General features: G+C 72.0%; 53 protein-coding genes and 2 riboswitches (1 of these 55 only partly in view). Of the genes, 35 read left to right on the forward strand and 18 right to left on the reverse strand.

From position 1 onward, the window contains the following. Nucleotides 1–1,070, reverse strand: a 1,070-nt coding sequence (locus tag ACWENQ_RS31355; RefSeq protein WP_452417397.1) for a serine/threonine-protein kinase, incomplete at its 3' end; no start/stop codon positions are given. A 211-nt stretch (nt 1,071–1,281) separates the two neighbouring features. Beyond that, a complete protein-coding gene (locus tag ACWENQ_RS31360; RefSeq protein ID WP_452417399.1) occupies nt 1,282–1,953 on the reverse strand; it encodes a class I SAM-dependent methyltransferase in 672 nt (223 codons plus the stop codon). 100 nt (nt 1,954–2,053) lie between these two features. Here ACWENQ_RS31360 and ACWENQ_RS31365 point away from each other — a divergent pair, with 100 nt between their 5' ends. Then, nucleotides 2,054–2,662 carry a TetR/AcrR family transcriptional regulator gene (locus ACWENQ_RS31365; protein ID WP_449925201.1) on the forward strand — a complete coding sequence of 203 codons (609 nt, stop codon included), beginning with the start codon at nt 2,054–2,056 and terminating at the stop codon, nt 2,660–2,662. Between the two features lie 114 nt (nt 2,663–2,776). Here the strand turns inward: ACWENQ_RS31365 and mctP are convergent, their stop codons facing one another. The 4 genes from mctP to ACWENQ_RS31385 all read right to left on the reverse strand — a co-directional run bounded on the left by mctP (nt 2,777) and on the right by ACWENQ_RS31385 (nt 6,043). Continuing rightward, nucleotides 2,777–4,393: a monocarboxylate uptake permease MctP gene (gene mctP / locus ACWENQ_RS31370; RefSeq protein ID WP_449925198.1), complete on the reverse strand. Its 1,617-nt coding sequence runs from the start codon at nt 4,391–4,393 to the stop codon at nt 2,777–2,779. Continuing rightward, nucleotides 4,390–4,599, reverse strand: a complete 210-nt coding sequence (locus tag ACWENQ_RS31375; RefSeq protein ID WP_354906895.1) for a DUF3311 domain-containing protein — start codon at nt 4,597–4,599, stop codon at nt 4,390–4,392. The genes mctP and ACWENQ_RS31375 overlap by 4 nt, the downstream gene beginning before the upstream one ends. 245 nt (nt 4,600–4,844) lie before the next feature. After that, on the reverse strand, nt 4,845–5,495 hold the full coding sequence (locus ACWENQ_RS31380) for a carboxymuconolactone decarboxylase family protein (protein WP_452417400.1): 651 nt from the start codon (nt 5,493–5,495) through the stop codon (nt 4,845–4,847). After that, nucleotides 5,495–6,043 (reverse strand): VOC family protein, encoded by a 549-nt coding sequence (locus ACWENQ_RS31385; protein ID WP_449925193.1) that lies wholly within the window; start codon nt 6,041–6,043, stop codon nt 5,495–5,497. Before ACWENQ_RS31385 ends, ACWENQ_RS31380 begins: the two co-directional genes overlap by 1 nt. Nucleotides 6,044–6,120: 77 nt before the next feature. On the opposite strand from ACWENQ_RS31385, the gene ACWENQ_RS31390 reads away from it, so the two are divergent. Next, nucleotides 6,121–7,023 (forward strand): SDR family oxidoreductase, encoded by a 903-nt coding sequence (locus ACWENQ_RS31390; protein WP_354906892.1) that lies wholly within the window; start codon nt 6,121–6,123, stop codon nt 7,021–7,023. 25 nt (nt 7,024–7,048) lie between these two features. On the opposite strand, the gene ACWENQ_RS31395 is transcribed toward ACWENQ_RS31390, so the two are convergent. Both ACWENQ_RS31395 and ACWENQ_RS31400 read right to left on the reverse strand, forming a co-directional pair. After that, nucleotides 7,049–8,029, reverse strand: coding sequence for a helix-turn-helix transcriptional regulator (locus ACWENQ_RS31395; RefSeq protein WP_452417402.1), 981 nt, complete (start codon nt 8,027–8,029; stop codon nt 7,049–7,051). 64 nt (nt 8,030–8,093) lie between these two features. Beyond that, nucleotides 8,094–9,665, reverse strand: coding sequence for a CocE/NonD family hydrolase (locus ACWENQ_RS31400; RefSeq protein ID WP_452417404.1), 1,572 nt, complete (start codon nt 9,663–9,665; stop codon nt 8,094–8,096). Between the two features lie 112 nt (nt 9,666–9,777). Here ACWENQ_RS31400 and ACWENQ_RS31405 point away from each other — a divergent pair, with 112 nt between their 5' ends. The 6 genes from ACWENQ_RS31405 to ACWENQ_RS31430 all read left to right on the forward strand — a co-directional run bounded on the left by ACWENQ_RS31405 (nt 9,778) and on the right by ACWENQ_RS31430 (nt 17,004). Further along, nucleotides 9,778–10,545 carry an SGNH/GDSL hydrolase family protein gene (locus ACWENQ_RS31405; RefSeq protein WP_449925188.1) on the forward strand — a complete coding sequence of 256 codons (768 nt, stop codon included), beginning with the start codon at nt 9,778–9,780 and terminating at the stop codon, nt 10,543–10,545. A gap of 246 nt (nt 10,546–10,791) precedes the next feature. Beyond that, on the forward strand, nt 10,792–12,933 hold the full coding sequence (locus ACWENQ_RS31410) for an anthranilate synthase component I (RefSeq protein ID WP_452417406.1): 2,142 nt from the start codon (nt 10,792–10,794) through the stop codon (nt 12,931–12,933). A 157-nt stretch (nt 12,934–13,090) separates the two neighbouring features. Further along, the gene (locus ACWENQ_RS31415) at nt 13,091–14,236 is read left to right on the forward strand and encodes an amidohydrolase family protein (protein ID WP_452417408.1); all 1,146 of its coding nucleotides are present in this window, start codon (nt 13,091–13,093) and stop codon (nt 14,234–14,236) included. A gap of 87 nt (nt 14,237–14,323) precedes the next feature. After that, on the forward strand, nt 14,324–14,983 hold the full coding sequence (locus ACWENQ_RS31420; protein WP_452417410.1) for a DUF1989 domain-containing protein: 660 nt from the start codon (nt 14,324–14,326) through the stop codon (nt 14,981–14,983). A gap of 7 nt (nt 14,984–14,990) precedes the next feature. Continuing rightward, on the forward strand, nt 14,991–16,109 hold the full coding sequence (locus tag ACWENQ_RS31425; protein WP_452417411.1) for an oxidoreductase: 1,119 nt from the start codon (nt 14,991–14,993) through the stop codon (nt 16,107–16,109). Between the two features lie 22 nt (nt 16,110–16,131). Beyond that, on the forward strand, nt 16,132–17,004 hold the full coding sequence (locus ACWENQ_RS31430) for a polysaccharide deacetylase family protein (protein WP_452417413.1): 873 nt from the start codon (nt 16,132–16,134) through the stop codon (nt 17,002–17,004). A 5-nt stretch (nt 17,005–17,009) separates the two neighbouring features. Here the strand turns inward: ACWENQ_RS31430 and ACWENQ_RS31435 are convergent, their stop codons facing one another. Beyond that, nucleotides 17,010–18,569, reverse strand: a complete 1,560-nt coding sequence (locus tag ACWENQ_RS31435; protein ID WP_452417415.1) for a PucR family transcriptional regulator — start codon at nt 18,567–18,569, stop codon at nt 17,010–17,012. Between the two features lie 103 nt (nt 18,570–18,672). Here ACWENQ_RS31435 and ACWENQ_RS31440 point away from each other — a divergent pair, with 103 nt between their 5' ends. The 4 genes from ACWENQ_RS31440 to galE all read left to right on the forward strand — a co-directional run bounded on the left by ACWENQ_RS31440 (nt 18,673) and on the right by galE (nt 22,979). Then, nucleotides 18,673–20,109, forward strand: coding sequence for a purine-cytosine permease family protein (locus ACWENQ_RS31440; RefSeq protein WP_449925176.1), 1,437 nt, complete (start codon nt 18,673–18,675; stop codon nt 20,107–20,109). After that, on the forward strand, nt 20,106–21,086 hold the full coding sequence (locus ACWENQ_RS31445) for an asparaginase (protein ID WP_452417417.1): 981 nt from the start codon (nt 20,106–20,108) through the stop codon (nt 21,084–21,086). Before ACWENQ_RS31440 ends, ACWENQ_RS31445 begins: the two co-directional genes overlap by 4 nt. A gap of 196 nt (nt 21,087–21,282) precedes the next feature. Continuing rightward, the gene (gene thyX / locus ACWENQ_RS31450) at nt 21,283–22,005 is read left to right on the forward strand and encodes an FAD-dependent thymidylate synthase (RefSeq protein WP_452417418.1); all 723 of its coding nucleotides are present in this window, start codon (nt 21,283–21,285) and stop codon (nt 22,003–22,005) included. Next, entirely contained in the window at nt 22,002–22,979 is a 978-nt protein-coding gene (gene galE, locus ACWENQ_RS31455; protein WP_452417420.1) for a UDP-glucose 4-epimerase GalE, read from the forward strand. Before thyX ends, galE begins: the two co-directional genes overlap by 4 nt. A gap of 112 nt (nt 22,980–23,091) precedes the next feature. On the opposite strand, the gene ACWENQ_RS31460 is transcribed toward galE, so the two are convergent. After that, the gene (locus ACWENQ_RS31460; RefSeq protein WP_452417422.1) at nt 23,092–24,186 is read right to left on the reverse strand and encodes a WD40/YVTN/BNR-like repeat-containing protein; all 1,095 of its coding nucleotides are present in this window, start codon (nt 24,184–24,186) and stop codon (nt 23,092–23,094) included. A gap of 176 nt (nt 24,187–24,362) precedes the next feature. Here ACWENQ_RS31460 and ACWENQ_RS31465 point away from each other — a divergent pair, with 176 nt between their 5' ends. From ACWENQ_RS31465 to ACWENQ_RS31475, 3 genes are all read left to right on the forward strand, one after another. Further along, complete coding sequence (locus ACWENQ_RS31465) at nt 24,363–25,283, forward strand: hypothetical protein (protein WP_452417424.1); 921 nt, start codon at nt 24,363–24,365, stop codon at nt 25,281–25,283. A 238-nt stretch (nt 25,284–25,521) separates the two neighbouring features. Beyond that, nucleotides 25,522–26,604, forward strand: coding sequence for a C45 family autoproteolytic acyltransferase/hydolase (locus ACWENQ_RS31470; protein ID WP_452417425.1), 1,083 nt, complete (start codon nt 25,522–25,524; stop codon nt 26,602–26,604). 277 nt (nt 26,605–26,881) lie between these two features. Further along, nucleotides 26,882–27,673: a helix-turn-helix domain-containing protein gene (locus ACWENQ_RS31475; RefSeq protein WP_354906876.1), complete on the forward strand. Its 792-nt coding sequence runs from the start codon at nt 26,882–26,884 to the stop codon at nt 27,671–27,673. A 26-nt stretch (nt 27,674–27,699) separates the two neighbouring features. Here the strand turns inward: ACWENQ_RS31475 and ACWENQ_RS31480 are convergent, their stop codons facing one another. Next, a complete protein-coding gene (locus ACWENQ_RS31480; RefSeq protein WP_452417427.1) occupies nt 27,700–28,818 on the reverse strand; it encodes a globin domain-containing protein in 1,119 nt (372 codons plus the stop codon). A gap of 458 nt (nt 28,819–29,276) precedes the next feature. Between ACWENQ_RS31480 and ACWENQ_RS31485 the strand changes: the two genes are divergently transcribed. Genes ACWENQ_RS31485 through ACWENQ_RS31495 form a run of 3 tightly spaced genes read left to right on the forward strand, consistent with a single transcriptional unit; the run spans nt 29,277 to nt 31,710 of the window. Next, entirely contained in the window at nt 29,277–29,966 is a 690-nt protein-coding gene (locus ACWENQ_RS31485; protein ID WP_449925154.1) for a gamma-glutamyl-gamma-aminobutyrate hydrolase family protein, read from the forward strand. Between the two features lie 35 nt (nt 29,967–30,001). Continuing rightward, nucleotides 30,002–30,922, forward strand: coding sequence for an alpha/beta hydrolase (locus ACWENQ_RS31490; protein ID WP_452417429.1), 921 nt, complete (start codon nt 30,002–30,004; stop codon nt 30,920–30,922). Then, a complete protein-coding gene (locus ACWENQ_RS31495) occupies nt 30,919–31,710 on the forward strand; it encodes an enoyl-CoA hydratase/isomerase family protein (protein ID WP_452417431.1) in 792 nt (263 codons plus the stop codon). The genes ACWENQ_RS31490 and ACWENQ_RS31495 overlap by 4 nt, the downstream gene beginning before the upstream one ends. Nucleotides 31,711–31,775: 65 nt before the next feature. Here the strand turns inward: ACWENQ_RS31495 and ACWENQ_RS31500 are convergent, their stop codons facing one another. Continuing rightward, the gene (locus ACWENQ_RS31500) at nt 31,776–32,957 is read right to left on the reverse strand and encodes an acyl-CoA dehydrogenase family protein (RefSeq protein ID WP_452417433.1); all 1,182 of its coding nucleotides are present in this window, start codon (nt 32,955–32,957) and stop codon (nt 31,776–31,778) included. A 114-nt stretch (nt 32,958–33,071) separates the two neighbouring features. Beyond that, on the reverse strand, nt 33,072–33,659 hold the full coding sequence (locus tag ACWENQ_RS31505) for a class I SAM-dependent methyltransferase (RefSeq protein ID WP_354906870.1): 588 nt from the start codon (nt 33,657–33,659) through the stop codon (nt 33,072–33,074). A gap of 129 nt (nt 33,660–33,788) precedes the next feature. Between ACWENQ_RS31505 and ACWENQ_RS31510 the strand changes: the two genes are divergently transcribed. The 5 genes from ACWENQ_RS31510 to ACWENQ_RS31530 all read left to right on the forward strand — a co-directional run bounded on the left by ACWENQ_RS31510 (nt 33,789) and on the right by ACWENQ_RS31530 (nt 38,587). Further along, nucleotides 33,789–35,477 (forward strand): sensor histidine kinase, encoded by a 1,689-nt coding sequence (locus ACWENQ_RS31510; RefSeq protein ID WP_452417435.1) that lies wholly within the window; start codon nt 33,789–33,791, stop codon nt 35,475–35,477. After that, entirely contained in the window at nt 35,474–36,148 is a 675-nt protein-coding gene (locus tag ACWENQ_RS31515; protein ID WP_354906868.1) for a response regulator transcription factor, read from the forward strand. Before ACWENQ_RS31510 ends, ACWENQ_RS31515 begins: the two co-directional genes overlap by 4 nt. An 87-nt stretch (nt 36,149–36,235) precedes the next feature. Continuing rightward, nucleotides 36,236–36,667, forward strand: coding sequence for a hypothetical protein (locus ACWENQ_RS31520; protein ID WP_449925137.1), 432 nt, complete (start codon nt 36,236–36,238; stop codon nt 36,665–36,667). 9 nt (nt 36,668–36,676) lie between these two features. Then, nucleotides 36,677–37,264 (forward strand): phosphoribosylanthranilate isomerase, encoded by a 588-nt coding sequence (locus ACWENQ_RS31525; RefSeq protein ID WP_452417437.1) that lies wholly within the window; start codon nt 36,677–36,679, stop codon nt 37,262–37,264. Between the two features lie 123 nt (nt 37,265–37,387). Beyond that, nucleotides 37,388–38,587 carry a serine hydrolase domain-containing protein gene (locus ACWENQ_RS31530; protein ID WP_452417439.1) on the forward strand — a complete coding sequence of 400 codons (1,200 nt, stop codon included), beginning with the start codon at nt 37,388–37,390 and terminating at the stop codon, nt 38,585–38,587. Between the two features lie 243 nt (nt 38,588–38,830). Here ACWENQ_RS31530 and thiC read toward each other — a convergent pair whose 3' ends face one another. Beyond that, nucleotides 38,831–40,513 carry a phosphomethylpyrimidine synthase ThiC gene (thiC, locus tag ACWENQ_RS31535; RefSeq protein WP_452417440.1) on the reverse strand — a complete coding sequence of 561 codons (1,683 nt, stop codon included), beginning with the start codon at nt 40,511–40,513 and terminating at the stop codon, nt 38,831–38,833. Further along, nucleotides 40,506–40,618: riboswitch (TPP riboswitch) on the reverse strand. (Overlaps the previous gene by 8 nt.) A 152-nt stretch (nt 40,619–40,770) precedes the next feature. On the opposite strand from thiC, the gene ACWENQ_RS31540 reads away from it, so the two are divergent. From ACWENQ_RS31540 to ACWENQ_RS31580, 9 genes are all read left to right on the forward strand, one after another. Beyond that, nucleotides 40,771–41,400: a CDP-alcohol phosphatidyltransferase family protein gene (locus tag ACWENQ_RS31540; protein WP_354906863.1), complete on the forward strand. Its 630-nt coding sequence runs from the start codon at nt 40,771–40,773 to the stop codon at nt 41,398–41,400. Between the two features lie 4 nt (nt 41,401–41,404). Then, nucleotides 41,405–43,900: a sugar phosphate nucleotidyltransferase gene (locus ACWENQ_RS31545; protein ID WP_449925128.1), complete on the forward strand. Its 2,496-nt coding sequence runs from the start codon at nt 41,405–41,407 to the stop codon at nt 43,898–43,900. 206 nt (nt 43,901–44,106) lie between these two features. Further along, the gene (locus ACWENQ_RS31550) at nt 44,107–44,610 is read left to right on the forward strand and encodes an FHA domain-containing protein (protein WP_354906861.1); all 504 of its coding nucleotides are present in this window, start codon (nt 44,107–44,109) and stop codon (nt 44,608–44,610) included. Nucleotides 44,611–44,633: 23 nt separating this feature from the next. After that, entirely contained in the window at nt 44,634–45,260 is a 627-nt protein-coding gene (ftsR, locus tag ACWENQ_RS31555; protein ID WP_354906860.1) for a transcriptional regulator FtsR, read from the forward strand. Between the two features lie 196 nt (nt 45,261–45,456). Then, the gene (locus ACWENQ_RS31560; protein WP_183661379.1) at nt 45,457–45,927 is read left to right on the forward strand and encodes a bifunctional nuclease family protein; all 471 of its coding nucleotides are present in this window, start codon (nt 45,457–45,459) and stop codon (nt 45,925–45,927) included. A 193-nt stretch (nt 45,928–46,120) separates the two neighbouring features. Beyond that, the gene (locus ACWENQ_RS31565) at nt 46,121–46,741 is read left to right on the forward strand and encodes a MerR family transcriptional regulator (protein ID WP_452417441.1); all 621 of its coding nucleotides are present in this window, start codon (nt 46,121–46,123) and stop codon (nt 46,739–46,741) included. 34 nt (nt 46,742–46,775) lie between these two features. Beyond that, a riboswitch (glycine riboswitch) is annotated at nt 46,776–46,867 on the forward strand. A 147-nt stretch (nt 46,868–47,014) separates the two neighbouring features. Further along, a complete protein-coding gene (gene gcvP, locus ACWENQ_RS31570; protein WP_449925120.1) occupies nt 47,015–49,855 on the forward strand; it encodes an aminomethyl-transferring glycine dehydrogenase in 2,841 nt (946 codons plus the stop codon). Between the two features lie 177 nt (nt 49,856–50,032). Beyond that, nucleotides 50,033–50,872 carry a hypothetical protein gene (locus tag ACWENQ_RS31575; protein WP_354906857.1) on the forward strand — a complete coding sequence of 280 codons (840 nt, stop codon included), beginning with the start codon at nt 50,033–50,035 and terminating at the stop codon, nt 50,870–50,872. Between the two features lie 268 nt (nt 50,873–51,140). Further along, the gene (locus ACWENQ_RS31580; RefSeq protein WP_449925117.1) at nt 51,141–51,731 is read left to right on the forward strand and encodes an alpha/beta hydrolase family protein; all 591 of its coding nucleotides are present in this window, start codon (nt 51,141–51,143) and stop codon (nt 51,729–51,731) included. 3 nt (nt 51,732–51,734) lie between these two features. On the opposite strand, the gene ACWENQ_RS31585 is transcribed toward ACWENQ_RS31580, so the two are convergent. Both ACWENQ_RS31585 and ACWENQ_RS31590 read right to left on the reverse strand, forming a co-directional pair. Continuing rightward, the gene (locus ACWENQ_RS31585) at nt 51,735–51,932 is read right to left on the reverse strand and encodes a DUF5999 family protein (protein WP_354906855.1); all 198 of its coding nucleotides are present in this window, start codon (nt 51,930–51,932) and stop codon (nt 51,735–51,737) included. 238 nt (nt 51,933–52,170) lie between these two features. After that, a complete protein-coding gene (locus ACWENQ_RS31590) occupies nt 52,171–52,731 on the reverse strand; it encodes a TetR/AcrR family transcriptional regulator C-terminal domain-containing protein (RefSeq protein WP_452417571.1) in 561 nt (186 codons plus the stop codon). Between the two features lie 184 nt (nt 52,732–52,915). Here ACWENQ_RS31590 and ACWENQ_RS31595 point away from each other — a divergent pair, with 184 nt between their 5' ends. Then, nucleotides 52,916–53,293 carry a hypothetical protein gene (locus ACWENQ_RS31595; RefSeq protein WP_354906853.1) on the forward strand — a complete coding sequence of 126 codons (378 nt, stop codon included), beginning with the start codon at nt 52,916–52,918 and terminating at the stop codon, nt 53,291–53,293. Nucleotides 53,294–53,369: 76 nt separating this feature from the next. Here ACWENQ_RS31595 and ACWENQ_RS31600 read toward each other — a convergent pair whose 3' ends face one another. Both ACWENQ_RS31600 and ACWENQ_RS31605 read right to left on the reverse strand, forming a co-directional pair. Further along, a complete protein-coding gene (locus ACWENQ_RS31600) occupies nt 53,370–53,777 on the reverse strand; it encodes a P1 family peptidase (RefSeq protein ID WP_452417442.1) in 408 nt (135 codons plus the stop codon). A gap of 37 nt (nt 53,778–53,814) precedes the next feature. Continuing rightward, nucleotides 53,815–54,324: a recombinase family protein gene (locus ACWENQ_RS31605; RefSeq protein ID WP_452417443.1), complete on the reverse strand. Its 510-nt coding sequence runs from the start codon at nt 54,322–54,324 to the stop codon at nt 53,815–53,817. Nucleotides 54,325–54,502: 178 nt separating this feature from the next. Between ACWENQ_RS31605 and ACWENQ_RS31610 the strand changes: the two genes are divergently transcribed. Further along, entirely contained in the window at nt 54,503–54,916 is a 414-nt protein-coding gene (locus ACWENQ_RS31610; RefSeq protein ID WP_452417445.1) for an SgcJ/EcaC family oxidoreductase, read from the forward strand. 287 nt (nt 54,917–55,203) lie between these two features. Next, on the forward strand, nt 55,204–56,093 hold the 5' portion of the coding sequence (locus ACWENQ_RS31615) for a sigma-70 family RNA polymerase sigma factor (protein WP_452417447.1). Its footprint extends 217 nt past the window's final position; 890 of the gene's 1,107 nt are visible here — the first part of the coding sequence; its start codon is at nt 55,204–55,206; its stop codon lies beyond the right edge, outside the window.

A 56,093-nucleotide genomic window follows, 5' to 3' on the forward strand; every position in this document is an offset into this window, starting at 1 on the left:
TGCCCGCTCGGCCCCGCCTCAGGGGGTGCGGCGGACCATCCGGCCTGCGGTCCCGAGGGAGCGGCGGACCATCCGGCCTGCTGCCCGCTCGGCCCCGCCTCAGGGGGTGCGGCGGACCATCCGGCCTGCGGTCCCGAGGGAGCGGCGGACCATCCGGCCTGCTGCCCGCTCGGCCCTGAAGCGGCGGCGCCCGAGCCGCCCCAAGCGGCCGCGCCGTCACCGCCGCTCCAGCCCGCCGCCTCCGGCCCGTCCCCGAAGAGCACCTCTCCCGGCAGGGCCGCGAGAGCGTCACGGAAGGCCGCGGCCGACGGGGTGCGCTGCGCCGGATCGGTGGCCAGCGCCCGCCGCAGCACCTCGGTCAACGCCGGCGGCACCCCCGGGATCTCGGGCACGGGCTGCCGGTGCAGCGCCATGATCACGGCCAGGTTCGCCACCCCGGACTCGGGGAAGCGCGGCGGCCGCCCCGACAGCAGCGCGTAGAGCGTGGCCGACAGGGAGTACACGTCACCCATCGCGCTCGGCTCGGTCAGCTCGAACGCCTCCGGCGGAGCGTAGGCGGGCGTCAGCGACTCCCGCGTCACCGACACCTCGGCCCCCGGCTCCGGCATGGTCGCCAGCCCGAAGTCGGACAGCACCACGCTGCCGTAACGGTTGATCAGGATGTTGGCCGGCTTGACGTCGCGGTGCAGCACTCCGGCCGCGTGCGCCGCCGCCAGCGCGTCGGCGATCTTGACGCCCACGTCGCGCACCTCGGCCACGGGCAGCAGGCCCGCCCGCAACCGGTCGGCCAGCGACCCGCCGGGGCACAGCTCCAGCACCATGTACGGCCTGCCGTCGCGCAGCACCCCCGCGTCGTAGACGGCCGCCACGTGGGGATGCCCCGACAGCGCGCCCGCCGAGGTCACCTCGCGCATGAACCGCCGCTGGTCCCGCTCGGAGACGAGCACCCTGCTGTCGACCTTGAGCGCCACCTCCCGGCCCACCGCCAGCTGCCTGGCCTGGTAGACGACGCCGAAGCCGCCTTGGCCGAGCAGGCCGAGCACCTCGTAGCCTGGCACCTCGGGCGCCACAGCCCACCTCCGATCGCGGTCCTGGGGCGGCAGACTATCGCCCGCGGCCGACAGATCGAACGGGCCTGGTCGCACGGCGTCAGGCGGCTCCAGACGGCGTCCCCCGCACGGGATGACTCCAGGTGGAGTCCCCCGCGCGGGATACGGGGTCAGCCGGGGGTGGTGCGGGTGTTCGGGGTGAGGCCGGCGGTGGCCTGCGCGCACAGCCCGGTCATGCCGGTACGGCCCGCGCCCACGTGCGGTCCTCGGTGAGGAAGCCGTCCAGCGTGAGCCGTTCGCGCTCCAGCTCGTCGGCCAGGTCCTCGACGGTCAGCCGCTGCGACAGGAACGACTGGGTCCACACCCGCTCCCCGGCGGTGTAGCGCATGGTGGCCGCGAACGTGCCCGGCGCGACCTCGTCCACCCGCGTCATCATGATCCCGATGCCGTCGGCCTCGCGGCCCCTGCCCACCGCCCACCGGTCGTGCGCCTCTGGCGGCTGCCACTGGATGAGCACGGACCCGTTCGCGGCGACGTGCCGCGCGCAGGCGGCCAGCAGGTCGCGGCGCAGTTCCCGGTCGGGGATGTTGATCAGGTAGGAGGCCAGGAGCACGGCGTCGAAGCGCCGGTCGAGCGCCAGCTCCTGCGCCCTGGCGTGGACGGTCTGCGCGCCCCGCACGTGCGCGAGCATCTCGGCCGACTCGTCGACGGCGACCACCTGGAAGCCCGCGGCGACGAGCGGGTGGGTCACCCGGCCGGTGCCCGAGCCGAGTTCGAGGATGCTGCCACCGGCGGGCACCGCCGCGCCGATGATGTCGGCCTCGTCGCCCGGCGGCAGCAGGGTGTAGAAGTCGACCGGCGATCCGTCGGGGGTGATGGCTCCTGGCCCGGTTCCGCTGTTCATGATCCGACCCTAACCGCGGAGGGCGCCTCGTGCGGCGGGAGCGGCCCGCCTGGTGGCGGTCGGCCGTGGGCGCCCAGGCGGGCGCGGCTATCCTGGCCCCGTGAACGGCAGGGATCCCGATCGGCGCAAGGCGCTGCTCGACGCGGCCGACCGGGCGATCCTGCGGGACGGGCCCGAGGTGTCGATGGCGGCCATCGCGGCCGAGGCGGGGATCACCAAGCCGATCCTCTACCGCCACTTCGGCGACAAGAGCGGTCTCTACCAGGCGCTGGCCGACCGCCACGTGCGCCGGGTCATCTCGCAGCTGCGTCCGGAGTTCGCCAGGGCCAGGACCGATCCGCGCCGCCGCGCTCGCGCCGCCATCGAGATCTACCTCGACCTCATCTCGGTCAACCTCAACCTCTACCGCTTCCTGTTCCACCGCGCCAGCGCCGAGGACACCAGCGTCCGGTCCCACATGACGGCCCTGGTGCGTGGCCTGGGCGAGGAGCTGGGCGCGGTGCTGGCGGCCGACGAGGTCGTGGCCGACCCCGTGCGCGCGCAGATCCTCGGGCACGCCTTCGTCGGCATGGTGCAGACGACGGGCGACTGGTGGCTCGAGCACCCGGAGGTCGAGCGCGCGCAGGTGGTGGAGGGGCTGGTCGACGTGATCGTGGCGGCCTTCACCCCGCGGAGGGCGACCGCGCCCCGGGCCTGGCGGGGCGCCTGAGCGGCCGCCACCCGCTCGTCCGACGCCAGCTCGTAGGGGGCGGGCGGGGGTCGGGCATGGCGCGGGCCCGCCCCAGGAGAGGGGGCGGGCCCGCGTGCCGTACCGGAGATGGGGTCAGTGGGAGCCGGACAGGTCCAGGTCCTTGACCCGCGGGTCGCCCTCGTCGGCGAAGTACTCCGACGGGCGGGTGGCGTCCTCGCCGTCGGCCACCTTGGCCGCGCGCAGCGCCAGCGTGACCACCGCGGCCACGACGAGGTTGACCGTCAGCGCGATCGCGCCCGCGTAGATGGTCATGGGGGTGTCGAAGCCGAAGTTCTTCAGCGGGAAGGCCGACCCGCCGAAGTGCAGCTTGCCGTTGGCGGGGTTGGGGATGAGGTAGAGCATCCACATGCCCGCCGCCAGGCCGGTCGCCCAGCCGGCGATGAGCCCGCCCTTGTGGAACCAGCGGGTGTAGAGGCCGAGACCCACGGAGGGCAGCGTCTGCAGGATGATCACGCCGCCGATGAGCTGCAGGTCGATGGAGAACTGCGGGTCGAGCAGGAGGATGCACAGCACCGCGCCGACCTTGACGACCAGCGAGACCAGCTTGGAGACCCTGGCCTCCTGCGCGTCGCTCGCCTGCTTGTTGATGTACTCCTTGTAGATGTTGCGGGTGAACAGGTTCGCCGCCGCGATCGACATGATGGCCGCGGGCACCAGGGCGCCGATGCCGATCGCCGCGTAGGCCACGCCGGTGAACCAGTCGGGGAACATCTGGTCGAACAGCACCGGCACGATCGTGTTGGTGTCCGGCTTGCCGGTGGCCGGGTTGACGACGGGCTTGGTGCCCGCCGCGATGGCCATGAAGCCGAGCAGGGCGATCAGGCCCAGCAGGAAGCTGTAGGCGGGCAGCGCCGACATGTTCCGCTTGATCACACCGCGGTTCTTGGAGGCCAGCACGCCGGTGAGGCTGTGCGGGTAGAGGAACAGCGCCAGCGCCGAGCCGAAGGCCAGCGTGATGTACTGCAGCTGGTTGGCGCCGGTGAGCAGGATGCCGTCGGCGGGCGCCGGGGACTTGGCGAACTTGGCCGCCGCCGCGTCGAAGATGCTCCCCCAGCCGCCCAGCCTGGCCGGGATGTAGATGACCGCCGCGAGGATCACGATGTAGATCAGGGTGTCCTTGACGAAGGCGATCAGCGCGGGCGCGCGCAGGCCCGACTGGTAGGTGTAGGCGGCCAGGATCGCGAACGCGATGATGATCGGCAGGTGGCCGGTGATGCCCATGGCCTTCAGCACCGCCTCGATGCCGACCAGCTGCAGCGCGATGTACGGCATGGTGGCGATCAGGCCGGTGATGGCGATCAGCAGCGCCAGCGTGGGGGAGCCGAACCGCGCCCTGACGAAGTCCGCGGGCGTGACGAACCCGTGCACGTGCGAGACCGACCACATGCGCGCCAGCACGAGGAAGACCAGCGGGTAGACCACCACCGTGTACGGCAGGGCGTAGAAGCCCAGCGCGCCCGCGCCGAAGACGAGGGCGGGGACGGCCACGAAGGTGTAGGCGGTGTAGAGGTCGCCGCCGACCAGGAACCAGGTGATCCAGGTGCCGAAGTTGCGCCCGCCCAGGCCCCACTCGTGCAGGCTCTCGATGGATTCGGGCCTGCGCCATCTGGCGGCCACGAAGCCCATGCCGCTGACGACCAGGAACAGCAGGATGAAGACGACCAGCTCGGTCGTGTGCTGCCCGGTCACTTGGTCATCCTGTACACGATCGACGTGCAGGCCACGCCGACCACGATGAAGGCCAGCTGGAGCCAGTAGAACAGCGGGAAGCCCGCCACTCTCGGCTCGTCGGCGTTGAAGAGGAAGGTCAGAAGAGGGAGCACGATCGGCACGAACAGCAGCCAGTTCCATGGACTGCGGTCGCTGCGCTCCTGCCCGGATTCGGGGGTGGACACGGCATCCTCCGGAACGTGAGTATTTGTCCGGAACACTAACGTTCCGGCGCTATTAATCCCGATTACTGAGACATTACGGTTTGGCCTAAACTCGGGTGTCTCATCATGTGGACGGGATGACCGTGACCCTCGCAGCCCCTCGTCGGGGGTGAGGCGGCAGGTCCCACGGGCTGCGATCGCGGACGTCACCGGGCAAGGCTTCTCCCTTCCGTTGCCCGGCACTGTAGAGACGTGACCGATCGGGGTCAGGTCTCCGATCGCCGAACGGTAGCCTCCTCGCGCCGAACGGTCAGCTCGTCGGCGATGTCCCGCGTGCCGTACCCCTCGGGGGCGGCGACCTCGGTGATCGGGTCGGGGCGGTCGTCGAACTCCAGACGCAGCGCCCTGGACATGGTCGCGTGCATCTCGTACAGGCACGTGAAGTACGTCAGCTCGAGGATCTGCTCGTCGGGCAGGTGTCGCTTCAGCACCGCGAAGACCTCGTCGTGCACGCGGCCGCCGTCGAGCACCAGCCCGTCGGTGTAGGCCAGCACGGCCCGCTCCAGCTCGTCGAACACCTCGCTGACCTGCCAGTGCGCGACCGCGCTCACCTTCTCCTCCGGCACCCCGAGCGCGCGCATCTGCTTGCAGTGCTGGGAGTAGACGAACTGCGACTGGCGCGCCCAGCCCGCCCTGGTCTGCCCCAGCTCCCGCAGCACGGGGTCCAGCTTCGACTCGCGGTAGAGCCGGAAGCCCTTCACGCAGTGCCGGAAGATCGCCGGATCCTGCGCGAACACCGTCCACCACGTGCCCGGCGATCTCGTCGCGGTGCCCTCCGGGGTCAGCAGCCGGTCGTAGAAGAAGGCCACGACCTCGTCGGTCACCTCCTCGCGGGGCACCTGGCGCAGGCGCGGCATCACACCGTCCTGTCGGCGGCGGTCCTGGGCTCGTGCCGCACGTCGCCGGGACGGCCGAGCTCGCGCTGCCAGCAGGCGAACTCGATCAGGATCCCGTCGGGGTCCTTGAAGTAGATGGACCTGACGAACACGCCCTCGTGCGGCTCGGGCGCGACCCCGAACTCGCTGTCGTCGTGGTTGAGCAGCACGCCGACGTCGATGCCCTTGGCGACCAGCCGGTCGCGGTACTCCTCGATCCGCTCCGGCGGGACGTCGAAGGCCAGGTGGTTCATCGACCCGACGGCCGACAGCAGCTCGCCCCGGTCGGGCAGGTTCTTCGGCGCCGAGACGCCGGGCACCCCGTCCGGCGCGTCGGGGAACCAGAAGAAGGCCAGCGCGTTGCCGCCGCCGCAGTCGAAGAAGAAGTGCTGGCCCCACCCCAGGGGCAGCTCGATCGTCTTGATCAGGGGCATGCCGAGGACGCCCGAGTAGAAGTCGACGGTCCGCTTCATGTCCGAGCAGACCAGAGCGATGTGGTTGACGCCGCGCAGCTCGAATTCGCCGTTCATGGTAATCAACTACTTATCACAGCGGTCTTCCCGAAAACATGACAGAGGATGTCGGGGTTCGCCGCGACGATCGTCCCATGAGTGAAACAGTCGCGCTGGTCGCCGGCGCCACCAGGGGAACGGGCAGGGGCATCGCCGTCGAGCTGGGCGCCATCGGGGCCACGGTCTACTGCACCGGACGCAGCACCCGCGAGCAGCGTTCGGAGATGAACAGGGACGAGACGATCGAGGAGACCGCCGAGCTGGTCACCAAGGCCGGCGGCAAGGGCATCGCCGTACGCACCGACCATCTGGACCCCGCGCAGGTCAAGCGGCTGATCGAGCGCATCGACGCCGAACAGGGCAGGCTGGACGTGCTGGTCAACGACGTCTGGGGCGCCGACCAGCTGTGGACGTTCGACGCGATGGTGTGGGAGCACGACCTGGACAAGGGCCTGCGGTTGCTGCGGCTGGCGATCGACACCCACCTCATCACCAGCCACCACGCGCTGCCGCTGCTCATCCGCCGGCCCGGCGGGCTCGTCGTCGAGGTCACCGACGGCACGGCCGAATTCAACGGCACGCGCTACCGCAACTCGATGTTCTACGACCTGGCCAAGGTCGCGGTGAACCGGCTGGCCTTCGCCCAGTCGCACGAGCTGCGCCCGCACGGCTGCGCCGCGGTGGCGATCACGCCCGGTTTCCTGCGCTCGGAGGTGATGCTGGAGAACTTCGGCGTCACCGAGGAGAACTGGCGCGAAGGGGCCCGAGTGCACGAGGATTTCATCCTGTCCGAAACCCCGGCCTACACCGGCAGGGCCGTGGCCGCGCTGGCCAAGGACCCGGACCGGATGCGCTGGTCGGGCTCCTCGCTCTCCAGCGGCGAGCTGGCCAAGGCCTACGGCTTCACCGACGTGGACGGCAGCAGGCCCGACGTGTGGCGCTGGATCGTGGAGGTCCGCGAGGCCGGCATCACCGCCGACCCCGCCGACTACCGATAGCGCCGGGTGTCGGGGAACTCGCCGATCATCGAGGCGAGCCGTGCGGCCGCGCGGCCGCACGGGCCCCGTACAGGGCCGACAGCCGGCCGGCCGCCTCGGTCATGAGCGCGCGCAACTCGGCGGGCTCGAGCACCTCGGCCTCGGGGCCGAAGGCCAGCACCTGCGTGTAGGCGATCTCCAGCGACTCCACCGCCAGCACCACCGTGCCGTCGTCGGTCGCCGAGGCCAGCGCGTCGGCCAGCGCGGCCGGGTCGGCCACGTGCCGCAGCTTCCGCAGCCCCGCCGGGGTCAGGCGCAGCGTGATCCTGGTCCTGAGCAGCGATCGGGCGAACTGCTCCGACCGTTCGGCCCAGAAGGCGGCCAGCTCGAAGGCGGGGTCGCGGTCGAAGCGCCGGCCCGTCAGCACGGTCACGTCGGTGAAGCGGTCGACCCGGTAGACAAGCAGGCGCTCGCCCGCCCGGCCGGCCAGGTACCAGACGCCCGCCTTCAGCACCAGCCCGTACGGCTCGACGGTGCGCTCGGCGGCCTTGTACCTGGCGGTCACGGGATGGTCGCCCCATACCGCCCTGGCCAGCGGCGCCAGCGCCTCCGGCGGCGGGCTGTCGCTGGCGAACCAGCCGGGCGCGTCGAGGTGGAAGCGCTGGGCGGCGGTGGCGGGCGCGTCGCGCAGGCCGGGCGCGAGGGCGGCGGCCGCCTTCAGCCTGGCGGCGGCCGCGACGTCGCGCAGCCCCATGTCGCGCAGCGCGCCGGGCACCCCGGACAGGAACAGCGCCTCGGCCTCGGCCCGGTCCAGCCCGGTCAGCCTGGTGCGGTAGCCGTCGACCAGGCGGTAGCCGCCCGTCCTGCCCCGGTCGGCGTAGACCGGGATGCCGGCCTCGGACAGGGCCAGCACGTCGCGGTGGATGGTGCGCTCGGAGACCTCGAGCTCCTGGGCCAGTTCGGCGGCCGTCATCCCGCCCCGTCCCTGGAGCAGGAGCACCAACGACATCAACCGGGCGGCCCGCACGCCCCGACTCTACCGATCCCGCGGACCCGCGAGCGGCGGCCTGCCGGGCGGGGCCGGGCGTCGTTCAGGCGCCCGGCAGGGGCAGCACCAGCGCGGCAGGCCGGTCGGGATCGTGGAAGACCTCCACGTCGGCCGGCACCATGGGGCCGTCCAGCTCCAGCGGCTCGCCGGTGCCCGGGTTGCGGGCGATCGTGGGATAGGCGCCGCCGGCCACGTGCACCCTGATCCGGTGGCCCCTGGCGAACCGGTGCGCGATCGGCCACAGGTCCACCCGCACCCGGCGCACCTCGCCGTTCTCGCCGGTCACCAGCCGGCGCACGCCCTCGCAGACGTTCATCGAGCGCCCGTCCGGGTGCACGTCGCACACCCGCACGACGACGTCGACGTACGGCGTGCTCGACCTGACGTACAGCTCGGCCGAGACCGGGCCGATCGCCTCGGTGTCCTCCCGCAGCACGGGCGAGGTGTAGACGAGCACGTCCCTGCGCGCCTCCAGCCTGCGCTGGTCGCGCGGCCGGGAGTCGGCCAGCAGCACCGGGCCGCCCAGCACGGGCGTCGGATGGGCGGGGTGGTAGCGGTAGCGGTCCGGCGCCGACTCCAGCGGCCCTTCGGGGCCGAGCCCGAAGGCGCGCTGCAGGTGCCAGCGCACGCCGCGCGTGCCCGGCACCGGCCAGTCGGGGTAGTCGCGCCACTCGCCGGCGCCCGTCACGTACAGCCGCACCGGGGAGGACCGCAGGCCCGAGACATCGCCCAGCAGGTGCGCCCTGAACCATGCCAGGGCCTCCGCCCTGGTCACCGGGCCGTGCCTGAGGTCGATGTGCCACCAGGGGCCGATCGTCAGGTACGGCTGCCGCCCCGCCGCCCGCATCGCCTCGTAGTCGCGCAGCTGCCACGGCAGGAACACGTCGTACCAGCCGCCCAGCATGGTGACCGCCGCCTCGACCTGCCCGACCGCCGATGAGAAGTCCCGCCTGTCCCAGTACGGCACGGCCGGATCGGCGTGGTGGGTCAGCAGGTCGCGGTAGAACGGCAGCGCCTGTCCCGCCGAGACCAGGTCGAGCTCGGCCACCGGCCGCCCCGACAGCACGGCCCGCCGCGTCATCCGCGGCGCCCGCCACACCGCCGTGCCGCCGAACCGGCGCGCCATGCCGTTGGTCAGCGTGGTCCAGCTGAGCGCCGACTCCAGTGCGAACGCCCCGCCCACGTAGGCGGCGTCCCTGAACTGGGAGGCGGTGATCTGGGTGGCCATCGCCTTCAGCTCGGGTCCGGCGTAGGGGGCGATCGCCCACTGCGTGTAGCCGAGGTAGGAGGGGCCGTGCATCGCGAACGTGCCCGGGTACCACGCCTGGCGGCGCATCCACTCGAGGGTCGCCATGCCGTCGTCGTGCTCGTCGCCGAGCGGGTCGAGCAGCCCTCCCGAACCGAAGCCGCCCCGGCAGCTCTGGATCACGACCTGGAAGCCGTGGCGGGCGAACCCGCGCCCGTAGGCCAGCCCGAACAGGCCGCGCCTGCCGTACGGCGAGCGGATCAGGATCACCGGGGCCCGCTCGGCCCCGACCGGCTCGTAGCGGTCGGCCAGCAGTGTCACGCCGTCCGGCATCGGGACGGGAAGATCCCGGTAGACACGCACACGCATTACCAATGAGTAACATAATCGCCCAGGACCGGACAATATGACGACCATCACGCGGCCCGTGCCGCTTATTACGGTCGCGTAAGGCGATCTCCACTTGGCAAACTATCCGGTCATGGGACGAATTGCTTCATTTGTCGCTTTGGGGGACAGCTTCACCGAAGGTCTCGAGGACCCCGCCGACGTCGGATACCGGGGCTGGGCCGACCGGCTGGCCGAGCACATCGCGGCCGAGCGGCCGGGGTCGCGCTACGCCAACCTGGCGGTGCGGGGACGCCTGATCGACGAGATCGTCGGCGAGCAGGTGCCGCAGGCCGTCGCGCTGCGCCCCGACCTCGTCTCGCTGTGCGCGGGAGGCAACGACATCCTGCGCCCGGGAAGCGGCCCCGAGGTGGTCGCGGCCCGGCTGGAGGAGGGCGTGGCGGCGCTGAACGCGGCGGGGGCCAAGGTGATGCTGTTCACCGGGTTCGACCTGCGCGAGGTGCCGGTGATGCGGCTGGCGCACAGCAAGATCGAGGTCTTCAACCTGCACATCCACGACATCGCCCGCCGCTACGACACCTTCCTGGTGGACCTGTGGCCGATGGCCGTGCTGCGCGACAGGCGGGCCTGGAACGAGGACCGGCTGCACCTGTCGTCCGACGGCCACCGCCGGGTGGCGTTGCGCGCGGCCGAGGTGCTGGGCGTGGCCGTCGAGGAGGACTGGCGCGAGCCGTACCCGCCGCAGGTGCCGCCGCAGTGGACCGACGCCCGCCGTGCGGACCTGCGATGGGCCAGGCAGTACCTCGGCCCGTGGATCAACCGGCGCATTCACGGACGCTCCTCGGGCGACGGCGTTCCCCCGAAGCGTCCCGAGCTGGCCCCGCTGGACACGGTGTCCTGACCGGCCGCCGCGCTGACCGTCCGCCGCCCCGATCGGCCCGCTGTCCTGGGGTGGCGCGCCCGTGTGTCGCGTTGCGTGATCTCCGATGCGGCGGCTAGGCTTGCCACATGCGAATCCGCTTGCAGCTTCAATGGTGGCGCCGCTTCTAGGCGGCGCGAGATTCGCATTCCTCAAACGGACGGCCGCCCCGGAAGGCGGCCATTCCTGTCTCCGCCCCGGGGCTCATGAGCTAGCAAGGGGCTTTGAGTGGAGACGAGCGGATATACCACCGCTGGGGGCGTCAGCGTCGAGCGTGAGATACGTGAGGTGCCGGAGGCGGCCCTCGAGGAGATCGTGACCGCGCTGGGCGAGCGACGCGGCGGCGCGTTCTCCTCCGGCATGGACTACCCGGGCCGCTACAGCCGATGGGCGTTCGGCTACGTGGACCCCTGCGTCGAGCTGGTCGCCAGGGGGCGCACCATCGCGGCGCGCGCGCTCAACGAGCGCGGCAAGGTGGTGCTGCCCGTGCTGGCGTCCTGCCTGCTGGCGGCGGGCAAGCCCGTCTCCGAGCCGACGGACGTCCACGTGGAGGTCCACATCGCCGAGCCCGGCACCGAGCCGGGCGAGGTGCTGCCGGAGGAGATGCGCAGCCGCCGCCCGACGGTGTTCACCGCCATCCGCGAGGTGATCGCCGCCTTCAAGGGCGCCGACCCGCACCTCGGCCTGTACGGCGCGTTCGGCTACGACCTGGCCTTCCAGTTCGAGCCGATCCGCCACGAGCTGGAACGGCCGGCCGACCAGCGCGACCTGGTCCTCCACCTGCCCGACAGGATCGTCGTCATCGACCGGCAGCGCGAGACGTGCGTGGAGCACCGCTACGAGTTCGCCGTGGACGGCGTCTCCACCAAGGGCCTGGAGCGCACCGGCGAGACCTTCCCGCAGGTGGCCCCGGACGAGATCCCGAAGAACCCGGAGAAGGGCGCCTACGCGAGCGTCGTCGCGGCGGCCAAGGAGCGCTTCAAGCGCGGCGACCTGTTCGAGGTCGTGCCCGGCCAGGTCTTCCACGCCCCCTGCGCCGACCCGGCGTCCTTCTACCGCGGCCTGCGCCAGTCCAACCCGGCCCCCTACGAGTTCATCATCAACCTCGGCGACGGCGAGCACCTGGTCGGCGCCTCGCCCGAGATGTACGTCCGCGTCACCGGCGACCGGGTCGAGACCTGCCCCATCTCCGGCACCATCGCCCGCGGCGCCAACCCCGTCGAGGACGCCGAGGCCATCCGCACCCTCCTGTCCAGCGTGAAGGAGGAATCGGAGCTGACGATGTGCACCGATGTCGACCGCAACGACAAGTCGCGCATCTGCGTGCCCGGCAGCGTCCAGGTCATCGGGCGCCGCCAGATCGAGCTCTACTCCCGCCTGATCCACACCGTCGACCACATCGAGGGCCGCCTGCGCCCCGAGTTCGACGCCCTCGACGCCTTCCTGACCCACATGTGGGCCGTCACCGTCACCGGCGCCCCCAAGGCGTGGGCGATGCAGTTCATCGAGGACCACGAGGCCACCACCCGCAGGTGGTACGGCGGAGCGATCGGCTACATCGGCTTCGACGGCTCGATGAACACCGGCCTGACCCTGCGCACCGCGCAGATCAGGCACGGCGTGGCCACCGTCAGGGCGGGGGCGACGCTGCTGTTCGACTCCGACCCCGAGGCCGAGGAGCGCGAGACCGAGCTCAAGGCCAGCGCTCTGCTCGGCGCCCTGGCCGCCGTCAACCAGCCTGCCTCGGTCGCGCAGGCGCCGGTGCGGGAGCAGCCGGGCCAGGGGATGAAGGTCCTGCTGGTCGACCACGAGGACTCCTTCGTCAACACCCTGGCCGACTACTTCCGTCAGGAGGGCGCCGACGTCGTCACCCTGCGCCACGGATTCCCGGCGGAGATGATCGACACGATCGCCCCCGACCTGGTGGTCCTGTCGCCGGGGCCCGGCTGGCCGTCCGACTTCGGCATGTCGGCCCTCATCGACGAGGTGTACGGCAGGGCCCTGCCGGTCTTCGGCGTCTGCCTCGGCCTGCAGGCCATGGTCGAGCAGGCGGGCGGCAGCCTGGACCTGCTCGGTTACCCCGAGCACGGCAAGCGCGGCCGCGTCTCCAGGGTCGGCGACAGCGCCCTGCTCGAGGGCCTGCCCGCCGAGTTCGTCGCCGCCCGCTACCACTCGCTGCACGCCAAGCGGCCGGGCGTGGTCGGGTTCACCGTCACCGCGCTCACGCCCGACGGCAACGTGATGGCGATCGAGGACACGGCCAACCGGCGTTTCGCCGTCCAGTTCCACCCCGAGTCGATCCTGACCGTGGAGGGCGGGGCCGGCGCGAAGATCATCGCGAACGTCCTGCGCCTGGCCCGCAGGTCCTGACCGGAACACCGGGGCGAGGGCTCCCTCCCGTCCGGAGGGAGCCCCGTCCCCGCCGCGCGGCGGTCGCGCGGCGGCGGTTCCCGCTGCGGGGGTCTTCGATGTACGCGGTCGGCAAAATTTCCGTGACCGGCTGTGATCACGCTCTAGAGTCGGGCGCATGCTCCCCGTCACCCTCCCGGACGCCGTGCGCGATGCCCTGCTCGCCCCGCTCGTCGACCACCACTGCCACGGGGTGCGCCGCGACGATCTCAGCCGCGCCCAGTTCGAGCTGCTGATCAGCGAGTCCCGCCTGCCCGCCCCGCCCGGCACCACCCACTTCGACACGCCGTTCGGCGCGGCCATCCGCCGCTGGTGCGCGCCCGTGCTCGACCTCGATCCCCACGCCCCTCCGGCCGTCTACCTCGCCAGGCGCGCCGAGCTCGGCGCGGAGGAGGTCAACAGCCGGCTGCTGCGGGCCGCGGGCGTGGTCGCCTTCCTCGTCGACACTGGCCTCGAGGCGCCCGAGCTGCTGACGGCGGCCGAGATGGGCCGGCAGGGCGGCGCGGCGGCCGACGAGATCGTCCGCCTGGAGCAGATCGAGCAGGACATCGCCGAGACCGCGGCCGTCGCGGTCGACTACATGGACAGCCTCACCGAGGAGCTCACCGCCAGGGCGGCCCGCGCCGTCGGGTTCAAGTCGGTCATCGCCTACCGGTGCGGCCTCGACTTCGACCCCTCACGGCCCAGCAGGGGCTCGGTGATCGCCGCGGCCAACCGCAGGCTCTCCGATCCCAAGGAGCGCCTGGCCGACCCGATCCTGCTGCGCCACCTGCTGTGGACGGCCGTCGACGTCGCCCGCGAGCGCGGGCTGCCGATCCAGTTCCACACCGGCTACGGCGACGCCGACCTCGACCTGTCGCGCGCCGACCCGGCGCGGATGACCGGCTTCATCAGGGCGCTGCAGCCCCTCGGCGTGCCCGTCGTCCTGCTCCACTGCTACCCCTTCCACCGGCAGGCCGCCTACCTCGCGGGGGTGTTCCCGCACGTCTACGCCGACGTCGGCCTCGCGCTCACCCACACCGCCGCGGGCTCGGCCAGGGTGCTCGAGGAAGTGCTGGAGCTGGTGCCGTTCCACAAGCAGCTGTTCAGCTCCGACTGCTACGGCGCGGCCGAGACCTGCCACATCGGCGCGCTGTACTTCAGGCGCGGCCTGGCGAGCGTGCTGGCGGCCAGGATCGAGTCGGGGGAGTGGACCGCCGCCGACGCCGCCCGTGCCGCCCACATGATCGGCTCGGGCAACGCCCGCCGCGTCTACCGCCTGTGAGATCTCTGGAGCTTTCTCCAGCGAATGCGTCGAACGCTGGACTGATCTCCATGTCGGAGGGTCGGTTGATCGTGTTTTTCTAGGCGCATGCAATCGAGAGTGATCGTGCCCGCCAGCCAAGGCCGGGCCGTGAAGGTCACAGCCGGGCAGCGGGTGCGGGTGGTCGACGTCGACGGCGGCCAGGTCGGCGACCTGTTCGCCTTCGCCGCCGACGACGTGACCGAACATCTCAGCGCCGCCCACACCCGCGCCTTCACCAGCCGCCTGTTCCCCGCGCCGGGCGAGCACTTCGTCACCGACCGGCGCAGGCCCATCCTCACCATGGCGGAGGACACCTCGCCGGGCTGGCACGACATGCTCATCGCCGCGTGCGACCCCGCCCGGTACGCCGCGCTGGGCGTGCGCGGGTTCCACGCCTCCTGCGCCGACAACCTGCGCCACAGCCTCGACCGGCTGGGCCTGTCGTTTCCCGGCACCCCCCAGCCCGTCAACGTGTTCATGCGGATCCCCGTGGCCGACGACGGCGGGCTGAGCTGGCTGAGCGCGATCAGCCGCCCCGGCGACGCGATCACCTTCGAGGCCGCCATGGACTGCGTGGTCGTGGTCTCGGCCTGCCCGCAGGACCTGGTGGAGATCAACGGGCACCGGCCGACCCCGCTGGCCATCGAGGTGCTCGACCCCCACGGCCACACCCACGGCGACCCCCACGGCGACCCCCACGACGACCTCACCGACACCGAGGAGTGAACGAACGATGACCCATCCCGCGCTGCGACCCGAACGGCTCGGCGGGCTCGAGCTGACCAACCGGCTCGCCGTCTCGCCCATGAGCAGGGTGTCGGCCGCCCCCGACGGCACGCCGACGGCCGAGATGACCGACTACTACCGCGCCTACGCCCAGGGCGGCTTCTCCCTCGTCATCACCGAGGGGACCTACACCGACACGCGCTACAGCCAGGGATACCCCAACCAGCCCGGCATCGTCTCCGACCGGCACGTGGCCGCCTGGCGGGAGATCACCGACGCGGTGCACGCCGCCGGCTCGCCCATCGTGCTCCAGCTCATGCACGCCGGCGCGCTGTCGCAGGCCAACCGCCACACCGACGTCACCGCGGGGCCGTCGGCCGTCACCCCGCGCGGGCAGAAGATGCCCGAGTACGGCGGGCACGGCCCCTGGCCGAAGCCGATCGCGATGAGCCAGGACGACATCGACGCGGCGGTGCGCGGTTTCGCGGAGTCGGCGGCCCGCGCCAGGCAGGCCGGCTTCGACGGCGTCGAGGTGCACGCCGCCAACGGCTACCTGCTCGACCAGTTCCTGACCGACTACACCAACCTGCGCGACGACCGCTATGGAGGTTCGACCGCCAACCGGGCGAGCCTGACGGCCGAGGTGGTGTCGGCCATCCGCGAGCGGACCGGCCCCGACTTCTGCGTGGGTGTACGGCTGTCGCAGACCAAGGTCAACGACTTCCGGCACCGGTGGGCGGGCGGCGCCCGCGAGGCGGAGACCATCTTCTCCACCCTGGCCGAGGTGGGCCCGGACTACCTGCACATCGCCAGCGAGGGCCGGGACTGGATCGAGACCGCCACCCTGGAGGGCGGCATCACCATCACCGGGCTGGCCCGCAAGGTGACCGGGCTGCCGGTGATCGCCAACGGCGGCATGCACGATCCGCGCCAGGCAGCCACCGTCCTCGAGGACGGGCACGCCGACGTGCTGTCCATCGGCAGGGGCGCGCTGGCCAACCCCGACTTCCCGCGGCGCCTGGCCGAGGGGCTGCCGCTGGCGGCCTTCGACCACCAGATGCTGCAGCCGATGGCGACGTTGAGCCATGCTCGTCTGTGGCGGCAGGCCGCCGAGGCGTCGGCCTGAGCCGGGTACGACAGGAGGACGGATGGGCAGCACCCAATCGTGGCACGGCGCGGCCAGCGCGGTCGTGACACTGACCTTCGACGTGGACGCGGAGACGCCGATACTCGCCCAGGGCCGCGGCTACGCGGACCACGCCATGACGATGTCGCACCAGGCCTACGGTCCCGAGGTCGGCCTGCCCCGCATCCTGGCGCTGCTGGACGAGCTGGCCGTCCCCGCCACGTTCTTCGTGCCCGGCTGGGTGGCCGAGCACCGGCCGGGCCTGGCCGCCTCGATCGCCGAGCGCGGGCACGAGGTGGCCCACCACTCCTACAGCCACCGGCCGCCCACGTCGATGACCGCCCAGGAGGAGCGGGCCGACTTCGAGCGGGCGCTGGCGGTCTTCGACAAGCAGGGCATCGAGATCCTGGGCCATCGGGCGGCGCTGTGGGAGGCGTCGTGGCAGACGGCCGACCTGGTCGCCGAGTACGGCCTGCGCTACGACTCCTCCTTGATGGGGGACGACCGGCCGTACCAGGTGGAGACGGCCGCCGGACGGATCGTCGAACTGCCCGTCCACTGGTCGCTCGACGACTGGGAGCAGTACGCGTTCCTGCCCGCCCCGCACATCGGCTCGGTCATCGAGTCGCCGGTCAAGGTGCTCGAGCTGTGGCGGGCCGAGCTGGACGGCATGCGCCACTACGGGGGCCTGTTCAACCTGTGCGTGCACCCGTTCCTGTCAGGACGGCCGGGCCGCGCCATGGCGTTGCGCCGCTTCATCGAGTACGCGCGCGGCTGCTCGGACGTGGCCTTCGCCCGCTGCGGCGACCTGGCGAAGATCGCCGCAGCCGACGGCGACCTGACGGTCCGGCGGCCGCGGCCCCCGGAGGTGGACCCCGAGGTCTACCCGCTCTGACGTCGTCAGTCGACGGCGTCGGCGGCCAGCGCCAGGAACAGGTCCACCCGGTCCTCGGTACGGCCCACGTCCCTGCCGGTCAGTTCCACGATCTTGGCCAGGCGGTTGCGCAGCGTGTTGACGTGCACGTGCAACGCTCCCGCCGTGGCCGCCCACTGCCCGTCGTGGTCGAGGAAGGCGCGCAGGGTCAGCTCCAGCTCGCCGCCGCGCCGCGCGTCGTGCGCCCGCAGCGGCCCGAGCAGATCGTCGGAGAACTGGCGCAGCGTCTCCTCATCCAGCAGGCCGAGCAGCAGCCGGTGGGTGCCGAGCTCGGCGAACCCGCGCACCGCGGGCCCGGTGGGGGTGCGGCGCAGCACCCGGCAGGCCTCACGCGACTGCAGCAGCCGCGGGCGCAGCTCCGCCGCGTGCGGGGCCAGCCCGCTCAGCCCCACCACGGGCCGCAGGCGGGGGAAGCGCCGCTCGATGCCGCTCACCAGGCGCCGGGCCAGCTCCGGCAGCCGGCCCTCCGGCTGCCGCCAGGGCAGCACCGCGACGACGTCCTGGGTACCGCCGGCCACCACGGCCGGCACCCCCTCCAGCGCGAACAGCTCGCCGATCACCTCGGCCAGCCCGTGGACGGTGGCGGCCTCCTCGCCGGCGAAGGCCACCGCGCACACGGCCAGCGGCCCGCTGGGGTCCACGCCGAAGGCGCGCAACCGCCCCGGCACCTCGGCCGCCCGCCTGCCTCCTGACAGCACCATCTCCAGCAGTTCGCTGGCGAAGCGCATCTCGATCGCCTGGACCGCCTGCTGCTTGGCGACCTCCAGGCTCAGGAAGCGCGCCGTCTGCTCCAGGGCCTCCCGCTCGGCCGCGCCGAGCTCGCGCAGCGGGCGCAGGCAGATGAGGGCGGCGTCGATGTCGCCGACCGCCCCGACGGGGAACAGCGCCGCCCGCCCGGCGGACCCGAGGTCGACCTCCAGCGCGGGCGGGCGCCTGGCCAGCCCCTCGGCCACGGCCCGCAACTGGTCGGCGTCGAGCGCGGCGCCGGCCACGGCGAGCGAGCGGCCCATCCTGTCGACCACCGCCAGGGGCAGGTCGTGATCGCCCCTGAGCACGTCGAGCACGCCGGAGGCGCCCGCGCCCCGGGAGATCGCGGTGGCCAGGGCGTCGCCCCGCCGTACCATGCTGACCAGCGCCTGCTTGCGGTCGTCGGTCGACATCGCGGCGACGACCCGGGAGACCTCCGTGAACGGGACGGCGATGGAGATCTCCAGCAGCGGCAGCTCCGCCTCGCGGCAGGCGGCGACGAGATCCTCGGGCGTGTGCGGCGTCTCGGCCCGCAGCCCGAACATGATCCCGGCCGCCCTGGCCGCCTTGACGCTGGCCACGAACCGCGCCGCGGGCACCTGCTCGGCCCACAGGCCGTTCGTCATCACCAGCTCGCCCTCGCGCACGTAGCGCGAGGGGTCGGGAAGTTCGGTGTTGTGCACCCACGCGAGGGGCCGCTCCAGCGCGCCGGCCGGGCCCGGCACCAGCAGGCGCAGCTCGAGCTCGTCATGGTGCAGCAGGGTCCCGAGCGTGAACACGCTAGAACTCTATACAGCCAACACGTCGTTCTCTAGAGGTTCCTCCACTCCCTGCGCCCGGGATCGGCGTGCTTGTGTGGGGCACATCACCAAGGAGGACACCATGCGATCCACCACACGGTCCAACACGGCCGCTCCGGCCGCCGAGAGCGACGGCGTCCGCTTCGACGCCCACGGCGTCGAGCCCATTCCGCCCTCCGCCCGCGACTCCACCCCCTGGCAGCAGTTCTGGATCTGGACCGGTGCCAACATCGCCCCGATCAACTGGGTCCTCGGCTCGCTGGGCGTGACCCTGGGCCTCAGCCTCCTGGAGACCATCGCCGTCATCGCGATCGGCAACCTCGCCGGCTGCGCGATCTTCGGTCTGTTCAACCTGATGGGGCACCGCACGGGCGTCAACCAGATGGTGATCGGCCGCGGCGCCTTCGGCCGCGCCGGAGCGGTCGTGCCGGGTGTCGTCCAGGGGCTGCTGACCATGGGCTGGGTCGGCGTCAACACCTGGGTCGTGCTCGACCTGGTGCTCGCCATCCTCGCCCGCATGGGCGTCGAGGGCGGCCTCGGGCTGAAGTACCTGGTCGCCGCGATCATCATGGTCGTGCAGCTGGGCCTGGCGCTCTACGGCTTCTACGCCATCCGCACCTTCGAGAAGTACACGGTGCCGGTCACCGTACTGATCATGGCGGTCATGACGGTGCTGGCCGCCGTCCAGGTCGACCCGCAGTGGACGGCCGCGACCGCCGCCGAACCCGGCGCCAAGCTGACCGCCGTCACCCAGCTGCTGACCGCCATCGGCATCGGCTGGGGCATCAGCTGGCTGCCCTACTCGGCCGACTACAGCCGCTTCGTCCGCCCCGGCGCCTCCGGCGCCTCGGTGTTCTGGTCGACGGCGCTCGGCATGTACGTGCCCACGGTATGGCTGGCCGGCCTCGGCGCCTACCTGAGCAGCGGCAGCGGCGGCAGCGACCCGTCGACCCTGGTGACCAACACCTTCGGCGCGCTGGCCGTCCCGGTCCTGCTGCTGGTCATGCACGGGCCCGTCGCCACCAACATCCTCAACCTGTACTCCTGTTCGCTGGCGGCGCTGTCGATCGGCATCCGCGTCGCCCGCTGGAAGCTGACCCTGATCGCCGGCCTCGTGGCCTCCGCCGTGCTGGTCGTCTTCGTGCAGGCCGACGACTTCGCCCAGGCCTTCGACCACTGGATGGTCTCCATCCTGGTGTGGATCAGCCCGTGGGCGAGCATCCTGATGGTCGACTACTTCGTGATACGGCGCGGCCGCATGGACGTCGAGACGCTGTACACCGACGCGGCCTCGCCGTACGGGCCGGTGAACTGGAGGGCGCTGGCCAGCCTCGTGCTGGGGCTCGTGGCGGCCTGGAGCTGGCAGTACGGCATGGTCCCGCTCACCCAGGGCCCCATCGCGCGGGCGCTGAACGGCACCGACTTCTCCTGGCTGTCGGGCGGCCTGGTGGCCGGCGGGCTCTACTACCTGCTCGTCCGGAACCGCGTCACGATCCAGGCCGAGGCGGCGCGCCGATGACCGGGCCGACCGGCGCGCGCGTGCACGTCATCACCACCGGAGGCACGATCGCCTCCAGGCCGGGCCGTGACGGCGCGGTGCGGGTGGCCGTGCAGGGACACGATCTGGTCTCCGCGGCCGGCGTGCGGGTCACGGTGGAGGAGCTCATGCTCGCCCACAGCTTCGACCTCACGGTGGCCGAGTCCCTGCGGATCGCCGAGCGGGCCCGCGCCGTGGCCGGCGACCCCGAGGTGGCCGGTGTCGTCGTCACCCACGGCACCGACACCATGGAGGAGACGGCGTACCTGACCGACCTGCTGCTGGAACCCGGCCACACCGTGGTCTTCACCGGAGCGCAGCGGCACGCGGGCCTGCCCGACAGCGACGGGCCGCGCAACATCGCCGACGCCGTCCGCGTCGCCGCCGAGGCCGGCGGGCTCGGCGCGGTCATCGTCATGGCGCAGCTCGTGCACGCCGCCCGCCACGCCACCAAGTCCCACACGCTGGCGCCCGACGCCTACTCCTCTCCCGGGGCCGGGCCCGTCGGCCACGTGCACGGCGACCGCCTCCACCTGACCTCGCGCCCGGTCCGCTCGCCCTGGCTCACCCCCGGCGAGCGGGTCTCCCTGGAGGCCCGCGTCGATATCGTGCCCGCCTACCTGGGCGCGGACGGCGTCCACGTGGCCGCCTCCCGGCAGGCGGGCGCCCGCGGCATCGTCCTGGAGGCGATGGGCGCCGGCAACGCGACGCCCGGGCTGCTCGCCGAGATCCGGACCTGCCTGGCCGAGGGCATGCTCGTCCTGGTGTCCTCGCGCTGCCGGCAGGGGCCCGCCACGCCGATCTACGAGAGCGGCGGCGTCGCGCTCCAGCGGGCCGGCGCGATCTTCGCGGGCACGCTCACCGCCCCCAAGGCCAGGCTCCTGCTGGCCGCCGCCCTGTCGGCCGAACGCGACCCCCGTCAGGCCGCGGCCCGCCTGGCCGCCTACCTGGGCGCCTGATCCGGGCGCCTGCCTGGCCGCGCCTGCCCGGGCGCCTGCCTGGCTTCGCCTGTCTTGGTGCGTGATCTGGCCGCTCGCCTGGCCGCCTGCCTGGGCGCGTGATCCGGCCGCCCGCCGGACGCGTGCCGCCCGGCACGGGAGGAGAGGCGTACGATGGCGGGCGGCCAGAACGGTGAGAGCAAGGGGGATCCACCCAGTGAGCGACGAGCCACGTTTCCTGAACGACGTGACGGTCGAACTCGTCAAGCACAGCGCGTCGGACACCGACGTGCTGTGGGCGGCCAGGGTGTCGACGGCGGGGGAGCAGTCACTCGACGAGATCAACAAGGATCCCGAGCGGTCCAAGGGCCTGATCAACTACCTGATGCGCGACCGCCACGGCAGCCCGTTCGAGCACAACTCGATGACCTTCTTCATCAGCGCCCCGATCCTGGTCTTCCGCGAGTTCATGCGGCACCGGGTCGGCTGGTCCTACAACGAGGAGAGCGGCCGCTACCGCGAGCTGCAGCCCGTCTTCTACGTGCCCGGCGAGCAGCGCAAGCTGGTCCAGGAGGGCAAGCCGGGCCGCTACGTCTTCGTCGAGGGCACCCCCGAGCAGCACAAGCTGGTCAGCGAGGCCATGGAGAGCGCCTACCGGCAGTCCTACGCCGCCTACCAGGAGATGCTGGGGGCCGGCGTCGCCCGCGAGGTCGCCCGCGCCGTGCTGCCCGTGGGCCTGTTCTCCACGATGTACGCCACCTGCAACGCCCGCTCGCTCATGCACTTCCTGTCGCTGCGCACCAAGAACGAGCAGGCCAAGGTGCCCTCTTTCCCGCAGCGGGAGATCGAGATGGTCGCCGAGAAGATGGAGGCGGCCTGGGCCGAACTCATGCCGCTCACCCACGCCGCGTTCGTGGCCAACGGGCGGATCGCCCCGTGAAGGTCCTCATCTCCGGCGGGGCCGGATACATCGGCAGCACCGTCGCCTCGGCCTGCCTCGACGCCGGCATCACCCCGGTCATCCTCGACAACCTGGTCACCGGGCGCGCCGAGTTCGCGCGGGGGCGCGCCTTCTACGAGGGCGACATCGCCGACGCCGCCCTCGTGGACCGCATCTTCGCCGAGCACCCCGACATCGAGGCGGTCGTCCACTGCGCGGCGCTCATCGTGGTGCCCGACTCGGTGGCCGACCCGGTCGGCTACTACCAGGCCAACGTCGCCAAGAGCCTCGACTTCGTCTCCCACCTGCTGCGCAACGGCTGCGAAAAGCTGATCTTCAGCTCGTCCGCGTCGATCTACGCGGCGGGCGCCGACTTCACCGTCGACGAGAGCTCGCCGCTGGCGCCGCAGAGCCCCTACGCCCGCACCAAGGCCGTGTGCGAGGCGATGTTCGCCGACATCTCGGCCACCCAGCCGATCAGGATCCTGTCGCTGCGCTACTTCAACCCGATCGGGGCCGACCCGAAGATGCGCACCGGCCTGCAGCTGCGCCGGCCCAGCCACGCGCTCGGCAAGATGATCGAGGCGTGGGAGGAGGGCACGCCGTTCCAGATCACCGGCACCTCGTGGCCCACCCGTGACGGCTCCGGCATCCGCGACTACATCCACGTGTGGGACCTGGCCACCGCGCACGTCGCCGCCCTCGAGCGCTTCGACACTTTCACCGACGACGTCATCAACCTCGGCACCGGCACCGGCACGACCGTGCGCGAGCTGGCCGCCGCCTTCAACCAGGTGGTGGACAGGCCCATCGAGGTCGTGGAGACCGGCCCGCGCCCCGGCGACGTGGCGGGCGCCTACACCCGTACCGACCTGGCCGGGCGGCTGCTCGGCTGGCAGGCCAGGCACACCGTCGCCGAGGGCATCGCGCACTCGCTCGAATGGGCGCGGATCCGCGAGGAGATCCTGGGCTAGTACGGCTCCAGCCGGCGGGCCCGGCCACGTACGGCTGGAGGCGGTTCCGGACGGCTGGAGCCCGGCCGCCGGCTCCGGCGCAGCTACAGCACGGCCGCCGGCTCCCGCCCAGCTACAGCACGGCCGCCCGCACGGTCAGCACGTCGGGCAGGTGGGCGGCCACCTCCTCCCAGGTGTCGCCGTCGTCGCGCGAGGCGTAGACAGAGCCGTCGCGGGTGCCGAAGAAGATGCCCGCCCTGCCGCCGTCGAGCGCGGCGGCCGTCATGGCGTCGCGCAGGACCGAGGCGTAGACCGGGCCCTCGGGCAGGCCCTTGCCGTGGGCCTGCCAGCTGGCCCCCGCGTCGTCGCTGCGGAAGACCTGGTAGCGGTGGCCGACCGGGGTGCGGTCGAGATCGGCGTGCAGCGGAAGGACGTAGAGCGTGTCGGGCCTGCCCGGGTGCACGACGACGGGGAAGCCGAAGTCGGAGGGCAGCGAGGAGCCGATGTCGGTCCACGACCCGCCGAAGTCGTCGCTGCGGTAGACGCCGAAGTGGTGCTGCAGGAACAGCCGCTCGGGCCGGGCCGGGTGGAAGCCCACCTTGTGCACGCACTGCCCGAACTCGGGATACTGCTGCCCCTCGGGCAGGAACGGCGCCCTGATCCCCCGGTTGGCCGCCTCCCACGACTGGCCGCCGTCGCTCGTGCGGTAGAAACCGCCGCTCGAGATCGCCACGCCCATGATCTTCGGGTCGGTGGGGTGGCTGAGGATGGTGTGCAGGCACAGGCCGCCGCCCCCCGGCTGCCAGCGTGCCCGGTGCGGATGCTCCCACAGCCCCTCGACCAGGGAGTAGGTGATGCCGCCGTCCTCGGAGCGGAACAGCGCCCCTGGCTCGACCCCCGCCCAGACCACGCCGGGCTCGGACGGCGAGGGCAGCAACTGCCAGACCCGCTCCAGGGTGGCGCCCGTGCTCTCGGGGAAGGCGATGGGCGGCTTGTCCGCCTCCTGCCAGCTCGCGCCGAGATCATCGGAGTACATCACCGAAGGGCCGAAGTGGCCGTACTCGATGCCGGCCAGCAGCCTCGGCCGCTCACCCCTGGTGTCGATCGCGACCGCGTGGACCCCGACCGTGGAGAACTGGATCGGTTCGACCTCGAAGGGGCCGCCGCCGCGGGACCGGGCGAGGAAGAGCCCCTTGCGGGTGCCGACGGCGAGTAGTGCGTCGCTCATGATGGTCTCCCATGTTGGCTTGCTGGCCATCGTGCCACGTGGCGCCGACAATCTCCGGGCAGCGCCGCATGCACGGCCGGGCGTGCGGAGCCTGTGTCCCGGGTCGGGGGGATATGTCCCGGCGAGGGGAGAGCCCGGTTGACCCTCACACGATGTCAGGCCGCAGGCTCCCGGCCATGTCGATCACCTACGTGGGCTCCGGGCCGTACTGCTACGCCAACTCGCTGGCCATGATCCTGGGCGCCGAGGCGCCACCCGCCTCGGTCATCGAGGTCCTGACCGGCTCGCCGTACGGCATGCAGCTGATCGGCGGCCGCCTGCCGCTGTTCGACCCCTTCGGCTGGGATCCCGACCAGGGCCTCGACACCGCGATCGAACTGCTGGGTTGGACGTGCGAGCGCGGCGACGGCGGCACGGCCGCCGAGGCCGTGGCGCGCCTGCGGGCCGGCTGCGAGCACGGCCCGGTCCTGGCGGGCCCGCTGGAGCTGGGGCTGCTGCTGTACCAGCCCGGCTCCGGCGAGGCGGTCGCGGCCGACCACTACGTGGTCGTGCTGGAGGCGGACGACGACTCCGTGCTGCTGCACGATCCCCAGGGATACCCCTACGCCACGCTGCCGACCCAGGACTTCGTGGCCGCCTGGCGCGGCGAGCTCGTCAGCTATCTGCCGCGGCCGTTCGCGATGCGGTCCGGGTTCGTCCGGCGGGCACGGGTGGAGCCGGAGCAGGCGTTGCGGCGCTCGCTGCCGGTGTCGCTGGCCTGGCTGGCGGGCCGGAAGGACGTGGCCGTCGAACCCGGCACGCTGGGGCAGGCCGCAGCCGCCGTACGCGCCGCCGAGCTGGTGGAGGAGGGGCTCGACCCGCAGGTCAGGGACCTGCTCGAGGCGTTCGCCGTCCGGGTGGGCGCCCGCCGGCTCAACGACCTGGCGCACTGTCTGCGCGTCCTGGACCTGCCGGACGGCGCCGCCGTCGCCGAGCGGCAGGCGCGCATCGTGGGCGGCCTGCAACGGCCCCTCGTGGCGGGCGACGACGCGGCGCTCGCGGCCGGACTACGCGAGCTGGCGCCCACCTACGAACAGCTGCACGCCGCCCTCACCTGACCGGCCCGCCCTCACTTGACCGGCCAGCGCCCGCCAGGTCGGCCCGCCCGCTCCAGACCAGTCCACGCCCGCCTCCCCGTGCCCGCCTGGTCGGCCCGCGCCTGCCTGGTCGGCCCGCCCGCTCCAGACCGGCCCTGACCGGTTCCTGAGCGGTCCGCCCACCGGATCCGCCGGGGGAGGGGCGGTCTACGCTTTCCTGACGCGGCGCCAGGTCGCGATCGGTACGGAGGTGCGGGCTTTGAGCAGGCGCATGGAGATCCAGGTGACGGGAACCCGTCCCCGGCAGCGCGGCCACGACCGGGGCCGCCGCACCCGCGACGAGATCGCGCGGGCGTGGCGCGCCTACGAGGAGCTCTTCGCGGCCACCGCCGCGGCCGGCGGCGTGCCGCTCGACGTCCCCGCGCTCGCCCTGGGGACGGTCGCGGCGACCCGCGCCTGGGCGCCGGAGCTCGTCGAGGAGATGGAGGGCGTGGCCGAGGGCGCGGGCGTGCCGCTCTGGACCGTCGCCGCGCTCAACGCGCGCACCGAGATCCTCGCCGCGGCGGGCGGGCCGCGCGCGGGAGAGTGCTCCACGGTGGTCCACGCCGCCTCCCGGACGGCCGGCGGCCAGTGCTGGGACTGGCACGAGGAACTGGCCGCCATGTGGCACATCCAGTCGGTGCGCGGCGACACGTGGGCGTTCGCCGGGATCACCGAGCACGGCATCCTGGCGAAGATCGGCGTCAACGAGGCCGGCGTGGGGCTGCTGTTCAACATCCTCGGCCACACCGACGACGGGGCGGGCGGCGTGCCCGTCCACCTGGCCGCCCGCCGGGTGCTCGGCGGCGCCGGCTCGTTCGAGGAAGCGGTCGCCATCCTGCGCGACGCCCCGGTCTCCGCCTCCACCGTGATGACCGTCGTGACCGCCGGCCGGGCGGCCTCCGTCGAGCTGAGCCCGGCCGGCGTCAGGGTGGTCGAGCCGGACGGCGACGGCTGGCTGGTGCGCACCAACCACTTCCTGGATCCCGCGCTCGCCGCGGGGGAGTTGCGCGGGCGGCTGGACCCGGACACCCACGACCGGCTGCGTCTGCTCGGCGCCCGGGTGCGGGGCCGTCCCGGCCTGGACGGCCCCGGTGACCTGGCCACCCTGCTCACCGCCCATCCCGGCGACGGCGCGGAGGTGTGCTGCCACGCGCCGGCCGGGGGCGCGCTCGGCACCCGGTGGGCGACGCTGGCCACGGTGGCGATCGAACCGGCGGACCGGCGGATCCTGGTGCACGACGGCGGCCCGTGCACGGCACGGCCACCGGCGTGGACGGCCCTCACCGCGACCCCGCTCTGACACCGCGCCGCGCCGCCAGGACCGCCACCCGGCGGCCCCGCCCTGACGTGCCGCCCCGGCGGCCCCGCCCTGACGTGCCGCCCCGGCGGCCCCGCCCTGACGTGCCGCCCTGACGTGCCGCGTCGCCGGGATCGTCGCTCCCGGCGGGTCACCCCGGCGGGCCACCCCGGCGGGCCGCTCCGGCGTGCCGCGTCGCCTGGCGGTCCGGTGTGGTGCGGTCCCGCTTTACGTCCGGGGTAATCGTGGCGATTCCCCCTTTACCGCTACCGTTCCCCGCATGGGAGCACTTGCCGTCAACCACGAGTCATTTGGTGATCTGCTGCGATCCTGGCGCCAGCGGCGCAGGGTCAGCCAGCTCGACCTGGGCATCGAGGCGGAGGTCTCGGCCCGGCACATCAGCTTCCTCGAGACCGGCAGGGCCAAGCCCAGCAGGGACATGGTGATGAGATTGGCGGAGGAACTCGACGTGCCGCTGCGCCACCGCAACAGGCTGCTGGTGGCGGCCGGGTACGCGCCCGTCTTCCCCGAGCGGGAGGTGCGGGCGCCCGAGATGGAGGTGGTACGGCAGGCCCTGGACAAGATCCTGGCCGGGCACGAGCCGTACCCCGCGCTGGTCGTGGACGCGGCGTGGAACCTGGTGGCGGGCAACGCGGCCGCGGCGATGTTCATGGACGGCGTGCCGGCCGAGTTGCTGAAGGAGCCCGTCAACGTGATGCGGCTGTCGCTGCACCCCGACGCGATGGGCGGCCGGCTGATCAACCTGGCGGAGGTGCGGGCGCACCTGCTGCACCGGCTGCGGCGGCAGGCGGAGGCCTCGGGCGACGGGCGGCTGGCCGAGTTGCACGACGAGCTGGCCGCCTACACCTACCCGGGCGTCGACCTGAACGTGGCGCACGCGCCCGGCATCGCCGACATCCTGATGCCGTTGCGGATCAGGCACGGCGACCGGGTGCTGTCGATGTTCACGACGATCGCGACGTTCGGCACGCCGGTGGACGTGACGGTGTCGGAGCTGGCCATCGAGACCTTCTGGCCCAACGACGAGGAGACGGCGGCCGCCTTCCGCTGACGACCGCCACGGGCGGGGGCCGCCGGTCAGTGCTCGCCCTGGGCGATGTCCCGGTGGATGCGGGCCGGCGGGACACCGTCCGTCTGCAGCCGGCGCACAGTCTCGTGCACCATCGCCGGGGGACCGCACACGTAGACCTCGTGCTCGGCCCACGAGTGGAAGCGTTGCATCACCTCGGGCAGCCGTCCGCGCATGCCGTCGTAGGACGACTGGCCCGACACCACCGGCAGCACCCGCAGCCAGGGGAAGGCCGACTCCATCCTGACCAGGTCGGGCAGGTCGTAGAGCTCGGCCGCGGTGCGCGCGCCGTACAGCAGGTGGATGTTGGGCCGCCTGCCCGAGGTGATGATGTGGTCGATGATGGCCTTGATCGGGGCCAGGCCGGTGCCGCCCGCGACGCACAGGACGTCCCTGGCGCCGGACTCGTGCGGGATCATCGTGCCGATCGGCGGCCCGAGCATGATGGTGTCGCCGACGCGGGTGTGCCGGACCAGCGTGGTCGACACCCAGCCGCCGGCCACCCCGCGCACGTGCAGCCTGATCGTGTTGTCCTCGCGCGGCGCGTTGGCGATGGAGAACGTCCGCCACACCCGCGGCCAGCGCGCGGTCTGCACGCTGACGTACTGCCCCGCGACGTACGGCAGGCGCTGCGTCGGCCTGAGCGTGACGACCGCGATGTCCTCGGTGCGCCGCTCGTGGTCGATGACCTCGGCCAGCCACCACGCCGGCGAGACGCCCGAGGCGATGTCGGCCGCGTCGATCATGAGGTTGGCGGCGGCGGTGTAGGCGGCCACCCACGCGGCCTCGATCTCGCTGGTCCAGATGGCCGCGGCGAAGCGTCTGACGGTGGCCAGCAGGGCGTTGCCCACCGCGGTGTAGTGCTCGGCGATCACGCCGTACTTGCGGTGGTCGCGGCCGAGCTGGCCGAGATAGGAGGCGAGGCTGTCCGGACTGTCCAGTGACCACACGATCCTGGTCAGCGCGCTGAACAGCCGGTCGCGCTGGACGTCCATGGCGGGCGGGAACATCCCGCGCAGGTGCGGGTTCTCCGCGAACAGCCGCCCGTAGAAGTAGGCCGCCGCCCGGTCGGCGACGGGTTCGATGACGGAGAAACTCTCCTTGACGAGGCGCGGATTCAACGACATGCCTTGTGACCCCACCTTTGACCAGAATGCGATTCCGGTCTGTCGTTCCACCTCCCTGACGGTTCCGGGTTGCGAGCGTGCGGCGAGCCCCGGCGTATCCGTACGCTCGTCCCGGAGTCTTACACCACTTCCCTGGGGTCACCACCGTTTCACCTCAATACGGTGTGAATCCAAACTATCCGTAACTGTACCGTTATTTTCCGCAATCAAAATCCAGAACATTTCCCGCGCTGAAGGTGAATCAATATCGCATTCACCAAGAAATGGGCCGGATGGGGTCGCGCGGGAGCCGCGGGCCCCCGGCGAGGAGCGGGCGGTCGGCCCCGGCCCCGGTGATCGGTGCGCCGGAAGTGACAGCACTGATACCCGGGATAGGTGACATAACCGAAATCGTGTGCGCCATGATGGACCACCAGGTACCTGGTCGCCCGTCCTCCTGCATGCAATCTGGAGCGCGCATGTCCCGACCGCTGATCGGCATCACCGCCTACTTCGAGGCCGCCCGCTGGGGCGACTGGGTCAGAGAGGCGGTTCTCGGCCCCCCGTCCTACGCCAGGGCGGTCGAACGGGCGGGCGGGGCGCCGGTCCTGCTGCCCCCGCTCAACCTGCACGCCGTCGACGACTACGTCAGGGGGCTCAGTGGCATCGTGCTGGCCGGCGGCGCCGAGGTCGCCGGCTCCGTCTACGGGGCCGACCAGGACGACAGGGTGGCCCCGCCGCAGCCGCAACGCGACCGCTTCGAGCTGGCGCTGGCCCGCGCCGCCGTCCAGGCGGACGTGCCGATCCTGGCCGTGGCGCGCGGCATGCACGTGCTGAACGTCGCCCAGGGCGGCACGCTGATCCCGTGGCTGCCCGACGTGCTCGACCACGAACGGCACGCCGCCCCCGGACAGCCGCACGTCATCCAGGTCAGCGTCTCCAGCAAGCTCGGCAAGGCGCTCGGCGACCGGATCGAGGTGACCGCGCCGCACCACCAGTCGGTCAAGCGGCTCGGCACCGGCCTGCTGGCGGTGGCCTGGGCCGACGACCAGATCGTGGAGGGCGTCGAACTGCAGGGTCACCGGTTCGGCGTCGGCGTCCAGTGGCACCCCGAGCGCGGTGATGATATGCGGCTGTTCGAGGCACTCGTGGAGGCCGCCCGATACTGATGAGAAATGGGGTGCCTCATGAGTAAGCTCGGATCATGAGCTTGCATCCCCAGGCCAGGGCCTATCTGGAGCTCTATCCTTCCGACCTCGGCGTCGATCTCGGCGGCCTGGGCCAGGCGGAGATCGAGCAGATGCGTGCCGTCGACGGCCTGGCCGACAGGCGCGGACCGCTGACGCGCCTGCCGTTCGTCCGTGACGCGCTGGCCGGCGAGGTGCCGATCCGGGTCTACCGGGCCGATCCGGGCGACCACACGCTGCCCGTCATCGTCTACTTCCACGGCGGCGGCTGGGTGTTCGGCAGCGTCAGGCGCAACGACGCCCTGGGCAGGGACCTGGCGGTCAGGACCGGCGCCGTCGTGGTGTCGGTCGACTACCGGCTCGCGCCCGAGCATCCCTTCCCCGCCGCGGCCGACGACGCCTGGACCGTGGTGCGCGACATCTTCGCCCGTCCCGCCTTCTACCAGAGCAACGGCGACGTCGCGGTGATCGGCGACAGCGCGGGCGGCAACCTGGCCGCGGTCGCCGCCTGGCAGGCCCGCGACGCCGGGCTCACCCTGGCCCACCAGGTGCTCGTCTACCCGATCACCGACGTGGCCATGGACACCGCCAGCTACCGCGAGTTCGCCAAGGGCTACGGGCTCGACGCCGAGGAGATGGCCTGGTTCGCCGATCGCTACGCGGCCGAGGCCGACCCCCTCGATCCGCGCCTGTCGCCGCTGCGCCTCGGCTCGTGCGCGGGCCTCGCGCCCGCGACCGTGGTGAGCGCCGACCACGACGTGCTGCGCGACGAGGGCGAGGCCTACGGCGCGCGGCTGGCGGCCGAGGGCGTGGCCGTCGAGGTGCGCCGCTACCCGGGCACGGTGCACGGCTTCTTCGGCCTGCCCGGCTGGTTCGACCAGGCGGAGGAGGCCCGCGCCTACGTGGCGGCCAGGCTGAGGGCGGCGCTGGAGCCGTGAGCGCCTTCGACCGCTACACCAAGCTCAGGGTCGACCGGCCGGCCGGCGGCGTCGCGCGCGTCACGATCAGCGAGCCGGGCAGGCTGAACGCGGTCGACATGACCGGCCACCGCGAGCTGGCCGACATCTGGCGCGACCTCGACCGCGACGAGTCGGTGCGCGCGATCCTGGTCACCGGCGAGGGCGAGGCCTTCTCCGCGGGCGGCGACCTGGCGATGATCGAGGAGATGACCCGCGACCACGCCACCAGGATGCGCGTGTTCGCCGAGGCCCGCGACATCGTCTACAACGTCCTCAACTGCGCCAAGCCGGTCGTCAGCGCCATCCGGGGGCCGGCGGTGGGCGCGGGCCTGGCCGTCGCGCTGCTGGCCGACATCTCCGTGGCCGGCCGTACGGCACGCATCATCGACGGGCACACCAGGCTCGGCGTGGCGGCCGGCGACCACGCGGCCATCATCTGGCCGCTGCTGTGCGGCATGGCCAAGGCGAAGTACCACCTGCTGCTGTGCGAGCCGGTCACCGGCGAGCAGGCCGAGCGGATGGGCCTGGTGAGCGTCTGCGTCGACGACGCCGAGGTCCACGACAGGGCCATGGAGATCGCGGTACGGCTGGCCGAGGGCGCCCAGGAGGCCATCAGGCTGACCAAGTACTCGCTCAACAACTGGCTGCGGATGGCGGGGCCGACGTTCGACGCCTCCCTCGCCATGGAGTTCCTCGGCTTCTCGGGGCCCGACGTCGTGGAGGGGGTCAGGGCGCTCCGCGAGAAGCGCCCGCCGTCCTTCTCCTGAGCCGGCCCTGGAAGCTCCCGAGCCGGTCCTGGAATGACCGGACCCGAGAAGCTCCTGACCGGGTGCTAGAAGCTCCTGGGCAGGCCCAGCACCTGCGTGGCCAGGTAGTTCAGCAGAAGCTCCTCGGTCACCGGCGCGACCTTACCGATCCGCGCGTCGGTCAGCAGCCGCGCCACCGGGTACTCCAGCGAGTAGGCCATCCCGCCGTGGGTCTGGAAGGCCGCGTCGGCCGCCTCCCACGCCGCCTGCGAGGCGGTCAGCTTGGCGATGTTGGCCTCGGTGCCGCACGGCAGCTGCCGGTCGAAGGCCCAGGCGGCCTTGTACAGCATGAGCCTGGCCAGCTCGATCTTCGCCTTCACCTGCGCCAGCGGGAAGGCGATCGCCTGGTTGGCGCCGATCGCCCTGCCGAAGACCTCCCGCTCCTTGGCGTAGTCCACCGCCACCCGCAGCGCCACCTCGGCGCCGCCCAGCGCGGAGGCGGCCAGCAGGATCCGCTCCGGGTTGAGGATGTCCCACAGCACGACGGCGCCCTGGTCGATCTGCCCGACCGCGTTGGCGGCGGGCACCCGCAGGTCGTCGACGAACACCATGTTGGACGGGGTGGTGTTGGCGCCCATCTTGGGGATCGGCCGGAACGACAGCTGCCCCGCGGCCACCGCCTCGGGCACGTTCACCAGGAAAACCGTCAGCCCGTTGGTGCGCGGCCTGGCCTCTGCGGCCGGGATCGTCCTGGTGACCAGCATCATCCAGGTGGCCCGCTGCACCCCGGTGATCCAGATCTTCTGCCCGTTGATCACGTACTCGTCGCCGTCGCGCCGGGCCGAGGTGGTGATCGCCAGCGAGTTGGAGCCCGCGTCAGGCTCGGTCAGCGCGAAACACGTCTCGATCTCGCCGGTGGCCAGCTTGGGCAGCAGTTCGGCGCGTTGCCGGGGGCTGCCGTGCCTGCCCAGGGTGAGCGCGCCGAAGCCGGGGGTGAGCACGTAGGTGAAGGCCGACCCGCCCGCCGCGCCGGAGGCGGCCAGCGTCTCGGTCGCGACCGTCAGCTCCAGCAGCCCCTGCCCGCCGCCCCCGAACTCCTCGGGTACGGCCAGCCCGAGCCACCCGCCCTTGGCCAGTTCCGCCCACACCTCCTCGGGCCAGCGCTTGTCGGCCTCGCACCGCTGCCAGTAGTCCATGTCGTAGCGCGCGCAGATGTCTCCGACGCCCTTCTGGACGGCAAGCGCGCTCTCGGGAAGCGTGAAGTCCACGGGATCACTCCATTCTCGTTGCGTGCGCAATCGTAGAACGAAGTTCTGTACCTTCGACAGATCTCTTCTGTCCTCGGCAGGTCGTCCAGCGGACCGCCGCCCCGGCGGGGCGGGTCAGCGCGGCCGGCGGGCGTGCAGCACGTAGGCGGGCGGCGTGTTGCGCCACACCGTGCGCCCCAGCACGACCTCCTCGAAGCGCTCGCTCAGCAGCCCGCGGAAGCGCCGCGCCGACCCCAGCGGCATCGCGTGGACGTAGGAGAACGTCGTGAAAGCCCCGGACGGGCACAGCGTGGAGGTCACCGCCCCGAGCAGCCGCCGCTGCAGCTCCTCGGGGAAGGCCGCCCACGGCAGCCCGCTGACCACGACGTCCGCCCTGGTCAGGTTCCGCTCGCGGAGCAGGTCTGGCAGGCGGGCCGCGTCGTCCTGCGCCACGTCGACCCGCGGGAAGCGGTCGATGAGCAGGGCGGCGAGCCTCGGGTTCAGCTCGATCGCCAGATGGTGGCCACGCCCGTTCAGCCGGCGCTGGATCTCCGCCGTGAACGGACCCGTGCCCGGGCCCAGCTCGACCACGGTCGGCTCGCCCCGCTCGGGGACAGGCGTGCAGACGACCTCTGCCAACCGGCGCGAGCTGGGCGCCAGGGCGCCGATCGTGCCAGGCGAGCGCATGAACTGGCCGAGGAACAACGTGGTGTCGTTGGGCATGAGAACAACGGTAAGGGTGTCGGTCAAGGGACTCTCTCCATCTTACGGGCAGATGTCCGGCCACTTGGAGGATGCGAAGTCCTCCGCCGGAAGGATCGACCAGGTCGCGCCCGTCGATACGGTTGTGCCATGCGATGGCGTGGTCTGGCACCGGACGTGCTGCTCGCCGTCTCCGGGATCGCCCTCGACCTGCTGATGTCCGGCAAGGCCGGCGGACCGTCCGCCGAATGGCGGGTCCCCCTGTTCGCGACGCTGGTCGGCGCGCCGATGGGACTGGTGCGCCACCGGCCCGTCTCCGTCAGCCTGTTCCTGGTCGGCGTCCTGGTCTTCACCGACCAGATCGGCAGCTTCACCTCCAACACCGCGCAGATCCTGCTGTGCGTCGCGCTCGGCGCCACCGGCTACCGGCGCGGCTGGCCGGTCACGCTGGCCGTCGTGGCGGTGGGGGCGCTGGCCACCGGCCTCAACATCGCCGACCCCGGCATCGCCTTCACCCGCAACGCCTGGTTCTACTCCGTCGGCATCGCCCTCCTGCCCGCGCTCGTCGGCCGCTACCTGCGCGGCCCCGCCGGACGCCTCGAAGCGCCCGAGATCACCCCCGACGTGCTGCTGGCCGGCGCCGGCGTGGCCGTCGCCGTCCTGGGCACCTGGCCGTACTGGCACACCGGCAGCCAGCCCGCCTGGGTGATCGGTTCCTTCTTCGTCGGGGCGGGCCTCGCGCTGGGCGTGGCCAGGCGGCTGCCCGCCGTCGTGTTCGCGGTGGAGGGCACGCTCCTGCTGAGCGCGCACCAGTTCATCCCCGAGGCCACCGCCACCATCCAGGTCACGCTGCTCATGGCGGTCGGGGTGTTCGCGATGCGCGTGGCCTCCTGGTTCTGGAACCTGGTCGCCTACGTCACGGCCAGCTCGCTCGCCGCGATGGTCGTGATCAACGGGCACGAGAACGTCACCGCGCTCAGGGTCGTCCTGCTGCTCGTGGTGGTCGCCACGCCGATCGCGATCGGCAGGTACGCCGGTGCCAGGCAGTCGGCCGCCGAGGCCGAGCGGCTGCGGGTGCGCGAGTCCGAACGGCTGGCGATCGCCCAGCTGCACGCCGGCCAGCTCGCCGAGCGCGAGCGCATCGCCCGCGAGGTGCACGACATCGTCGCCCACCACGTCGGGGCCATGGTGCTGCGCGCCGCCGCCGCCCGCTACGCCGCCCCCGACGGTCCTGTCGCCGACGCGCTCGCCGACATCAAGGAGACCGGCCACCAGGTGCTGGAGGACCTGCGCGGCCTGCTCGACCTGCTGCGCGACCCCGGCAGCGACGGCGTGCTGCTGGCCGACCCGGCCGACGTGGTCACCGAGTCCGCCGAGCGGATGAGCGCCGCAGGGCTGGTCGTCGACCTCCACCTCGACCCCGCGCTCAGCGATGCGCCGCTGGTGGCCAGGGCCTCGGCGGCGCGCATCGTCCAGGAGGGCCTGACGAACGTGCTCAAGCACGCGGGCCCCGGCACCACCGTCCGGGTGGGCGTGGTCGCGGGCGAGGACGAGCTGGTCGTCGAGGTGGCCAACGGCCGCCCGCCCACGATCCGCGAGCCGCTGCCGTCCTCCGGGCAGGGCCTGGCCGGGATGCGGGAGCGGGCCAAGGCGCTGGGCGGCACGCTGACCGCGGGCCCCGACGGCGGCGGCTGGCGCCTGGCCGTGACCCTTCCCTACCCGCATCCCCACCCCCAACCCCACCCCCAACCCCACCCCCAACCCCACCCCCAACCCCACCGCCAACCCCACCCCCAACCCCACCCCCAACCCCACCCCCAGACCAAGGTGACGACATGATCCGAGTGGTGGTGGCCGACGACCAGGCCCTGGTCAGGGCAGGCGTGCGCATGCTGCTGCAGGCGGCCGGCGACATGGAGGTCGTCGGCGAGGCCGACGACGGGGCCGAGGCCGTACGGCTGGCCGAGCACCACCGCCCCGACGTGGTCCTCATGGACCTGCGCATGCCACGGGTCGACGGGCTCGAGGCGATCAAGCGGATCCTGGCCGCCCAGCCCGGCGCGAAGATCGTCGTGCTCACCACCTTCGCCGACGACGCCAACGTCTACGCCGCGCTGCGCGTCGGCGCGCTCGGCTTCCTGGTCAAGGACGACGAGCCCGAACGCATGGTCGACGCCGTCCGCAGGGCCGCCGCGGGCGAGCAGTTGCTCGCCCCCTCCGTGCTGCGCCGGGTGGTCCAGCGGGCGCTGGCCGCCGAGCAGCAGGCCACGCCCACCCCCGCCGGGCTGACCGAACGCGAACTCGAGGTCCTCGCCCTGGTCGGCACCGGCCTGTCGAACGCCGAGATCGCCGACCGGCTCCACGTCGGCGTCACCACGGTCAAGACCCACGTCGGCTCGGCGATGGAGAAGCTCGGCCTGCGCAACCGCATCCAGGCCGCGGTCGTCGCCCACCGCATCGGCCTGGTCGACGCCGCCTTCCGCCCGGTGCGCCATCCGCCCAGGGGGTGACCGGCGGGTCACCCGGCAGGCTGACGACCCCGCCCGCCGCGCCCGGCCACGATGTGGTCCTCACCTCAGAAGGAAGGACCCATCCTCATGCATGACGTGACGACCGCCACGTCCGCCCCCGTCTCGGCGGGCCTGCTCTACACGCTGCGCGTGCTGGTGCTCGCGCACGCGGTCTCCCTGCTGGTGGCGGCCTCGTTCGCGGGGCAGGCACTGGTCTACGGCGAGGCCTCCATCGTGTCCGAGCCCGCGACCGCCGAGACCCACGTCATGATCGGCATGGTCGCCCACCTGGTCGGCCTGCTCCAGGTCATCGCCGCCGTCCTCTACTGGCGTCCGGGCCGGGGCGCCGGCTGGCCCGCCCTGGCCAGCCTCGCCCTCTTCCTGCTCGGCATCGCCCAGCACTTCCTGCTGATCTTCGTCGGCCTCGGCGCGCACGTGCCCAACGGCGTGCTCATGTTCGGGCTGCTGGCCCTCACCACGGTGTGGGCGTGGTCGCCCGGGGCCGCACGCCGCCGATAGGCTGCTGCCATGTTCGTGAAGATCTGCGGCCTGAGCGAGCCCGAGCACGTCGAGGCCGCCGTCGAGGCGGGCGCCGACGCGATCGGGTTCGTGCTGACCGCCAGCCCGCGCAGGGTGAGCCCCGCACGGGCGGCGGAGCTGGCCGCGCTGGTGCCCGGGCACGTGCTGACCGTCGGCGTCTTCATGGGAGAGCCCGCCGACGAGGTACGGCAGGCCGCCACGGCCGCCGGGGTGCGCGCCGTCCAGTTGCACGGCCGGCACCCGCACGCCGACTTCACCGCGCTGAAGGACCTCGGCCTGACGCTGGTGCGCGCCGTCGCGGCCGACGCCGACCTGCGCACCGGGGCCTTCGACGAGGACCTGCTGATCGTCGACGCGCCCAGGGCTGGCGCGGGCGAGCCGTGGGACTGGGCGGCCGTCCGCGGCCGGCCCTCCGGCCGCTGGCTGCTGGCCGGCGGCCTCGACCCCGGCAACGTACGGCAGGCGATCGCCGAGGCCGGGCCGTGGGGCGTCGACGTCTCCAGCGGTGTCGAGGTCGCCAGAGGCGTGAAGGACTCCGCCCTGATCCGCGCCTTCCTCCAGGCGGCGCGCTCCTAGACTTCGGTCCGCTCCGGTCCTCTTGCGGGATGAGGCAGCAAGTCGTCCTTTCCGCCGACGCCTTCATGATCATCGCCGTGCCATAGTGGCGTCGTCCGGAATCTTCGCGAGAAGGGCGACAGCATGGCATCAAAGAAGATCGCCGCACTGGGTCTCGGTGCGCTCCTCGTCGTGGCGGGTCTGGCCCCCGCCGCGCACGCCGCCGGGCCGGATCTCGACCGGCGCGAGCTGCAGCGCACGCTCGACGAGGTGCCCAAGGGCGGCGTGGCGGGCGCCTACTCCGCCGTCCAGGACGGATGGCAGCGCTGGCGCGGCGCGGCGGGCCTGGCCGACCTGGAGGCCGGACGCCCCACGCGGCCGGCCATGTACCACCGGATCGGCAGCATCACCAAGACCTTCGTCGCCACCGCCGTCCTGCAGCAGGCCGAGCGGGGCAAGGTCGAGCTGGACGCCCCCGTCGAGCAGTACCTGCCGGGGCTGCTGCCCGACCGGCGCATCACGGTCAGGATGCTGCTCAACCACACCAGCCACGTCGGCGACTACGACACGGCGCTCATCACCGGGCCTGACAGCCTGGAGGAGATGCGCGTGCGCCAGTACACCGACGAGGAACTGGTACGGCTCGGCCTCGGCACCGGCCCCTCGGGCGAGCCCGGCCAGAGGCCCGGCAGCTACTCCAACACCAACTACATCGTGCTCGGCATGCTGCTCGACAAGATCACGGGAATGCCCGCCGAGCGCTACATCACCCGCCACGTCATCCAGCGCGCCGGCCTGTCCGACACCTTCTTCCCGCGCACCCCGAACCTGCCGCGCCCGCACTCGAAGGCCTACACCTCCTTCTTCGGCTCCTTCCCGCTGCGGGACTTCAGCACCTTCAACATGTCGTGGGGCGGCACCGCCGGCGCGCTGGTCTCGACGACGGAGGACCTCAACCGGTTCTTCCGCGCGCTGTTGACCGGCCGGCTGATCGGCCAGGCCCAGCTGGCCGAGATGCGCACGACCGTTCCGATCACGCCGGGACCCGGCGTCCCCGACACCTTCGACTACGGTCTGGGCCTGATCGCCTACGACACCCCGTGCGGGAAGGTGTGGGGGCACGACGGCGGTGTCATCGGCATGGCCACCCTGTCCTTCAGCACCGCGGACGGCGGCAGGCAGGCCTCCTCCGGCATCAACACGACCTGGCACCCCGGAACCGAAGCAGGCCAGCAGGCCTGGGTCGTGCACACCGTCGGCGCGATCTGCGGCACGACCCCCCAGGCGAAGGCGGCTGACACCACCAGGTTGCTGCTGGAGGCGAACGCGCCCGTGAAGCGCTGACGACCCGGGCGGCCGCCCGGGGGAGCCCGCCCGGCAGAGGCCGCCGGGGGAGCCCGCCCCGGAGGGGCTGCCCGGGAGAGGCCGGGGACACCGCCCGCGCCGCCCGTCCCCCGTGGCGGGTGGCGCGGGCGGAGTCCCGCTCTCGGCCCCGTGGGCGGGTGCGGGCGGGTCCTGCCCCGGGCCTGGTGCGTGGCGCGGGCGGGTCCTGCCCCCGGCCCCGGCGCGGGCGGGTCCCGTCCGGTCTCAGCGGCGCTCGGGCAGGGTCAGGTACACCTCGCCGCCGCCGCGCACGAACTCCTCCGCCTTCTCCCGCATCCCCTCCTGCGCCCGCAGATCGTGAGAGATCCGCATCGAGCAGAACTTCGGCCCGCACATCGAGCAGAAGTGGGCGGTCTTGGCCGGGGCCGCGGGCAGCGTCTCGTCGTGGAAGGAGCGGGCCGTGTCCGGGTCGAGGGACAGGTCGAACTGGTCCTCCCAGCGGAACTCGAACCGCGCCCGCGACAGCGCGTCGTCCCACGCCTGCGCCGCCGGATGGCCCTTGGCCAGGTCGGCGGCGTGTGCGGCGATCTTGTAGGTGATCACGCCGGTCTTGACGTCGTCCTTGTCCGGCAGGCCGAGGTGCTCCTTCGGCGTGACATAGCACAGCATCGCGGTGCCGTACCAGCCGATCATGGCCGCGCCGATGCCCGAGGTGATGTGGTCGTAGCCGGGCGCGATGTCGGTGACCAGCGGGCCGAGGGTGTAGAACGGGGCGTCGTCGCACAGCTCGCGCTGCAGGTCCACGTTCTCCTTGATCTTGTGCATGGGCACGTGGCCGGGCCCCTCGACCATCACCTGGACGTCGTGGGCGTGGGCGATCCGGGTGAGCTCGCCCAGCGTGCGCAGCTCGGCGAACTGCGCCTCGTCGTTGGCGTCGGCGATCGAGCCGGGACGCAGCCCGTCGCCGAGGGAGAAGGCGACGTCGTAGGAGGCGAGGATCTCGCACATCTCCGCGAAGTTCTCGTACAGGAAGTTCTCGCGGTGGTGCGCCAGGCACCAGGCCGCCATGATCGAGCCGCCGCGCGAGACGATGCCGGTCGTGCGCCCGACGGTGAGCGGCACGTACGCCAGCCGCACGCCGGCGTGCACGGTGACGTAGTCGACGCCCTGCTCGCACTGCTCGACGAGGGTGTCGCGGTAGATCTCCCACGACAGGCGGGCGGCGACCCCGTCGACCTTCTCCAGCGCCTGGTAGAGGGGGACGGTGCCGATGGGCACGGGGGAGTTGCGGATGATCCACTCGCGGGTGGTGTGGATGTCGCGGCCGGTCGACAGGTCCATGACGGTGTCGGCGCCCCAGCGGATGGCCCAGGTCATCTTCTCCACCTCCTCCTCGACGGAGGAGATGACGGCGGAGTTGCCGATGTTGGCGTTGATCTTGACCAGGAAGTTGCGCCCGATGATCATCGGCTCGCTCTCGGGGTGGTTGACGTTGGCCGGGATGACGGCCCTGCCCGCCGCCACCTCCGCGCGGACGAACTCCGGGTCGACGCCCTCCCTGGCCGCGACGAACGCCATCTCCTTGGTCACCACGCCGCGGCGGGCGTAGGCGAGCTGGGTGACGGGCGCGCCCGCCGCCCTGAGGGGGTCGCGGCGCCGCCCGGCGAACGCGCTCGTCCCTGCGCGCTTCCACGCGTTCTGGTCGCGGTAGCCGTCGTCGAGGGGCTGGACCTGGCGGCCGCCGTACCGGGCCACGTCGCCCCGGTCGAGGATCCACCGCTCGCGCAGTGGGGCCAGGCCGCGGGTGACGTCGGTCTCGACCTCCGGGTCGGTGTAGGGGCCGGAGGTGTCGTAGACGGTGAAGCTCGTGCCGTCGGACAGGCTGATCCGGCGCATCGGGACCCGGAGATCGCCCTGGTAGATCTTGGAAAAACGCGCGCCACTCATCGCGCAAACTCCCTTCGCCGGCATTACCCGGAGCAGGTTCTGGCGGTCGGCGGCTGGTCAGCCGTCCTCTCAGCCCGGTCACACCGGGCTCCCGCGTTGGTCGGCGCCACCGTAACCCGATCACCGGGGGCGCGCGCAACCCCCGATCCGTCCAGGTGTCCGAAACCCCCGGGGGCGAAGGGTCCGCCCTGCGGCCGGAACCGGACGAGGCGGACGGCGCAGCGTACGCAGGTCGGCGACGCAGTAGGGTCGCAAGCGTGAGCGAAACTTCCGCCCCTTCGTCAGCGGAGGACCGGATCTGGACGGTTCCTAACCTGCTGAGCTTCCTGCGCCTGCTGGGTGTGCCCGTGTTCCTGTGGCTGGTTCTCGGGCCCCAGGCCGACGGCTGGGCGATCGGGCTGCTCATGGTCGCGGGATTCACCGACTGGCTGGACGGCAAGATCGCCCGCGCGTGGAACCAGACCAGCAGGCTGGGTCGCATCATCGACCCCGCGGCCGACAAGCTCTACGTCTTCGCCACGATCCTCGGCCTGGTCCTCAGGGACGTGATCCCCTGGTGGCTCGTGGCGATCATTCTCGCCCGGGAAATCTTCGTCGGATGTTTCTTTCCCGTGCTCCGCAAATACGGCTACAAGGCACTGCCCGTGCATTTCCTTGGCAAAGCAGCCATGGCCAACCTCATGTACGCCTTCCCGCTGCTCTTCCTGGCCTCTCATACCGGCTCCTGGTATGCCGATACTGCGAGGATCATCGGATGGGCGTTCGCCATCTGGGGAACGGGTCTGTACTGGTGGGCGGGCGTGTTGTATGTGGTACAGGTGCGCCGGCTCATCACCGCTGCCAGGGATGAGCTGCGCGATCCCCGGCAAACTGCGAAGAAGGAGTGATCGGGTGAAGGCGGTCGTCATGGCAGGCGGGGAGGGCACGCGGTTGCGACCGCTGACCGCGAACCAGCCCAAACCCCTGCTTCCTGTGGTCAACCGCCCGATCATGGAACACGTCCTCCGGCTGCTCCGCAAACACGGACTGACCGAGACCGTCGTCACGGTCCAGTTCCTGGCGGCGCTCGTGCGCAGCTACTTCGGCGACGGCGACGAACTGGGTATGCGCCTGCACTACGCCACCGAAGACCTGCCACTCGGTACGGCCGGCAGCGTCAAGAACGCCGCCGACAAACTCCGCGACGATCGTTTCATGGTCATTTCCGGCGATGCCCTGACCGATATCGATTTATCAGCCATGATCCGGTTTCACCGGGAGAATTCGGCTCTTGTCACCATCGGTCTGACGCGCGTTCCCAACCCGCTCGAGTTCGGGATCATCATCGTCGACGACCAGGGCAGGGTGCAGCGCTTTCTCGAGAAGCCCACCTGGGGCCAGGTTTTCTCCGACACGGTCAACACCGGCATCTACGTCATGGAGCCAGAAATCCTCGACGAGGTCCCCGCGGGGGAGGCCGTCGACTGGTCCTCCGACGTCTTCCCGCGCCTGCTCGAACGCGGCGCCCCGATCTACGGCTACGTCTCCGACTGCTACTGGGAGGACGTCGGCACCAACGACAGCTACCTCAAGGCCCAGGCCGACGCGCTGTCCGGACGGGTCAAGCTCGACATCGGCGGCTTCGAGATGTCGCCGGGCGTCTGGGTGGGCGAGGGCGCCGAGGTGGACCCCGAGGCCGTCCTGAAGGGCCCGCTGCTCATCGGCGACTACGTCAAGATCGAGGCCGGGGCCGAGCTGCGCGAGTACACCGTGCTCGGCAGCAACGCCGTCGTGCGCGAAGGGGCCTTCCTGCACCGCGCGGTCGTCCACGACAACGTCTACATCGGCCCCGGCGCGCACCTGCGCGGCTGCGTCATCGGCAAGAACACCGACCTGATGACCGGCGCCCGCATCGCCGAGAACGCCGTCGTCGGCGACGAGTGCGTCATCGAGGCCGAGGCCTACGTCTCCAGCGGCGTCAAGGTCTATCCCTTCAAGACCGTCGAGGCCGGCGCGGTCGTCAACACCAGCGTCATCTGGGAGTCGCGCGGCCAGCGCAGCCTGTTCGGCCCGCGCGGCGTCAGCGGCCTGGTCAACGTCGAGATCACCCCCGAGCTCTGCGTACGGCTGGCCAGCGCCTACGCCACCACCCTGAAGAAGGGCGACCAGGTCATCACCTCGCGCGACTCCTCCCGCGCGGCCAGGGCGCTCAAGCGCGCGGTGATCAGCGCGCTGACCGCGAGCGCCATCGACGTGCTCGACCTGGAGGCCATGCCGCTGCCCGTGGCCCGCTTCCACACCTCCCGCAGGCCCGCCGGCGGCGGGATCGCGCTGCGCACCACCTCGGGCGACCCGCAGAGCGTCGACATCGTCTTCATGGACTCCCACGGCGCCGACCTCACCCCCGCCGCCCAGCGCAAGCTGGAGCGCGTCTTCTCGCGCCAGGAGTTCCGCCGGGCCTTCCCCGGCGAGATCGCCGAGCTGAGCTTCCCCGCCAGGGCGGTGGAGGACTACGCGCAGGAACTGCTGCGCTGCGTCGACATGACCGGCGTGGACGGCATGAAGGTGGTCGTCGACTGCGCGGGCGGCACCTCCTCGGTGGTCCTGCCCACCCTGCTCGGCCGCCTCGGCGTCGAGGTGCTGACCGTCAACGCCAGGCTCGACTCCGCCTCGCCCACCGAGACGCTCGCCGAGCGCCGCCGCGACCTGCAGCGCCTGTCGGAGCTCGTCGGCTCCTCCCGGGCCGCCTTCGGCGTCCGCTTCGACCCGGTCGGCGAGCGCATCGCCCTGGTCGACGAGATGGGCCAGCTCATCAGCGAGGAGCGCGCGCTGCTGGTGGTGCTCGACCTGGTCGCCGCCGAGCGCCGCCGAGGCAGGGTGGCGCTGCCCGTCACCACGACCAGGGTGGCCGAGCAGGTGTGCCGCTTCCACGGCGTCCAGGTCGAGTGGACCTCGACCTCGCTCGACGCGCTCACCTCCGCCGCCGCCAAGCCGTACATGATCTTCGCGGGGGACGGCAGGGGCGGTTTCATCGTGCCGGAGTTCGGGGCCACGGTGGACGGCCTGGCGGCCTTCCTGCGCCTGCTCGGCCTGGTGGCCCGCACCCGCCTGACGCTCAGCCAGATCGACGCGCGCATCCCCGAGGCCAAGCTGCTCAAGCGGACCGTCCCGACGCCGTGGGCCACCAAGGGGGCGGTGATGCGCTCGGTCATCGAGGCCGCCGAGGGTTTCGACATCGACACCACCGACGGCGTGCGGGTGGTCGGCGACGACGGGCGCTGGGCGCTGATCCTGCCCGCCGCCAGCGAACCCGCCACCGACCTGTGGGCCGAGGCGCATGATTTCGACACAGCGGAGGCATTTCTCGACAGATGGGCGCGCGTCGTCGAGCAGGCGGCGGGAACGTGACAACACAACTGGCGCGGCGGCATGGACCTTGAGGGCGGCTCGGCGGTAACTTTGTCACCGTCCGAACCCGTCGTGCGGCGTCTCGCCTTGACCTTTGCTCGTGATCAGCGTAAGTTGCGGCATTCGCAAACGTGAACTAAGCGAGAGGCGTGGGGCGCCCTGATCAACCGTCGCCGCGTTCTCGCGGTAGGAGGCCGAGCCGATCGATGCCGTACGTCTACTGTACGCAGTGCGGTCATGCCAACCCCGAGGATGCCCGCTTCTGCTCCCGGTGTGGGTCGCCGCTGACCAGACACGAGGTCTCAGGGGACACCACCTCGACGATCTCCGTCGCGGGAATCGAGGCGTATGAGGCGGAGACGGCCGACGCCCTGCTGGCCGAGCGGGCCGCCGTCGAGCAGCTGCCGCCCGGCGCGGCGCTGCTGGTGGTCACCCGTGGTCCCAACGCCGGCAGCCGCTTCCGGCTCGACCGCGACCTGACCACGACGGGCCGGCATCCCGAGAGCGACATCTTCCTCGACGACATCACGGTCTCGCGGCGTCACGTGGAGTTCTACCGCCATCCCGGCGGCGCCTTCACCGTCCGCGACGTCGGCAGCCTCAACGGCACCTACGTCAACAGGGAGCGCATCGAGGAGGTGCCCCTCCACAGCGGCGACGAGGTGCAGATCGGTAAGTTCCGCCTCGTCTTCCTCACGCGGGGCGCATGAGCTCCCAGGCGGCGCGTTCGCACATGAGCATCGGGGAGGTGCTCGCCCTGCTGCAGGGCGAGTTCCCCGACGTCACCGTCTCCAAGATCCGTTTCCTGGAGAGCGAGGGGCTGATCGAGCCCGAGCGCAGCCCCTCGGGCTATCGCAAGTTCACCTACATGCACGTGGAGCAGCTGCGCTTCATCCTCACCGAGCAGCGCGACCACTACCTGCCGCTGCGGGTCATCAAGGACAGGATGGCCGACGAGCTCGGCCGTCCCAGGGCGCTGCCCGAGACCAAGGAGGTCCGGTTCAGCCGCGCCGAGCTGCTGGAGGCCAGCGGGCTCGACGACGAGACCCTCACCGAGCTGGAGGACTACGGCCTGCTCGCGCCGGTCGCCCGGCGCTACGACGAGGACGCGGTCAAGGTGGCGCGCAGCGTCGGCGCCCTGGCCCGGTACGGCCTGCACGCCCGGCACCTGCGCGCGGTCAGGGCCGCCGCCGAGCGCGAGGCCGGTCTGGTGGAGCAGGCCGTCGCCCCCATCCTCAAGCGGCGCGCTCCGGGCGCCATCGGCGAGGCCGACGAGACGGCCAGGCAGCTGTCCGGCCAGTTGCTCGAGCTGCACGCCGCTCTGTTGCGCACCGCCGTCCGCTCGGCCCTGGGCGGCTGACCCGCAGGGCGGCATCCCGAAAAAACCGGAAATTCCGCTCGCCCGCTGCCGTCGGGGATGCGGGCGCCCGCCGAGGCGGCCCTGGAGCCCGGTAGGTTGGCGGGAAGCCTCGGGGGCAGGGGATATTACCTACCCAGTGGGTGTTACGTTGAAGTGCGGTAGATGCGGCCCATGGATCGTGAATTCGGAGCAGCCCGTGTTGCAGATGGAGGTAGTGGGCGTTCGCGTTGAAATGCCCACAAATCAGCCGATCGTTCTGCTCAAGGAGGCGCAGGGTGAGAGGTTTCTCCCGATCTGGATAGGAATGACCGAAGCCACGGCCATCGCGCTCGCCCAGGCGGAGGAACCGCCGCCCAGGCCCTTGACCCACGACCTGTTCAGGGACGTGCTGAGCGCGTTGGGCGTCGGCCTGCGTGCGGTCAACATCGTCGCTCTGCGTGACGGGATCTTCTTCGCCGATCTGGTCTTCTCCAACGGCGTGGAGGTCAGCGCGCGCCCCTCCGACTCCATCGCCCTCGCGCTGCGCACCGGTGCGCGGATCTTCGCCAGCGAGGAGGTCGTGCAGGAGGCCGGAGTGATCATCCCCGATGACCAGGAGGATGAGGTGGAGAAGTTCAGGGAGTTCCTTGACACCATCACGCCCGAGGACTTCGGACGCGCGGGGTAGGACTCCCTTCGTGAAGGCTCGTACCCTTGGTCGCCACCTGGGGTACGCATTTCACTGCATTTACGCTTCGCGACGCGCCGAGCCGGATCGTTGACTGCGGATGGTCACGGTCCTACGGTGCAAGTGAAACCTGTGGTTGTCATTTACGAACCCCCAGATCAGACCACGGGATGAGAGAAAGCCGGAGGTCCGCGTGGCGGTCAGCAGCGGCGAGGGAAAGACGGCCGGCCAGGAAGATCCGGTGCGGCGCGAAACCGCGCGCCAGCGTGCCGGTGAGCAGGGCCTGCTCTTCGACGAGCAGCCCACGACGTTGCCTGCCGACATCGGCTATCGCGGCCCCACGGCCTGCGCGGCGGTCGGCATCACCTACAGGCAACTGGACTACTGGGCGCGCACGGGCCTGGTCGAGCCGACGATAAGAGCCGCGCACGGATCCGGCTCGCAGCGGCTCTACAGCTTCCGCGACATCCTGGTGCTCAAGGTCGTCAAGCGGCTGCTCGACACCGGCGTGTCGCTCCAGCAGATCCGCACCGCCGTACAGCACCTGAGAGATCGGGGCGTCGGCGACCTGAGCAGGATCACGCTCATGAGCGACGGCGTCAGCGTCTACGAGTGCACCTCGGCCGACGAGGTCATCGACCTGCTGCAAGGCGGTCAGGGAGTGTTCGGTATCGCGCTGGGCAGGGTCTGGCGCGAAGTCGAGGGATCGCTCGCGGAGCTGCCGGGGGAACGAGCGGCGGTCGAGGACACCGTCCCGGCCGACCATCCCACTGACGAACTCGCCCAGCGCCGCAGAGCCCGGCGAATGGGCTGATTCCCGGACGCTGGTAGCCTAGGGCTGGAGCCGACGACCCCGAGCGGGAGAGTCCCCGGGCCACCGGGGCGCCGAAGGAGCAACCCTCCCCGGAATCTCTCAGGCACCCAGTACCGCTCGGACGAGGCCACTCTGGAAAGCAGGCACGCCCGCCAGGCGCGTCTCACCGACGGTGCAAGCCCGCGACCCCGCGGGCGAACCTCTCAGGTTGATGACAGAGGGGGAGACCCGGCAGACGCCCGTGCTCTCCACCAGCCTTGGGAGGCAGTTTCCATGACCGAGCCCCTCAGCGACCTCGCTGCACCGCCGTTCGCGACCCGCCACATCGGTCCCTCGGACGGCGAGCAGGCCAAGATGCTGGAGGCGGTCGGCTTCGAGTCGGTCGCCGACCTGGTAGCGGTGGCCGTACCCGAGGCCATCAGGGCCAAGGACCAGCTGAAGCTGCCCGTCGCGGCGGGCGAGAGCGAAGTGATCGCCGAACTGCGGGCGCTGGCCGGCCGCAACCAGGTGCTCACCTCCATGATCGGCCTGGGCTACTACGACACCGTCACCCCCGCGGTGATCAGGCGCAACCTGCTGGAGAACCCGGGCTGGTACACCGCCTACACGCCCTACCAGCCGGAGATCTCCCAGGGCCGCCTGGAGGCGCTGCTCAACTTCCAGACCGTCGTCTCCGACCTGACCGGTCTCGACGTGGCCGGTGCCTCCCTGCTGGACGAGGCCACCGCCGCCGCCGAGGCGATGACACTGGCGCGCCGCGCGGGCAGGTCCAAGAGCAACGTCTTCGTCGTCGACGCCGACGCGCTGCCCCAGACCAAGGCCGTACTGGCCACCCGGGCCGAGCCGCTGGGCATCGAGCTGGTCGTCGACTCCCTCGACGGTGAGCTGCCCGAGTGCTTCGGCGTGCTCGTGCAGTACCCGGGCGCCTCCGGCCGCCTGCGCGACTTCCGCGCCCTGGCCGAGACCGCCCACGCGGGCGGCGCGCTGGTCGTGGCCGCGGCCGACCTGCTGTCGCTGACGCTGGTCGCGGCCCCCGGCGAGCTCGGCGCCGACATCGCCATCGGCTCCTCGCAGCGCTTCGGCGTGCCGTTCGGCTTCGGCGGCCCGCACGCCGCCTACATGTCGGTCCGCGAGGGCCTGCAGCGCCAGATGCCGGGCCGGCTCGTCGGCGTGTCGGTGGACGCCGACGGCGACCCCGCCTACCGCCTGGCCCTGCAGACCCGCGAGCAGCACATCCGCCGCGAGAAGGCCACCAGCAACATCTGCACCGCCCAGGTGCTGCTGGCCGTCATCGCCGGCATGTACGCCGTCTACCACGGCCCCGAGGGGCTGCGCCGCATCGCCCAGCGCACCCACCGCATGGCCGTCACGCTCGCCGCGGCCCTGCGCGCCGGGCGTGTCGAGATCGTCCACGACGGTTTCTTCGACACCGTGCTTGCCCGCGTGCCCGGCAAGGCGGCCCAGGTGGTCGCCGCGGCCGCCGAGCGCGGCGTCAACCTCTGGCAGGCCGACGCCGACCACGTCTCGGTCGCCTGCGACGAGAAGACCACCCTGGCCCACCTGGAGCAGGTCGCCGCCGCCTTCGGCGTGAGCGTCTCGCTGACCGACCTGGCCGCCGAGGACGCCCTGCCCGAGGGCCTGGCCAGGGAGAGCGACTACCTCACCCACCCGGTCTTCCACAGCCACCACTCCGAGACCTCGATGCTGCGCTACCTGCGCCGGCTCCAGGACAAGGACATCGCCCTCGACCGGTCGATGATCCCGCTCGGCTCCTGCACGATGAAGCTCAACGCCACCACCGAGATGGAGCCGATCACCTGGCCCGAGTTCGCGGGCATCCACCCCTACGCGCCGCTCTCCCAGGCCGGCGGCTACGTCGAGCTGGTCGAGACGCTGGAGGCCTGGCTGGCCGAGGTGACCGGCTACGACGCCGTCTCCATCCAGCCGAACGCCGGCTCGCAGGGCGAGTTCGCCGGGCTGCTGGCCATCCGCGCCTACCACCGCGCCAACGGCGACGCGCACCGCGACGTCTGCCTCATCCCCTCCTCCGCGCACGGCACCAACGCCGCCAGCGCGGTCATGGCGGGCATGCGCGTGGTGGTCGTGGCCTGCGACGACAACGGCAACGTCGACCTGGCCGACCTCGAGGCCAAGATCGACAAGCACGCCGAGTCGCTGGCCGCGATCATGGTGACCTACCCGTCCACGCACGGCGTCTACGAGGAGACGATCACCGAGGTCTGCGCCAAGGTCCACGCCGCCGGCGGCCAGGTCTACGTCGACGGGGCCAACCTCAACGCCCTCGTCGGCCTGGCCAAGCCGGGCGAGTTCGGTGCCGACGTCTCCCACCTCAACCTGCACAAGACCTTCTGCATCCCGCACGGCGGCGGCGGCCCCGGCGTCGGTCCGGTGGCCGTGCGCGGTCACCTGGCCGCCTACCTGCCGGGCCACCCGCTGCGCGACGGCTCGCCGGTCGGCCCGGTCTCGGCCGCGCCGTACGGCTCGGCCGGCATCCTGCCGATCTCGTGGGCCTACGTCAGGCTGATGGGCGGCGAGGGCCTCAAGGCCGCGACCGAGCAGGCCATCCTGTCGGCCAACTACCTCGCCCGCCGCCTGGCCCCGCACTACCCCGTCCTCTACACCGGACGCGGCGGCCTGGTCGCCCACGAGTGCATCATCGACCTGCGCCAGATCACCAAGGAGACCGGCGTCACGGTCGACGACGTGGCCAAGCGCCTCATCGATTACGGCTTCCACGCCCCGACGATGTCCTTCCCCGTCGCCGGCACGCTGATGATCGAGCCGACCGAGAGCGAGGACCTGGCCGAGCTCGACAGGTTCGTCGAGGCGATGGCCGCCATCCGCGGCGAGATCGCCAAGGTGGCCGACGGCACCTACGACAAGACCGACAACCCGCTGCGCAACGCCCCGCACACCGCCGAGTCGCTGGTGGCCGACGAGTGGCCGCACCCGTACACCAGGACCGAGGCCGCCTACCCCGTCCAGGGGCTGCGCGACGGGAAGTACTTCTCGCCCGTCCGCAGGATCGACCAGGCCTACGGCGACCGCAACCTGGTCTGCGCCTGCCCGCCCCTGTCGGCGTACGAGGACTGAGCGGAACCGAACGGGCGGCCTCCCCTGCGAGGGGGGCCGCCCGTTCGGCATCTCAGGTGGGGACGTAGCCAACACCCGTGCACAGGATGGTCATGTCGGGCGACGCGGCGGCCGGAAATCGTTAGGCTCGACGTTGATCGTCATCGGTTGATCCCCACCGGTCTCCAAGGAGCCTTGTTGACGTCCCCCGAGCTCGACACCCCGCTGACCACCGGCCCGCTCGACCGTGCCCGCCGCCTCGCCGAGAGCGGCGACCTCGAGGGCGCGGCGGCGATCTTCGCCGAGCTGGCCGCCGACCCCGAGGGACGCGACCGGGCCCAGGCGGCCGTGGGCCTGGCCGTGGTGCTGGAGGAGCGGGGCGACGTCGCGGGCGCCAGAGCGGCGGCGCGGGCCGCGCTGGCCACCGGCCACCCCGAGTACGCGGCCCAGGCCGCCTGCCACCTCGCGCGCGGCTTCGAACGCGAGGGGAACGCCGAGCAGGCCAGAGGAGCCTGGCAGGCCGTGATCGGCATGGGGACGGCCGCCTACCTGCCGCTGGCGCACCTGGCGCTGGCCCACCTGGCCGCCGGCGAGGAGGAGGCCGAACGCGAGCTGCGGGCGGCCATCGCCGTCGGCGACCCCGAGCTGAGCCCCCGCGCCGCCCAGGAGCTCGCCGAACTGCTGCTGGACACCGGAGAGCCGGGCGAGGCCGCCACGGTGCTGGTCGAGGCCCTGCCGCTGGCCGAAGGCGCCCACGAGGCGCGGCTGCGGGTGCTGCTCGGCATCGCCCATCTCGAGCTGGCGTGCGCGGAGTTCGCCGGCGCCGTCGAGGCGGGGCAGGAAGCCGGGCAGGAGGCGGGGCACGAGGCGGAGACGAGCGCGCTGGCGATCGAGCTGCTCGCCCGCACCCTGCCCCTGCGCGGGAGGGGCGAGGCCGCTGACGAGGTCTGGCAGTACGGCCTGTCGCACGCCGACGAGGAACTGGCCGCGCAGGTAAGGCTCCGCTTCGACAGGGACGCGCTCAGCCCCGGCGCGTGAGCACGGCCCCAAGCGCCGGGCGCGGGCCCGGACGCGGGCGCGGGCGCCGGGTACACCGGGCACGGGGCGTGGGTGGCGGCGCGGGGCACCGGGCACGGGGCGTGGGCGGGGCGCGGGGCACCGGGCACCGGGCGCGAGGCGTGGGCGGGGCGCGGGCGCGGGGCACGGGGTGTGGGCGGAGGCGCCGCGCCGGGTGTGGACACCGGACACGGGCGCCGGACGTGGGCCGGTGCGAGGCGGGGGGCACCCCTGCGGCTACCGTTGGAGGGTGGAGATCACGACGCCGCGGGGGGCGGCACTGGTCGACGTCGACGAGGTGGAACGGCCCAGGTTCCTGCTGGTGCTCACTCATGGCTCGGCCGGCGGCGTGGACGCGCCGGACCTGCTGGCCGTACGGGACGCCGCCATGGACAGGGGGGCCACGGTGGCCAGGGTGACCCAGCCGTTCAGGCGGGCGGGTGCCAGGGCGCCGGGCTCGCCCGCGCGGCAGGACGAGGCGTGGCTGGCCGTCATCACGGAGCTGACCGGGCGCTATCCGGGGCTTCCGCTCGTGCAGGGCGGCAGGAGCAACGGCGCCAGGGTCGCGTGCCGTACGGCGAAGGCGGCGGGTGCGGACGCCGTGGTGGCGCTGGCCTTCCCCCTGCATCCGCCGGGGAAGCCGGAACGCTCCCGCGCCGACGAGCTGCGCGGTGCGGGGGTCGACGTGCTGGTGGTGAACGGGGACAGGGACCCCTTCGGGGTGCCCGACGCCGCCGACGCCGCACGTCTGGTTGTGCTGCCGGGCGAAGGGCACGACCTCAAGAAGGATCCCGCGAAGGTCGGCGAGGTGGTCGCCGACTGGCTCGCGGCGCGGTACTGACTGTCAGGCGGCGCCGACCAGCGGCAGCGGCCGGTGCGGGGCGATGACGTCGCCGCTGGGCAGGAGCTCCCCGGTGTCCTCGAAGAGGACCACACCGTTGCACAGAAGGCTCCATCCCTGCTCGGGATGCGACGCGAGGGTGCGTGCGGCCTCGCGGTCGGGCGCCTCAGCAGACGGACAGGCCGGGTCGTGCGGGCACATCGGCGTGCCTCCGATATCTCTTGACTGGGCTCCCTCGCTGGAAGCGGCGGGGGAGCGGCTCGGGCTGTTTCGTATTCTGCGCCAAGTGTGCGGCGTGCGTCACACTTTCCGACATAGCCCGTTAGGACGATTCAAGGAGGATCCCCGGGTGGTTCAGACCATGTGACCTACGACACAGCGTGCCTCACCTACGATAACGGGCCGGCTTCGACACGCTGACGGGCCGGTAAACCCTCTGTTACGCGGCCAGACCGCGCAGCATGGCCTCCAGGCCGCGCTCGAAGTCGGCGTCGGCGCGCTCGTCGTGGCGCACCCAGGTGTCGCGTTCCGGGTCGGCCCATCCCGACTGCTGCACCTCCACCGCGACGCTGCCGAACACGAAGGCGCGCATCGTGCGGACGGCCTCGGCGGCGTCGGTCAGCCCCGCCTCCGTCAGCTGCTCGACCTGCTCCACGATGGCGATCGCCGTAGCCCCTTTGGGGGGTTTGGTCAGGGCCAGCGCGAGCACGCCCGGGTGCTCCCTGAGCGCCGCCCGCTGCGCCCTGCACCACTGCCTGGCCGTCTCCTGCCAGTTGGGGGCCGGATCGACCTGGATGGCGGTCACGTGCTCGGCCAGCGCGTCCATCAGCGCCTCCTTGCCCCGCGGCAGGTGATGGTAGATGGCCATGGCCTCCACCTGGAGGGCGTCGCCGAGCCTGCGCATGGTCAGCCTGCGCAGGCCCTGACCGTCGGCGATGTGCAGGGCCGCGTCGATGATGCGCTCGCGGGACAGGGGCACGGGTGGTCGCTTGGCCGGCATGGAGATCATCTTGCCATACTTTGTAAAGGCGGTCACGCGTCCGCCGCACCCCGGCGTGCCGCCCGACCTGTGGCCAGAGGGACGGCGACGGCCCACCCGAGTGGGTGTTCGGGGCCGGAACCGCGTACGCTACCGCTCGTAACGACTGAAAGGGAGCTGTCCGATGGCGTTTTTCCGTCCGCGTGTGAGCCGTGAGGCCGAGGTGCGCTTCCACGCCGACCAGGAGATCTCCAAGAGCTTCCCCGCCCTGATCGAGAAGGCCAGGCAGGCCGAGGCCGTCGTCCACGAGCTGCGCACGGCCGCGGCGCCCGAGGTCGAGCTGCACGCGGCGGGGCTGCTGCTCGACAAGGCGCTCACCGACGCCCTGCGCGCCGCCGAGGCCGGTCAGCGCGCCATGTTCGGCGTGAAGGCCTACGACGACCGCATCGCCCGGCGCAAGGCCAAGGCGACCCCCGACGGCGCGCGCTGGACCTTCGAGGTCGAGCAGCTGCGCACGCTGCGCGAGGAGAACAGGCTCACCGGCATCCCGCGCCTGCCCCGCCCGGTCCCCGCCGCGCGCTGAGCCCGCCGATTCCGGCCCGCTGCTTCCTGCTTCCCGCTTCCCGCTGCCCGGCTGAGCCGCCGGTGTCCCGGACGGCTCAGGCCGTGACCAGCCCGACGACCCGGTCGACGGGCAGCGCGGGGGAGCGCTGCCCGTTCCTGCCGGTCATCTCCCGTGCCGCCGTCAGGGCGTTCAGCACGGCCTCCTTCACCGCCGCCACGACCGCGGCGTAGAACGGGTCCATCCGCCCCCACGGCACGAACCGCAGGTTCTGGTAGTCCGCCTCGGTGACGAAGCCGCTCGTCAGCGCGCCCGCGTTGGCCGTGGAGAAGGCCAGCAAGATGTCGCCGGAGAAGTGGCTGCCCGTCGTGCCCGTCCTGGCCGGGCCCATCGGCACCCTGCGGGCCGGCGCCTTGCACTGGCCCGGCAGCAGCGGCGCGTCGGTCGCCACGACCGCGATCACCGACCCGGCGCCCGGAGGCGCGAACCAGTCGGTCGTGCCCATCGGGTCGTCGACGCCCGCCAGGCGGTCGACGGGGCGCTCAGCGAGCGGGAGATCGCTTCTCAGCGCCGCCGGCCGGCCCGCGCCCGCAGCGCCCGCGCCATCGCCGCCGAGCTGCCGGCCCCCGCCCGGCCGTCGAACGACCCAGCGACGCCGGCGCCGACCCGGCCGCCGAGCGCGAACGCGCCTGGCTGGTGCAGATGCCGGCCGCCCGACCCCACCAGGAGAGCATCCGCCCCAATCCGATGCAGGACCGCGGCGTCTGCCCCGCCTGCGGACGCGCGGCCACGGCCGGCAGTTCGGGCCGCTGGGCGTTCTTGCCAGATTTGGTGTCGGTGAAGATGCGGCGGCAGCCATAGCCGGCCAGCGCGTCGATTTGCCGTTCCAGCTTCTGGCCTTTGGTCGAGACGCGGGCGTAGCCGATGCGGATCTCGGTGGGGGCGGCGGGGAAGGCGCAGCCCTCGGCGGGTCGGGCCGTCACCGCCCACTCGGGTACCACGTGCCGCGCCGGAACATCCCCCTGATCAGCGGGGATGCTGCCCTCGACCACGCCTCGCCGGGGCCGGCTCGAAGAGGCCGCACGCCCGGCGGAACGGCGGCCGCCAGGCCGCCCTCGAAGACGTAGAGACGGATTTTCATCCGCCGCGATGAGTTCCGACCCCGCCGCCGGTATGTACTCACGAGCTCGCCGGACCACCTCGGGCGAATCGATCACAAGGGAGAATCCAATGTCGAACAGTCGTGCGGCAGACGAGGCCGCCATCCAGGCCGTACTGGTTGACTCCTACAAGGCGTGGGAGGCCGGCGACGCCGACGGCATGGTCGCCAACTACACCGCGGACGCGACCGCCATCATGACCGGCTCGCTCCGAGACAGCCGTGACGTGATCCGTCAGAACATGGCCCTGGCCTTCGAGGGGCCGCTCAAGGGCAGCTCGACCTACAACAAGCAGCTCAGCATCCGCTTCGTCGGTAGGGACGGCGCGATCGTCATCAGCGAGTCCGCCATCCTGTTCCCCGGCGAGACCGAGGTCCCAGACGACGTGCGCAAGGTGAACTGCACCTGGGTCTTCGAGAAGCGGGACGGCCAGTGGCTGATCGCCGCCTATCACAACAGCCCGGTGCTGGCGCCTGCGCAGTGAACCCTTCCCTGTAACCAGCGGTGACCGTGTGCAGGGCCATGGCGAATATCGGACCGAAAAGCCCTGCATCGCTGTGAGCTGTAGGAACTTCACTCCCCGAGGGCCAGATGCCCTCGCATGGGCGCCTCGGAACCTTGCACCACATGCAACCCGGAGGACCCGCGAGACGCATCCGAACGAAAAGTCACGCCAAGGACCTGTTCCCAGGCCCCTTGGCGTGACTTTCGTACCGACGCCCGTACCTACGAGCGACGTTCAGGAACAGCACTGATTATCCGAAATTTGGGATGTACGCCATGGCCAGGTCGTCGATGACCGCGCGGGGTGACCTGTCCGCCCATCGCGGATTGTCACCGCAGCCGCCAGGTACGGTGGCTGTGGCGGCAGTGGGGATGGAGCGTGGCGTGATGACGGGGAAGGAAGGCTTCGATCGTCGGATCGAACCGTTCCGGACGGAGCTGCTGGCGTACTGCTACCGGATGCTCGGCTCGGCTCACGACGCGGAGGACTTGGTCCAGGACACGTACCTGAGGGCGTGGCGGGCGCGGGAGCAGTACGACGATACCCGCAGCTCACTGCGCACCTGGCTCTACCGCATCGCAACCAACGCCTGCCTGACCGCCCTGGAGGTCCACGGCCGCCGACCGCTGCCGTCGGGGCTGGTGGCCGCGTCGGATCCGCTCGGGCCGCTCGTCCAGGGCGAGCACGCCGCCTGGCTCCAGCCCTTGCCGGACTCGCTGCTGGACGCTGGCGACCCGGCTGGGGCCGTGATCGACCGCAGCAGCCTGCGCTTGGCGTTCGCCGCCGCCCTCCAGCACCTGTCGGCGCGTCAGCGCGGTGCGCTGATCCTGCGTGACGTGCTCAGCTTCTCCGCGGCCGAAACGGCGGAAATCCTCGGCACCACCGTCGTGTCGGTGAACAGTTCCCTGCAGCGGGCGCGTACCCGCGTCAAAGAGGTCGGGGTCCGGCAGGAACGGGTCAGCGAGCCGTCCGCGGCCGAGCAGCGCGCCTGGGTCGAACGCTACATGAAGGCATTCGAGCTGGCCGACGTCGAGGGCCTCAAGCGGCTGCTCACCGAGGACGTGATCATGGAGATGCCGCCGATGCTCAACTGGTTCTCCGGCCGCAGCAACTACGGCCTGTTCATGGAATGGGTCTTCGGGGCGGCCGGGAAGGA

The sequence above is a fragment of the Nonomuraea sp. NPDC004354 genome (assembly GCF_053602555.1).

What these genes read in the sequence shown, in the direction of transcription:
- ACWENQ_RS31360 (WP_452417399.1), bottom strand. Translation starts at nt 1,953, where the DNA reads ATGAACAGCGGAACCGGGCCAGGAGCCATCACCCCCGACGGATCGCCG.
- ACWENQ_RS31380 (WP_452417400.1), bottom strand. Translation starts at nt 5,495, where the DNA reads ATGCCGCGCCTGCGCCAGGTGCCCCGCGAGGAGGTGACCGACGAGGTC.
- ACWENQ_RS31385 (WP_449925193.1), bottom strand. Translation starts at nt 6,043, where the DNA reads ATGAACGGCGAATTCGAGCTGCGCGGCGTCAACCACATCGCTCTGGTC.
- ACWENQ_RS31390 (WP_354906892.1), top strand. Translation starts at nt 6,121, where the DNA reads ATGAGTGAAACAGTCGCGCTGGTCGCCGGCGCCACCAGGGGAACGGGC.
- ACWENQ_RS31400 (WP_452417404.1), bottom strand. Translation starts at nt 9,665, where the DNA reads ATGCGTGTGCGTGTCTACCGGGATCTTCCCGTCCCGATGCCGGACGGC.
- ACWENQ_RS31405 (WP_449925188.1), top strand. Translation starts at nt 9,778, where the DNA reads ATGGGACGAATTGCTTCATTTGTCGCTTTGGGGGACAGCTTCACCGAA.
- ACWENQ_RS31415 (WP_452417408.1), top strand. Translation starts at nt 13,091, where the DNA reads ATGCTCCCCGTCACCCTCCCGGACGCCGTGCGCGATGCCCTGCTCGCC.
- ACWENQ_RS31420 (WP_452417410.1), top strand. Translation starts at nt 14,324, where the DNA reads ATGCAATCGAGAGTGATCGTGCCCGCCAGCCAAGGCCGGGCCGTGAAG.
- ACWENQ_RS31425 (WP_452417411.1), top strand. Translation starts at nt 14,991, where the DNA reads ATGACCCATCCCGCGCTGCGACCCGAACGGCTCGGCGGGCTCGAGCTG.
- ACWENQ_RS31430 (WP_452417413.1), top strand. Translation starts at nt 16,132, where the DNA reads ATGGGCAGCACCCAATCGTGGCACGGCGCGGCCAGCGCGGTCGTGACA.
- ACWENQ_RS31440 (WP_449925176.1), top strand. Translation starts at nt 18,673, where the DNA reads ATGCGATCCACCACACGGTCCAACACGGCCGCTCCGGCCGCCGAGAGC.
- ACWENQ_RS31445 (WP_452417417.1), top strand. Translation starts at nt 20,106, where the DNA reads ATGACCGGGCCGACCGGCGCGCGCGTGCACGTCATCACCACCGGAGGC.
- ACWENQ_RS31460 (WP_452417422.1), bottom strand. Translation starts at nt 24,186, where the DNA reads ATGAGCGACGCACTACTCGCCGTCGGCACCCGCAAGGGGCTCTTCCTC.
- ACWENQ_RS31465 (WP_452417424.1), top strand. Translation starts at nt 24,363, where the DNA reads ATGTCGATCACCTACGTGGGCTCCGGGCCGTACTGCTACGCCAACTCG.
- ACWENQ_RS31475 (WP_354906876.1), top strand. Translation starts at nt 26,882, where the DNA reads ATGGGAGCACTTGCCGTCAACCACGAGTCATTTGGTGATCTGCTGCGA.
- ACWENQ_RS31480 (WP_452417427.1), bottom strand. Translation starts at nt 28,818, where the DNA reads ATGTCGTTGAATCCGCGCCTCGTCAAGGAGAGTTTCTCCGTCATCGAA.
- ACWENQ_RS31485 (WP_449925154.1), top strand. Translation starts at nt 29,277, where the DNA reads ATGTCCCGACCGCTGATCGGCATCACCGCCTACTTCGAGGCCGCCCGC.
- ACWENQ_RS31490 (WP_452417429.1), top strand. Translation starts at nt 30,002, where the DNA reads ATGAGCTTGCATCCCCAGGCCAGGGCCTATCTGGAGCTCTATCCTTCC.
- ACWENQ_RS31505 (WP_354906870.1), bottom strand. Translation starts at nt 33,659, where the DNA reads ATGCCCAACGACACCACGTTGTTCCTCGGCCAGTTCATGCGCTCGCCT.
- ACWENQ_RS31510 (WP_452417435.1), top strand. Translation starts at nt 33,789, where the DNA reads ATGCGATGGCGTGGTCTGGCACCGGACGTGCTGCTCGCCGTCTCCGGG.
- ACWENQ_RS31515 (WP_354906868.1), top strand. Translation starts at nt 35,474, where the DNA reads ATGATCCGAGTGGTGGTGGCCGACGACCAGGCCCTGGTCAGGGCAGGC.
- ACWENQ_RS31520 (WP_449925137.1), top strand. Translation starts at nt 36,236, where the DNA reads ATGCATGACGTGACGACCGCCACGTCCGCCCCCGTCTCGGCGGGCCTG.
- ACWENQ_RS31525 (WP_452417437.1), top strand. Translation starts at nt 36,677, where the DNA reads ATGTTCGTGAAGATCTGCGGCCTGAGCGAGCCCGAGCACGTCGAGGCC.
- ACWENQ_RS31530 (WP_452417439.1), top strand. Translation starts at nt 37,388, where the DNA reads ATGGCATCAAAGAAGATCGCCGCACTGGGTCTCGGTGCGCTCCTCGTC.
- thiC (WP_452417440.1), bottom strand. Translation starts at nt 40,513, where the DNA reads ATGAGTGGCGCGCGTTTTTCCAAGATCTACCAGGGCGATCTCCGGGTC.
- ACWENQ_RS31550 (WP_354906861.1), top strand. Translation starts at nt 44,107, where the DNA reads ATGCCGTACGTCTACTGTACGCAGTGCGGTCATGCCAACCCCGAGGAT.
- ftsR (WP_354906860.1), top strand. Translation starts at nt 44,634, where the DNA reads ATGAGCATCGGGGAGGTGCTCGCCCTGCTGCAGGGCGAGTTCCCCGAC.
- gcvP (WP_449925120.1), top strand. Translation starts at nt 47,015, where the DNA reads ATGACCGAGCCCCTCAGCGACCTCGCTGCACCGCCGTTCGCGACCCGC.
- ACWENQ_RS31585 (WP_354906855.1), bottom strand. Translation starts at nt 51,932, where the DNA reads ATGTGCCCGCACGACCCGGCCTGTCCGTCTGCTGAGGCGCCCGACCGC.
- ACWENQ_RS31590 (WP_452417571.1), bottom strand. Translation starts at nt 52,731, where the DNA reads ATGCCGGCCAAGCGACCACCCGTGCCCCTGTCCCGCGAGCGCATCATC.
- ACWENQ_RS31600 (WP_452417442.1), bottom strand. Translation starts at nt 53,777, where the DNA reads ATGGGCACGACCGACTGGTTCGCGCCTCCGGGCGCCGGGTCGGTGATC.
- ACWENQ_RS31610 (WP_452417445.1), top strand. Translation starts at nt 54,503, where the DNA reads ATGTCGAACAGTCGTGCGGCAGACGAGGCCGCCATCCAGGCCGTACTG.